The sequence below is a fragment of the Colwellia sp. MB02u-14 genome (genome assembly GCF_014076915.1).
Classification (GTDB): Bacteria; Pseudomonadota; Gammaproteobacteria; order Enterobacterales; family Alteromonadaceae; genus Colwellia_A.
This window is the reverse complement of record NZ_JACGUX010000062.1, coordinates 115,344-173,014: the sequence shown is the minus strand read 5'-3', so window position 1 is coordinate 173,014 and position 57,671 is coordinate 115,344. Positions and strand designations below refer to the sequence as shown.

General features: G+C 36.7%; 56 protein-coding genes, 7 tRNA genes and 1 pseudogene (1 of these 64 only partly in view). 40 read left to right on the top strand and 24 right to left on the bottom strand.

Annotated features, from left to right (window positions below; all coding sequences use genetic code 11):
- Positions 1-21: 21 nt before the first annotated feature.
- The 7 genes from H4J52_RS05640 to H4J52_RS05610 all read left to right on the top strand — a co-directional run bounded on the left by H4J52_RS05640 (position 22) and on the right by H4J52_RS05610 (position 3,802).
- Positions 22-97 (top strand) — tRNA-Gly (locus H4J52_RS05640).
- A gap of 43 nt (positions 98-140) precedes the next feature.
- Positions 141-214, top strand: a tRNA-Cys gene (locus H4J52_RS05635).
- A 94-nt stretch (positions 215-308) separates the two neighbouring features.
- Positions 309-394, top strand: a tRNA-Leu gene (locus H4J52_RS05630).
- A 90-nt stretch (positions 395-484) separates the two neighbouring features.
- Positions 485-560: transfer RNA gene (locus tag H4J52_RS05625), tRNA-Gly, on the top strand.
- A gap of 53 nt (positions 561-613) precedes the next feature.
- Positions 614-689, top strand: a tRNA-Gly gene (locus H4J52_RS05620).
- A 234-nt stretch (positions 690-923) separates the two neighbouring features.
- Positions 924-1,009, top strand: a tRNA-Leu gene (locus tag H4J52_RS05615).
- A gap of 513 nt (positions 1,010-1,522) precedes the next feature.
- Positions 1,523-3,802, top strand: coding sequence for an EAL domain-containing protein (locus H4J52_RS05610; protein WP_182224349.1), 2,280 nt, complete (start codon positions 1,523-1,525; stop codon positions 3,800-3,802).
- Between the two features lie 224 nt (positions 3,803-4,026).
- Here H4J52_RS05610 and H4J52_RS05605 read toward each other — a convergent pair whose 3' ends face one another.
- From H4J52_RS05605 to H4J52_RS05590, 4 genes are all read right to left on the bottom strand, one after another.
- Complete coding sequence (locus H4J52_RS05605; protein WP_182224348.1) at positions 4,027-4,437, bottom strand: hypothetical protein; 411 nt, start codon at positions 4,435-4,437, stop codon at positions 4,027-4,029.
- 40 nt (positions 4,438-4,477) lie between these two features.
- Positions 4,478-4,753, bottom strand: a complete 276-nt coding sequence (locus H4J52_RS05600; protein ID WP_182181106.1) for a hydrogenase subunit MbhD domain-containing protein — start codon at positions 4,751-4,753, stop codon at positions 4,478-4,480.
- Positions 4,754-4,800: 47 nt separating this feature from the next.
- The gene (locus H4J52_RS05595; RefSeq protein WP_182181105.1) at positions 4,801-5,076 is read right to left on the bottom strand and encodes a monovalent cation/H(+) antiporter subunit G; all 276 of its coding nucleotides are present in this window, start codon (positions 5,074-5,076) and stop codon (positions 4,801-4,803) included.
- Positions 5,077-5,354: 278 nt separating this feature from the next.
- Positions 5,355-5,876: a Na+/H+ antiporter subunit E gene (locus H4J52_RS05590; protein WP_182224347.1), complete on the bottom strand. Its 522-nt coding sequence runs from the start codon at positions 5,874-5,876 to the stop codon at positions 5,355-5,357.
- Between the two features lie 284 nt (positions 5,877-6,160).
- Here H4J52_RS05590 and H4J52_RS05585 point away from each other — a divergent pair, with 284 nt between their 5' ends.
- Positions 6,161-6,778, top strand: a complete 618-nt coding sequence (locus tag H4J52_RS05585; RefSeq protein ID WP_182223702.1) for a sodium:calcium antiporter — start codon at positions 6,161-6,163, stop codon at positions 6,776-6,778.
- A gap of 5 nt (positions 6,779-6,783) precedes the next feature.
- Positions 6,784-6,981: a hypothetical protein gene (locus tag H4J52_RS20410; RefSeq protein WP_404851853.1), complete on the top strand. Its 198-nt coding sequence runs from the start codon at positions 6,784-6,786 to the stop codon at positions 6,979-6,981.
- A gap of 238 nt (positions 6,982-7,219) precedes the next feature.
- Here H4J52_RS20410 and H4J52_RS05580 read toward each other — a convergent pair whose 3' ends face one another.
- Positions 7,220-7,699, bottom strand: coding sequence for a hypothetical protein (locus tag H4J52_RS05580; protein ID WP_182181102.1), 480 nt, complete (start codon positions 7,697-7,699; stop codon positions 7,220-7,222).
- Between the two features lie 298 nt (positions 7,700-7,997).
- Between H4J52_RS05580 and H4J52_RS05575 the strand changes: the two genes are divergently transcribed.
- Together H4J52_RS05575 and H4J52_RS05570 are read left to right on the top strand one after the other, a co-directional pair.
- Positions 7,998-8,141 (top strand): DUF3185 family protein, encoded by a 144-nt coding sequence (locus H4J52_RS05575; RefSeq protein ID WP_182181101.1) that lies wholly within the window; start codon positions 7,998-8,000, stop codon positions 8,139-8,141.
- Between the two features lie 118 nt (positions 8,142-8,259).
- Positions 8,260-8,666 (top strand): annotated as a pseudogene (locus tag H4J52_RS05570) (nuclear transport factor 2 family protein); the annotation flags it as partial.
- 189 nt (positions 8,667-8,855) lie between these two features.
- Here the strand turns inward: H4J52_RS05570 and cspD are convergent.
- Positions 8,856-9,077: a cold shock domain-containing protein CspD gene (cspD, locus tag H4J52_RS05565; protein WP_182181100.1), complete on the bottom strand. Its 222-nt coding sequence runs from the start codon at positions 9,075-9,077 to the stop codon at positions 8,856-8,858.
- A gap of 206 nt (positions 9,078-9,283) precedes the next feature.
- On the opposite strand from cspD, the gene clpS reads away from it, so the two are divergent.
- Both clpS and clpA read left to right on the top strand, forming a co-directional pair.
- Positions 9,284-9,604 carry an ATP-dependent Clp protease adapter ClpS gene (gene clpS / locus H4J52_RS05560; RefSeq protein ID WP_182181099.1) on the top strand — a complete coding sequence of 107 codons (321 nt, stop codon included), beginning with the start codon at positions 9,284-9,286 and terminating at the stop codon, positions 9,602-9,604.
- Positions 9,605-9,632: 28 nt separating this feature from the next.
- Entirely contained in the window at positions 9,633-11,885 is a 2,253-nt protein-coding gene (gene clpA / locus H4J52_RS05555) for an ATP-dependent Clp protease ATP-binding subunit ClpA (protein WP_182181098.1), read from the top strand.
- Positions 11,886-12,020: 135 nt separating this feature from the next.
- Here the strand turns inward: clpA and H4J52_RS05550 are convergent, their stop codons facing one another.
- Positions 12,021-13,076, bottom strand: a complete 1,056-nt coding sequence (locus H4J52_RS05550; protein ID WP_182181097.1) for a 3-deoxy-7-phosphoheptulonate synthase — start codon at positions 13,074-13,076, stop codon at positions 12,021-12,023.
- A 132-nt stretch (positions 13,077-13,208) separates the two neighbouring features.
- Positions 13,209-14,018, bottom strand: a complete 810-nt coding sequence (locus H4J52_RS05545; protein WP_182181096.1) for a pyruvate, water dikinase regulatory protein — start codon at positions 14,016-14,018, stop codon at positions 13,209-13,211.
- Between the two features lie 424 nt (positions 14,019-14,442).
- Here H4J52_RS05545 and ppsA point away from each other — a divergent pair, with 424 nt between their 5' ends.
- From ppsA to H4J52_RS05530, 3 genes are all read left to right on the top strand, one after another.
- On the top strand, positions 14,443-16,818 hold the full coding sequence (ppsA, locus tag H4J52_RS05540; RefSeq protein ID WP_182181095.1) for a phosphoenolpyruvate synthase: 2,376 nt from the start codon (positions 14,443-14,445) through the stop codon (positions 16,816-16,818).
- Between the two features lie 192 nt (positions 16,819-17,010).
- Positions 17,011-20,088 (top strand): FAD-binding and (Fe-S)-binding domain-containing protein, encoded by a 3,078-nt coding sequence (locus H4J52_RS05535; RefSeq protein ID WP_182181094.1) that lies wholly within the window; start codon positions 17,011-17,013, stop codon positions 20,086-20,088.
- A 107-nt stretch (positions 20,089-20,195) separates the two neighbouring features.
- Positions 20,196-20,399 carry a cytoplasmic protein gene (locus H4J52_RS05530; RefSeq protein ID WP_182181093.1) on the top strand — a complete coding sequence of 68 codons (204 nt, stop codon included), beginning with the start codon at positions 20,196-20,198 and terminating at the stop codon, positions 20,397-20,399.
- 16 nt (positions 20,400-20,415) lie between these two features.
- Here the strand turns inward: H4J52_RS05530 and H4J52_RS05525 are convergent, their stop codons facing one another.
- From H4J52_RS05525 to H4J52_RS05500, 6 genes are all read right to left on the bottom strand, one after another.
- On the bottom strand, positions 20,416-20,748 hold the full coding sequence (locus tag H4J52_RS05525) for a TusE/DsrC/DsvC family sulfur relay protein (protein WP_182181092.1): 333 nt from the start codon (positions 20,746-20,748) through the stop codon (positions 20,416-20,418).
- Positions 20,745-21,041, bottom strand: coding sequence for a sulfurtransferase complex subunit TusB (tusB, locus tag H4J52_RS05520; protein WP_182181091.1), 297 nt, complete (start codon positions 21,039-21,041; stop codon positions 20,745-20,747). The genes H4J52_RS05525 and tusB overlap by 4 nt, the downstream gene beginning before the upstream one ends.
- 6 nt (positions 21,042-21,047) lie before the next feature.
- A complete protein-coding gene (tusC, locus tag H4J52_RS05515) occupies positions 21,048-21,416 on the bottom strand; it encodes a sulfurtransferase complex subunit TusC (protein ID WP_259367820.1) in 369 nt (122 codons plus the stop codon).
- A gap of 10 nt (positions 21,417-21,426) precedes the next feature.
- Positions 21,427-21,801, bottom strand: a complete 375-nt coding sequence (gene tusD / locus H4J52_RS05510; protein WP_182181089.1) for a sulfurtransferase complex subunit TusD — start codon at positions 21,799-21,801, stop codon at positions 21,427-21,429.
- 115 nt (positions 21,802-21,916) lie between these two features.
- Positions 21,917-22,582: a Bax inhibitor-1/YccA family protein gene (locus H4J52_RS05505; RefSeq protein WP_182224346.1), complete on the bottom strand. Its 666-nt coding sequence runs from the start codon at positions 22,580-22,582 to the stop codon at positions 21,917-21,919.
- Positions 22,583-22,719: 137 nt separating this feature from the next.
- Entirely contained in the window at positions 22,720-23,328 is a 609-nt protein-coding gene (locus H4J52_RS05500) for a DNA-3-methyladenine glycosylase I (protein ID WP_182181087.1), read from the bottom strand.
- Positions 23,329-23,476: 148 nt separating this feature from the next.
- On the opposite strand from H4J52_RS05500, the gene H4J52_RS05495 reads away from it, so the two are divergent.
- Positions 23,477-23,567: transfer RNA gene (locus H4J52_RS05495), tRNA-Ser, on the top strand.
- A 350-nt stretch (positions 23,568-23,917) separates the two neighbouring features.
- Here the strand turns inward: H4J52_RS05495 and H4J52_RS05490 are convergent.
- The 5 genes from H4J52_RS05490 to H4J52_RS05470 all read right to left on the bottom strand — a co-directional run bounded on the left by H4J52_RS05490 (position 23,918) and on the right by H4J52_RS05470 (position 31,596).
- Positions 23,918-25,756 (bottom strand): DEAD/DEAH box helicase, encoded by a 1,839-nt coding sequence (locus H4J52_RS05490; RefSeq protein ID WP_182181086.1) that lies wholly within the window; start codon positions 25,754-25,756, stop codon positions 23,918-23,920.
- Positions 25,757-26,994: 1,238 nt separating this feature from the next.
- Positions 26,995-27,618 carry a membrane integrity-associated transporter subunit PqiC gene (locus H4J52_RS05485; protein ID WP_182224345.1) on the bottom strand — a complete coding sequence of 208 codons (624 nt, stop codon included), beginning with the start codon at positions 27,616-27,618 and terminating at the stop codon, positions 26,995-26,997.
- Positions 27,619-27,623: 5 nt separating this feature from the next.
- Positions 27,624-29,366: an intermembrane transport protein PqiB gene (gene pqiB, locus H4J52_RS05480; RefSeq protein ID WP_182181084.1), complete on the bottom strand. Its 1,743-nt coding sequence runs from the start codon at positions 29,364-29,366 to the stop codon at positions 27,624-27,626.
- A complete protein-coding gene (locus H4J52_RS05475; protein WP_182224344.1) occupies positions 29,356-30,573 on the bottom strand; it encodes a paraquat-inducible protein A in 1,218 nt (405 codons plus the stop codon). Before H4J52_RS05475 ends, pqiB begins: the two co-directional genes overlap by 11 nt.
- Positions 30,574-30,642: 69 nt before the next feature.
- Positions 30,643-31,596 (bottom strand): AraC family transcriptional regulator, encoded by a 954-nt coding sequence (locus tag H4J52_RS05470; protein ID WP_182224343.1) that lies wholly within the window; start codon positions 31,594-31,596, stop codon positions 30,643-30,645.
- A gap of 68 nt (positions 31,597-31,664) precedes the next feature.
- On the opposite strand from H4J52_RS05470, the gene H4J52_RS05465 reads away from it, so the two are divergent.
- The 9 genes from H4J52_RS05465 (at position 31,665) to H4J52_RS05430 (ending at position 38,132) form a co-directional block, all read left to right on the top strand.
- Positions 31,665-32,276, top strand: a complete 612-nt coding sequence (locus H4J52_RS05465) for a cytochrome P460 family protein (RefSeq protein WP_182224342.1) — start codon at positions 31,665-31,667, stop codon at positions 32,274-32,276.
- Positions 32,277-32,378: 102 nt separating this feature from the next.
- The gene (locus H4J52_RS05460; RefSeq protein WP_182224341.1) at positions 32,379-32,936 is read left to right on the top strand and encodes a hypothetical protein; all 558 of its coding nucleotides are present in this window, start codon (positions 32,379-32,381) and stop codon (positions 32,934-32,936) included.
- Positions 32,937-32,969: 33 nt separating this feature from the next.
- Positions 32,970-33,203, top strand: coding sequence for a hypothetical protein (locus tag H4J52_RS20405; RefSeq protein WP_182181079.1), 234 nt, complete (start codon positions 32,970-32,972; stop codon positions 33,201-33,203).
- Positions 33,204-33,579: 376 nt separating this feature from the next.
- Entirely contained in the window at positions 33,580-34,026 is a 447-nt protein-coding gene (msrB, locus tag H4J52_RS05455) for a peptide-methionine (R)-S-oxide reductase MsrB (RefSeq protein WP_182181078.1), read from the top strand.
- A 2-nt stretch (positions 34,027-34,028) separates the two neighbouring features.
- Positions 34,029-34,529, top strand: a complete 501-nt coding sequence (msrA, locus tag H4J52_RS05450) for a peptide-methionine (S)-S-oxide reductase MsrA (RefSeq protein WP_182181077.1) — start codon at positions 34,029-34,031, stop codon at positions 34,527-34,529.
- Positions 34,530-34,551: 22 nt separating this feature from the next.
- Complete coding sequence (locus H4J52_RS05445) at positions 34,552-35,100, top strand: peptide-methionine (S)-S-oxide reductase (protein WP_182224340.1); 549 nt, start codon at positions 34,552-34,554, stop codon at positions 35,098-35,100.
- A gap of 313 nt (positions 35,101-35,413) precedes the next feature.
- Entirely contained in the window at positions 35,414-36,094 is a 681-nt protein-coding gene (locus H4J52_RS05440) for a DUF6796 family protein (protein WP_182224339.1), read from the top strand.
- Positions 36,095-36,105: 11 nt separating this feature from the next.
- Positions 36,106-37,701: a VCBS repeat-containing protein gene (locus tag H4J52_RS05435; protein ID WP_182224338.1), complete on the top strand. Its 1,596-nt coding sequence runs from the start codon at positions 36,106-36,108 to the stop codon at positions 37,699-37,701.
- A 164-nt stretch (positions 37,702-37,865) separates the two neighbouring features.
- Complete coding sequence (locus tag H4J52_RS05430; protein WP_182224337.1) at positions 37,866-38,132, top strand: hypothetical protein; 267 nt, start codon at positions 37,866-37,868, stop codon at positions 38,130-38,132.
- 700 nt (positions 38,133-38,832) lie between these two features.
- Here H4J52_RS05430 and H4J52_RS05425 read toward each other — a convergent pair.
- Positions 38,833-39,666, bottom strand: a complete 834-nt coding sequence (locus H4J52_RS05425) for an AraC family transcriptional regulator (RefSeq protein ID WP_182181072.1) — start codon at positions 39,664-39,666, stop codon at positions 38,833-38,835.
- A gap of 170 nt (positions 39,667-39,836) precedes the next feature.
- Here H4J52_RS05425 and H4J52_RS05420 point away from each other — a divergent pair, with 170 nt between their 5' ends.
- The 10 genes from H4J52_RS05420 (at position 39,837) to H4J52_RS05375 (ending at position 47,730) form a co-directional block, all read left to right on the top strand.
- Entirely contained in the window at positions 39,837-40,322 is a 486-nt protein-coding gene (locus H4J52_RS05420) for a YHS domain-containing (seleno)protein (protein ID WP_182223700.1), read from the top strand.
- Positions 40,303-40,674 (top strand): co-chaperone YbbN, encoded by a 372-nt coding sequence (locus tag H4J52_RS05415; RefSeq protein WP_259367819.1) that lies wholly within the window; start codon positions 40,303-40,305, stop codon positions 40,672-40,674. The genes H4J52_RS05420 and H4J52_RS05415 overlap by 20 nt, the downstream gene beginning before the upstream one ends.
- 30 nt (positions 40,675-40,704) lie before the next feature.
- Positions 40,705-40,989 carry a DUF2282 domain-containing protein gene (locus H4J52_RS05410; protein WP_182181069.1) on the top strand — a complete coding sequence of 95 codons (285 nt, stop codon included), beginning with the start codon at positions 40,705-40,707 and terminating at the stop codon, positions 40,987-40,989.
- A gap of 9 nt (positions 40,990-40,998) precedes the next feature.
- Positions 40,999-41,871 (top strand): DUF692 family multinuclear iron-containing protein, encoded by an 873-nt coding sequence (locus H4J52_RS05405; RefSeq protein ID WP_182181158.1) that lies wholly within the window; start codon positions 40,999-41,001, stop codon positions 41,869-41,871.
- Positions 41,868-42,695 carry a putative DNA-binding domain-containing protein gene (locus H4J52_RS05400; protein ID WP_182181068.1) on the top strand — a complete coding sequence of 276 codons (828 nt, stop codon included), beginning with the start codon at positions 41,868-41,870 and terminating at the stop codon, positions 42,693-42,695. The genes H4J52_RS05405 and H4J52_RS05400 overlap by 4 nt, the downstream gene beginning before the upstream one ends.
- Positions 42,696-42,697: 2 nt before the next feature.
- Positions 42,698-43,174 (top strand): DoxX family protein, encoded by a 477-nt coding sequence (locus H4J52_RS05395; RefSeq protein WP_182181067.1) that lies wholly within the window; start codon positions 42,698-42,700, stop codon positions 43,172-43,174.
- A 164-nt stretch (positions 43,175-43,338) separates the two neighbouring features.
- The gene (locus H4J52_RS05390) at positions 43,339-44,862 is read left to right on the top strand and encodes an FMN-binding glutamate synthase family protein (RefSeq protein WP_182224335.1); all 1,524 of its coding nucleotides are present in this window, start codon (positions 43,339-43,341) and stop codon (positions 44,860-44,862) included.
- Between the two features lie 7 nt (positions 44,863-44,869).
- Positions 44,870-46,081 carry a sodium:proton antiporter gene (locus H4J52_RS05385; RefSeq protein WP_182224334.1) on the top strand — a complete coding sequence of 404 codons (1,212 nt, stop codon included), beginning with the start codon at positions 44,870-44,872 and terminating at the stop codon, positions 46,079-46,081.
- Positions 46,082-46,236: 155 nt separating this feature from the next.
- Positions 46,237-46,422, top strand: coding sequence for a hypothetical protein (locus H4J52_RS05380; RefSeq protein WP_182181064.1), 186 nt, complete (start codon positions 46,237-46,239; stop codon positions 46,420-46,422).
- A gap of 102 nt (positions 46,423-46,524) precedes the next feature.
- Positions 46,525-47,730 (top strand): bifunctional alpha/beta hydrolase/OsmC family protein, encoded by a 1,206-nt coding sequence (locus tag H4J52_RS05375; RefSeq protein WP_182181063.1) that lies wholly within the window; start codon positions 46,525-46,527, stop codon positions 47,728-47,730.
- An 852-nt stretch (positions 47,731-48,582) separates the two neighbouring features.
- Here the strand turns inward: H4J52_RS05375 and H4J52_RS19910 are convergent.
- The 3 genes from H4J52_RS19910 to H4J52_RS05360 form a co-directional block, all read right to left on the bottom strand.
- Entirely contained in the window at positions 48,583-49,233 is a 651-nt protein-coding gene (locus tag H4J52_RS19910; protein WP_182188811.1) for a DVUA0089 family protein, read from the bottom strand.
- A gap of 1,452 nt (positions 49,234-50,685) precedes the next feature.
- Complete coding sequence (locus tag H4J52_RS05365) at positions 50,686-50,916, bottom strand: glutaredoxin family protein (protein ID WP_182181062.1); 231 nt, start codon at positions 50,914-50,916, stop codon at positions 50,686-50,688.
- A 563-nt stretch (positions 50,917-51,479) separates the two neighbouring features.
- Positions 51,480-52,697: a DEAD/DEAH box helicase gene (locus H4J52_RS05360; RefSeq protein ID WP_182181061.1), complete on the bottom strand. Its 1,218-nt coding sequence runs from the start codon at positions 52,695-52,697 to the stop codon at positions 51,480-51,482.
- Positions 52,698-53,137: 440 nt separating this feature from the next.
- On the opposite strand from H4J52_RS05360, the gene H4J52_RS05355 reads away from it, so the two are divergent.
- Together H4J52_RS05355 and H4J52_RS05350 are read left to right on the top strand one after the other, a co-directional pair.
- A complete protein-coding gene (locus tag H4J52_RS05355) occupies positions 53,138-53,665 on the top strand; it encodes a DUF3750 domain-containing protein (RefSeq protein WP_182181060.1) in 528 nt (175 codons plus the stop codon).
- A 43-nt stretch (positions 53,666-53,708) separates the two neighbouring features.
- On the top strand, positions 53,709-55,148 hold the full coding sequence (locus H4J52_RS05350) for an NAD-dependent succinate-semialdehyde dehydrogenase (protein ID WP_182181059.1): 1,440 nt from the start codon (positions 53,709-53,711) through the stop codon (positions 55,146-55,148).
- Positions 55,149-55,185: 37 nt separating this feature from the next.
- Here H4J52_RS05350 and H4J52_RS05345 read toward each other — a convergent pair whose 3' ends face one another.
- Entirely contained in the window at positions 55,186-56,421 is a 1,236-nt protein-coding gene (locus H4J52_RS05345; RefSeq protein ID WP_182181058.1) for a hypothetical protein, read from the bottom strand.
- 406 nt (positions 56,422-56,827) lie between these two features.
- Here H4J52_RS05345 and H4J52_RS05340 point away from each other — a divergent pair, with 406 nt between their 5' ends.
- Together H4J52_RS05340 and H4J52_RS05335 are read left to right on the top strand one after the other, a co-directional pair.
- Positions 56,828-57,307: a 2OG-Fe(II) oxygenase gene (locus tag H4J52_RS05340; protein ID WP_310649658.1), complete on the top strand. Its 480-nt coding sequence runs from the start codon at positions 56,828-56,830 to the stop codon at positions 57,305-57,307.
- 44 nt (positions 57,308-57,351) lie between these two features.
- Positions 57,352-57,671, top strand: partial view of a hypothetical protein gene (locus H4J52_RS05335; RefSeq protein WP_310649661.1) — the 5' portion only. 145 nt of this gene lie beyond the right edge of the window; 320 of the gene's 465 nt are visible here — the first part of the coding sequence; it begins with the start codon at positions 57,352-57,354; its stop codon lies off the right edge, out of view.

Genomic DNA, 57,671 nt, shown 5'->3' with positions numbered 1-57,671 from the left:
GACAGGGAGTCAGCAGATGAAGCGGCTGTAGCTCAGCTGGTAGAGCATCACGTTGCCAACGTGAATGTCACGAGTTCGAGTCTCGTTAGCCGCTCCAAGTTTGATTTATAATATTGTTGTTGTTGTCAAATAATAAGTTTGGCGGGTTGGCAGACTGGTTATGCTGCGGATTGCAAATTCGCCTACCTCGGTTCGACTCCGGGACCCGCCTCCATATCTTATGAGAATAATTTATGGATGTTTAAAGGAATTAGCTGAAAGACTAATAAGTAGGGAACCAATCACTACTATAAAAAATATTATCCGATGCCCGGGTGGTGGAATTGGTAGACACAAGGGATTTAAAATCCCTCGCTCATAGAGTGTGACGGTTCAAGTCCGTCTCCGGGTACCACTTTTCTTCTAACGAAGTTAAACGGCTAATTTGATGGTGTATGTTGGCTCATACAAATAAAACAATTTATTGTGTAAAACAAGAAGTGAAGCGGCTGTAGCTCAGCTGGTAGAGCATCACGTTGCCAACGTGAATGTCACGAGTTCGAGTCTCGTTAGCCGCTCCAATTTAGTTTTATTAGTAATACCTTAAATAATGTTTAGTTATTTAATCTACGAAGCGGCTGTAGCTCAGCTGGTAGAGCATCACGTTGCCAACGTGAATGTCACGAGTTCGAGTCTCGTTAGCCGCTCCAATTTAGTTTTTAATAAACTAAATTTATTAGCAAAGCATTGACATTAATTATGAATGTAAGTTGTTAATAAAAATGTAATTAATTGTTAATAATTACAATTCTAGTGTTTTAATAAACTAGAGAGTAGTATAAGATGCAATCTTATTAATTACTCAAGTCTCTTCTTCACAATTTTATATAAGTGTAGCAGAGTTAGTAGGGAGCCAATCTCTACTTTAAAAAGAATTATCCGATGCCCGGGTGGTGGAATTGGTAGACACAAGGGATTTAAAATCCCTCGCTCATAGAGTGTGACGGTTCAAGTCCGTCTCCGGGTACCACTTTTTTACTGGACTTTCTGTTTAGTGAATTTATAATATACGATGAATTATATTATACTTACCATCTCGCAGCTATCATGCAACTATCAATATTTAATAAATACGTAATTTAATATATCACCAACATATTTCCCCATGTTTACCTCTTACTTATTTCTGAATTTTATCAGTATTGATTATTCTCCTTAAAGGCAGTTAAGCGTTAATTTTCAGCTACTATGATTAACTTCAGTATCGTAAAGTACTGAGTTCGTTATTTTTCTTTAGGTTAATTTATTACTACAACAACATTATTACGGTCTGCAAAATAACATGAAGGTTTTCCAAACGTGGTTAAATTAAGCTTAATTGCGATTGATTACTTACGTGAATGGAATGAAAAGCAGATTAATCATAACTAATAAACTATGCTGATATAGGAATGAAGTTCATAACGTAAATTCTTTTATGTCTTTGACCCTTAAAATATTTTAACAATGAATAATTAATGTCATTAAAAGTATATGGTGAAGTATGGATACTGTTAGGTTAAAAAAGTTACTTTTTCACCAACAAGATATATTATCTAAAATTGCATTAGGTACACCTTTAAATGATGTTTTACACGATATTTGTTTGTCTATTGAAGAAATTATTGATGATAAGTCGGCAAAATGCTCAATATTGTTGTTAAAGGGAGATCAACTTTTTCATTGTGCAGCACCCAATATTGATGATAAATATTGTCAGTTAATAAATGGCGTATATATAGGCCCAAATGTAGGTTCATGTGGAACTGCAGCTTATTTAAAGTCCCGTATTATTGTTGAAGATATAGAAACATCATTGCTATGGGTTGACTTTAAAGAACTGGCACTAAATTTTGGCCTTCAATCGTGCTGGTCAACACCTATTATTTCCACACAATCAAATATTCTCGGTACGTTCGCTATTTACCATAGCGCTCCTAAAACACCTTCCACCAAAGATTTAGAATTAATCGATTATTTCGTTCATTTTTCTAGCATAGCATTAGAAAAAAATACTGAGTCGCTTTTGGTTGAGCAGTTAATCGCTGACCTACAGCAAAGTAATGAAAAGTTTAAAGCTTTTACTAAAGTTATGCCTGATTTAACCTTAATTTTAAGTGAAGAAGGTGAATATACTGACATTTATGGCTCACCTGATGAGTTGTTATATAAGTCGTTGAGTAAACTTATTCATAAAAATGTAAATGCCGTTATGCCTCAAAAGGATTCTCAGCCAATTATGGCTGTGATTGATAAAACATTAGCTACCAACGAGGTTCAAATTTTTGAATATGAACTTGATGTTAAAAAAGGTAGCGTTATTTTCGAAGGAAGAACGGCACCCATTGAAAATTACCAAACAAGTAACCCATCTAAAAGACATATTGTATGGATGGCAAGGGATATTACGATCCGCAAGAATGCAGAAAAAGAAGTCGAACGATTAGCTTTTTTTGATTCATTAACAAACTTGCCTAATCGTAGAATGCTTAACGAAAGGTTAACTATGTGTGTTGAAAGAATAAAACGTACGCATAAAACAGGCGCCTTATTATTCTTAGACTTAGATAACTTTAAAAAAATTAATGATTCATTAGGACACAGCGCTGGTGATGAACTTTTAGTTGATCTGTCATACCGATTGAGTTCTGTTATAAGAGCATCTGACACTTTAGCCAGAGTTGGAGGCGATGAGTTCATTATTTTGTTGGAATATGTCGGTGATGACAATGAGCAAGCGAATATCGAAGCAGAAATTGTTGCTCAAAAACTGCAAAGTGTATTCAAGAAAAAATTTGAGGTCGAGGGATTAGCATTTCAGATGAGTTGTAGTATTGGTATTTGCCTCGTTGATAGGAGAAATTCAGTTACAGATAATATATTAAAGTTCGCAGATACCGCGATGTACCGTTCTAAAATGAAAGGGGGTAATCGTTATAGTTTCTATAATCCTCAATTACAAACATTACTAGAAAACCAGGATGAACTTGAAGCAGATCTTGTCAGGGCTATCGCTAGTAATGAGTTTTGCACTTACTTTCAACCGCAAATAAGTGCATTAGGAAAAGTTATTGGCGCAGAGGCGCTTATTCGATGGGATCATCCCATAAAAGGACTGATAGCCCCCAATGAGTTCATACCGATTGCTGAACAGTATGGTCTCATGCATAAGTTACAACATATTGTACTAAAGGATATCTGTGTTTTAATTGAACAACTGAGTGTTGAAAACATTATTGATGATTTATTTAGTGTGTCGATTAATATAAGTCACTGTCAATTTAACTCACTTTCCTTAAATTCTGAGTTACTTAATGTGATTAATGACTTTAATATACGACCATCACAAATTAAATTAGAAATTACAGAATCAATGCTCTCTGGTGATATGGAAAGTACCGCAAGACAGATGGAAGAACTTAACAAATATGGATTTATCTTTTCAATAGATGATTTTGGTACCGGTTATTCTCGCCTGGCACACCTAAGTGTTTTTCCTATTAATGAATTTAAAATTGATAAAAGCCTCATTGATAAAGTGTTAGATGATGGTAGCGGACTTAAGCGTGTAAATTTGATTATAAATTTGGCCAAAAGTCTTAATATAACCGCGATTGCTGAAGGGGTTGAAGGGATAGAACAATTTGAAATATTAACCGCTATGCATATTGATTCAATTCAAGGTTATATGATTGCAAAACCTATGATCAAAAATGAGTATATAGAGTGGCATAAACTTAATGTCGTTAGCCCCGTGATTGACGTTAAAGTGAACAATAACTAAGTAACTCACTGATAACTGATAAAACACAGTAAAAGAGCAGTAAAACGACTTAACAGTGACACTGATAACAGTGGAAAGACATAGACACTTTAAAGGTTGATGAGGTCGGTGTGCTAATGTTTTGTTAAACACACGCAGACCCGTAACTCTCATCACCTATTTGGGGAAAATGTTATAGGCATATAAACGCACCAAACTAATAACCTCATTATGTGCTGAAATATTTAGATCAAAAGCCAAACACCACTAATAATAAAATACAAACACCGCGCTAGTAAAGCCCCCCCTGGCTTTGCTGAACCTATCCACAGTAAGCAACTAGCTATAATAATGGTTAACGGAATAAAGACCTTGGCAATGAGCAAAACTTGAGACTCTTCTTGTAGTTTAAATGTTAATATCGGAGTATCTAAAATATAAGGTAATACCCCTACTGCCACACAGAGAAAAACAGCAAATTTAATGAAGGTATCGTAAGCACGGTAGTTTAAAAGTACCGCAGTGACCCTATTAGTTACACCTGTTTTATCAAGATGATTGACGGCTAATGCTTGTAACTCATTATTGTGTAATGGCTGATTAAATAAAGCAAATATGAAAAATACTGTAAAAAGGGTGACTAAAATAACAATCAATGTTTTTTAATAACGTGACGACTGTCTGTCAAAAATTTTATCAAAGATCACCTCTAGTCTTTTTTTCAGCGGGCTTATCGATAGACAGCTTTCTCCATGATGCCAGCAACATAGCACCGGTTAATCCTGCACCAATAGCCGCTTCAGCGATAGCGAAATCAATAGCATCCAACGGGATCCAACAAAGTGTGATCACCAGCACAAGACTTATAAATAAAATAATGGCAGTGAACGACTGCTTCACTAAAAACATTGAACTAGCGATAACCAAGACACAAATACATAATAAGATATCAACGGATAAGTCTCTATTCATCTATCATTTTTCCTGTTTGTATTGTGATTGCCATCGCTCTTACTGATTTATCTTTTGCGCTCATGTCGCGCAACTAAATGACAACTCGTTGCACTAGTGAGTAATAACAAAGTCCATACCAAGATAACTTTTATTCCCATAGAGACACTATTTACTTTTGGCAGCAAACCTAAGGTGATTAAGCCTAACCGTAAATTATCTGATTTAGTGAGAGCATGTAAGCGACAAAAAATGTCAGGGAATCGAAATAACCCTAAGGTTCCAGCAATAAAGAAAAGGCAACCAAGCGAGAGCATTACTACCGTAAATAGGTTGGCTATCATGTTAGTGGTTATCCTAAGTAGAAGTAGGCTTGATAGGTTGTTCTGCCAACTTTAAAAATGCAATTACTGTAATCGAGGCCAATAGAGTAACGGCTAACGCAACGTTAGTTATCACTTCGTTATTTTGTAATACCGACAAGATAATAACAATTATAGTGCCAAACAGTTGATCGGCTAACATACGGTTAGCGTTGTCAGGCCCAATGAATACTCTTATTAACCCTATAATTAAACAAAGCAGTAAAAGAACAATCACAGCAATATAAAAACAGTCACTTTTAACTCACTTTTCTTGTTGATGAAACATGGCATTGTGAATAGATATCTAAACTATACAGTTCACAAATCGCGAGTTCGCATTCATAGATATATTCTAATGAACTTTTAGTGACAGCTAATACATGAACGAGCACGCTAGTAGGTTCTCTTATTAGACTGACAGAACCTGGTAATAAACTCACTTCATTCATAAACAAATTCATTGGTGAACCTGCAGGCAAATGCTTAATAGGATAATGTATAAATTCAGGCTGTAATTTTATGTCAAAAGAGAACAATCTCACTGCTGTGTCGGTGCCCCCTTTTATGAATTGATAAAGAAAAAACCAGATGAATTTTGGTATCTTAGCGATATTAATGTAAAACGCACGATTAGCGAGGTCAGTTTTTTCAGATAATTTGGCAGATACATAAACACTCATTGGGATAAAGACGACACCCACAAGTAGTGAAGTAATATCACCGTCAGAAAGTAAAAACCAAAAGCCGGTTAATAACCGGCTGGATATAAAGTAAAACAAGATTTAAGACTTAGTATTTTATCAATAAGATTAATCACAATTATAGGAGCTAACTACAGTAAAGCGTACAAAAAATTGTCATCATTTTGTTATTTTCACTCTATACTAAAAGTTTTGTACGGGCAGCCTTCAGGCGAATTAATGAATTGTATAATGATGGTTTCAGGGCTGGTGATGTTAATTATTGGCGGTGAGCTTTTAATGCATGGCGCTATGTCTGCTGCGAATAACCTAAGATATCGCCATTTTTAAGTGGCTTAATTATTGTTGGCTTTGGCACCTCTATGCCTGAATTAATCGTTTCAGTTAATGCCATTATGAACAATAACGCATTAGTCGCATTAGGAAATATAATAGGGAGTAACATTGGTAATATTGGCCTTATTATCGGTACCTGTGGGTTGATTGCGCCATTAGCGTTTAAGCAGTTAGCACTTAAACATGATGCTTTGGTGATGTTAGCGGCAGTTATTTTACTTATATTAGTGGGCTTAACGGGGGCTTTTTCGTTGCTTTCGGGTCTGTTGATGCTTAGCGCACTATTTGCTTATTTAGGCTTTACTATTTATACAGAAAAAAACCCAAAAACGCCTTCTCAGAAACTCCATCAAGACGAAGGTAAAGCATTGTATGCTAAGCCACATAATATAGGGTTCGTGATATTATCTGTCATATCAGGTCTAGTGATGTTGATGCTAGGAGCACAGTGGTTTGTTACGGGTGCTTCGGTTATCGCTACGCATTTAAGAGCATCACAAGCGCTTATAGGCTTAACATTAGTGTCGATAGGTACCTCATTGCCCGAATTTACAATTTCGATAATGGCGGTATTGAGAAAAAAGATGGATGTAGCGGTTGGTAATGTTGTGGGTAGCAATATTTTTAATGTTTTAATGTTTTAGGGATTTTGGGTGTTTCTTCCTTAATTTCTCCTATTGCCTTTGAAGGGCGATTTACTGACTTTGATCAATGGGCCTTGTTGTTTATTACGGTGGTATTAACAGCGTTTTTATTGTTTGGTCATTCAATCAGTAAAATTAAATCAGTTTTCTTACCGTTGTTTTATGTGTTTTATGTTGGGCTTGGTTACTACTTTTTTAACTAGAGAATAAGTATTTTTACTCAAAAGCTATAAAAAGTAATGAGCTTAGCGAGTATGAAAAATAGAGCTGATTTTCGATGTTAAGAGCAAATCCAAGCATTAAGTCTTTATAGATTGACTGTTTGAAAATTTAATAAACGCTGAACAATAAAGCCAATTATTTTGATTTTGATATGGTAGTAAAGGCAGATCGCATAGCGATGATTAATCATCATTCGCCGCGACACTCATCATCGGATGATTAATTAAGGCTATAACTAAAGGTCATTTTTTTGCCAAAAGGGTAAGATTTTGTTACGCCTTTTTTGGCCATAAACTTGTAAGTTTCAACCGTAGTGGTCACGATTGGAGACATATCTTTGCATTCATCATCAGGTAGTTTGTGTATTTCAATGGCTTGGGGTCTAACCCTACTATGCACAACCGTGAGTTCTACTTCATCGTTTAGCATCTGATGGGTTAGCTTTAGACCATCAAAATAGTCAATTGATGAGAACAGTTTTTCAGTTTTACCATTCTCTAATTGTCGACATTTTAATTGCAGGTAACTGCTTCTCAGTCCTTTATTCCAAGTCGTAAGCTTTGATGTTACTAAAACATTGCCTTGGCTTTGTAAGCTTTTATCTTGCATAAGTTCGAAGTTAACAATCAAGTTATCTGTCGCATTAACCTGCTGACTTAGCCCACATAAAACTCCAATAAACAATAAACGTATAAACATTAACGCAGCCTTTCTGTCTCAAAATATTTAAACAGTATATACCGAGTGCAAATTATTACTATATATTATCAATAGAAAATTTTGGATTATAAATAATGCATTAATAGAAGGGCTTACATATAATTATTGGATTATGTTTAATATAAGAGTTACTCATTTTTAATAAAGAAACTCTGCTAAATTTACCAAAAATACGACTTTAAAATATTAACTCTCTATGTCTATAATCGTGCATAGTGTTTGTTGTATAGCCAACAAAACTCACGCAATGTTAATGAGTTTTGAATCGGATGTATCTATGAATAATAAAATGTTTGGAATTGTATTTATCATTGTTGGTGTTGTTTTAGCTATGAGGGGCTGTAATATTTATGATGCTGCTAGCCCTCAGTTAAGTCGAGCATTTAATGGCGAAACGCCTATTGAAGCTTGGCAGGAATGATTGGAGGGGGGCTGTGTATTAGTTGGTAACACTCGATTAAAATAAGAAGGGGTTTTATATGAAAAAGTGGTCACTTATTTCCTTTTTATTTACCTGCTCGATATCCGCTTAGGGAGATGAGTCACAGCTAGATTTAAAGGTCTTTGCTCAACAATATTTTGATGCCATGGTGGCGAGTCAAGCACCTGATGCAACAACAAAAGAACTAGAAAATTATTTAGCTTTACTTGTTGATGATGTTGGGCATTCGCATTTACCTTCTGTAACCGATGATTCTCGAGAGGCTGATGGGAAAAAATCAATGCGTAAAGGTATGGCATTTTATTTAGGTGCGCTTACTGAATATCAAGCAGAACTGTTGGATGTATTTATTTTTAATCATTGAGTAATAGCAATTAGATATAAGAATAGTGCAAAAGGCATTCATCCTCAAAATAACCAGCCGATAGCTTATGGTAAACGATGATGGAAGTCTTAGAAATAGAAAAGGGTAAAGTGGCGGTGATACGTAAATATCATGAGTAAATAGTCATAGCAGCCTTTAAACAGAGTAAAAAGCGATAATTTAGTACAAGTATAAAATATAAAAGTTATTCGATAACGCCAGCAATATTGACGGTAGAGAGCTTTACAAAATCATTCATCTATAAAAAATACCTGTTTATTGTACTGACAAACAGGTATTTTATTGGATTATTTTAGCAGCATTGAAAATTATTCTTCACCTTCAATTTCATCAGGTGTGATACTAGCAGCATGGTGGCCTTTAGGCCCTGCATTTAGTTCATAATCTACGTCCTGACCAGCTTTTAATGTACGGTATCCTTCCATTTGGATTGTTGAATAGTGTGCGAAAATATCTTCACCACCGTCCTCTGGACGAATAAAACCAAACCCTTTTGCATTATTAAACCACTTCACTGTACCGTGAGCCATACTTCAACTTCCTTCTATATTCATCGGTAATTAGGTATGCTTGCCTAGAAGCATTAACATAAATACATTTATGATTAAAAAATAATCACTAAATTAAACAGTAGACAACCTCTGAAAATAATCAAGTTTATTTTATAAGTAATTTACAAATTGAATTTTTTGTAAATGTTAAAGCAAAATCACCCGGTACAGACTAGTATAAAATTATGAGCAAGTGGAAAGAGTTAATAGATAATCAGGAAGTTCTTGAAGAAGAGTTCATTGAGCAATTTGAAAAGCCCCCTATGTATACTGTCATTTTACTTAATGATGACTATACACCGATGGATTTTGTTATAGATGTGTTGTGTCGATTTTTTAATATGAACTCAGACAAGGCGACTGACGTAATGTTAGAGATTCATTATAAAGGCAAAGGTCGCTGCGGTACTTTTACTTCTGAAATAGCAGAAACAAAAGTTGAGCAAGTTAACCAATACGCATTAGAAAATGAGCACCCATTGCAATGTGCAATGGAAAAAGCGTGAATTCGCATGGTTTAAAGTGGAGTAGTCTATGCTGAACAAAGATTTAGAAATATCATTAAATATGGCTTTCCGTCAAGCCAAAGACTCTCGTCATGAATTTATGACGGTGGAGCATTTATTATTAGCTTTATTGGATAACCCTTCATCAATTGAAGCACTCAAAGCATGTGCCGCTGATATGGGAAAAATCCGTAAAGAATTATTAGACTTTATTGCAGAAACAACGCCTGTGATCCCAGAAGGTGAAGTAGAGCGTGAAACTCAACCTACATTGGGTTTTCAACGGGTATTACAACGTGCAGTTTTTCATGTGCAATCTTCTGGAAAAAGTGAAGTTACTGGTTCAAATGTGTTGGTTGCTATTTTTAGTGAACAAGAATCTCAGGCCGCTTATTTTTTGAAAAAATCAGATATTAGCCGTTTGGATATTGTTAACTTTATTTCTCATGGAATATCCAAAATAGAACATGTTGATTCTCCTCAATCAACTGATGAAGCACAAGCAGGAGAAGAGCCACGTACTATTGAAAACTTTGCCACTAACCTTAATGAAGAAGCTAGAAAAGGTAATATCGATCCCTTAATAGGTCGCGATAGTGAATTAGAGCGCACGTTGCAGGTATTAAGCCGTCGCCGTAAAAACAATCCGTTATTTGTTGGTGAAGCAGGGGTAGGTAAAACAGCTATTGCGGAAGGCCTTGCTAATTTATTGATTTCTGACGATGTACCTGAATTCTTAGCTGAAACGACTATTTACTCACTTGATATGGGGGCATTATTAGCAGGAACCAAATATCGTGGTGACTTTGAAAAACGTTTTAAAGGGCTATTAAAAGAATTAGAAGACGATGGTAATGCTATTTTATTCATCGATGAAATTCATACTATTATCGGTGCGGGTGCCGCTTCTGGTGGCATGATGGACGCTTCTAACTTAATTAAACCACTATTATCGTCTGGTAAGTTACGTTGTATGGGGTCAACGACTTATCAAGAATACCAAAGTGTCTTTGAAAAAGATCGTGCATTAGCCCGTCGTTTCCAAAAAATTGATGTGGTTGAGCCAAGTGTTGAAGACACCACTAAAATATTGCAGGGCTTAAAAGAAAAATACGAATCACATCACGGTATTCGTTACACCAATAAAGCATTGCGTGCTGCTGCACAATTGTCAGCTAAATATATTAATGAGCGCTTTCTACCTGATAAAGCTATTGATGTTATCGATGAAGCGGGTGCTAAACAACAACTTGTTGCTGCTTCTAAACGCAAAAAAGTGATCAATAATAGCGATATCGAATCGATCGTTGCAAAAATGGCAAGGATCCCAGAAAAGTCAGTTTCATCAACAGAAAAAGACAGTCTTAAAACACTAGACCGTAATTTGAAAATGGTTGTCTTTGGTCAAGATCACGCTATTGATGAATTAACCTCTGTTATTCGACTATCCCGAGCTGGTTTAAGCAGTGAACAAAAACCCGTAGGTTCGTTCTTATTTGCTGGACCAACTGGAGTGGGTAAAACAGAAGTAACACAACAATTAGCTAAAGCTTTAGGTGTAGAGTTACTTCGCTATGACATGTCTGAGTACATGGAAAAGCATGCTGTAAGTCGCTTAATAGGCGCGCCTCCGGGCTATGTAGGTTATGAGCAAGGTGGTTTATTAACAGATGCTGTCATTAAACACCCTCATTCTGTGGTATTGCTCGATGAAATAGAGAAAGCACATGAAGATGTATACAACATTCTCTTACAAGTTATGGACCATGGAACTCTAACCGATAATAATGGCCGTAAAGCTGATTTTAGAAATATTGTGCTTGTGTTAACTACAAATGCTGGCGCTCATGAAATAACCCGCCAATCAATCGGTTTTAAACAGCAAGATCAGACGATTGATGCGATGGGTGAAATTAATAAAACCTTTTCGCCTGAATTTAGAAATCGCTTAGACAATATTGTTTGGTTTAATCATTTAGATGAAGTCGTTATTCAACAAGTTGTTGATAAATTTATTGTTGAGTTGCAAGCTTTACTGGATGAAAAAGGCGTTTCATTAGAATTGACTAAAGAAGCTAAAAAGTGGTTAGCAGTGAAAGGCTATGACAAAACGATGGGCGCTCGTCCTATGTCTCGATTAATTCAAGAGCAATTAAAGAAGCCTTTAGCGAATGAACTGTTGTTTGGTGATCTCACTCATGGTGGTGTTGCAAAGGTGGGGGTTAAAAAAGACAAATTAGTGCTTAGTTACATACAAAAGAAAGAATTAGTTGAGCATTAGGTTTTAACACAGAACAATAAACGCTGTGGTTAGAGAGCGTTTATTGGTCTTATTTGAACGGTATTAAATATATTTATTAATAAAAAAAGCCGCTTAGAAATTATCCTAGCGGCTTTTTTGTCTTTATATTTTAATTTAGCTTGAGCGTTTAGCTTGCACAGCGGCTGATAGCTCATCTAACAAATTTACACTGGTGTCTAAATTAATACAGGCATCTGTTATACTTTGTCCGTAAGTTAGTTTGTTTACATCAACAACTTTTTGGTTACCTTCAATAATGAAACTTTCGACCATTACACCAAATACGGCTTTATCACCTTGCTCGATTTGAGCTCTTAATGAACGGGCAACATCAATTTGCTTATTGTGATCTTTATCGCTATTTCCGTGGCTACAATCGATCATAATACGATTATCTAAGCCAGCCTTAGCTAACACTTCGCCCGTAGTCTTAATATCTGCGAGGTGGTAGTTTGGTTCTTTACCGCCACGCAATATAACGTGAGCATAAGGATTACCATGTGTTTGATAAATACACATTTGACCACTTTTGTTTGGCGAATATAACACATGGGGAACACTAGCTGCCTTTATTGCATCAACAGCAATTTGTACATTACCGTCAGTGCCATTCTTAAAGCCTACGGGACAAGAAAGTGCCGAGGCCAATTCACGGTGGACTTGGCTTTCTGTCGTTCTAGCGCCAATAGCCCCCCAGCTTATTAAGTCTGAGATATACTGACCAGTAACCATATCTAAGAACTCAGTGCCCGCAGGTAAACCCAGTCTATTAATATCCATTAATAGTGAACGCGCTAAGTTTAAACCTTTAGCTACATGGAACGATTTGTCTAAATCAGGATCACTAATCAATCCTTTCCAACCAACAGTGGTACGTGGTTTTTCAAAATAAACGCGCATAACGATTAACAATTCATCGCGATACTTATCATGTAATACTTTAAGTCTTTTAGCGTAATCGACCGCAGCAGTTGTATCATGAATTGAACAAGGACCAATAATGACTAATAAACGGTCGTCTTCACCATTAATGATCGCTTCAATGTCTTTTCTACTTTGAATAATAAAACTTGCTGTTTCATCATCTAGTGGAATTTGTTGTGCTAATTCTTCCGGAGAAACAAGGTTTTCAATTAGCGTTGTTCTAAACTCATCGGTTTTAATAGTCATGGTATTCTAATTTATTTAAAAGCGTTAATGCGCAATGAAAGTCAGCGCAATATAATTTATCGCGCTAACATAACCAAATTAACGGCTTATGTGAAATGGTTTCTGCCTTTTAAAAGATTAATTTGAACTAAGTTAATATTTATAGCGTTGCAAGCCAGTCTCATTGAGAATTTTTGCAGATATTTCTTCGACCGAAAACTTAGTGCTATTAAGGAAGGGGATTTTTTCTTTCTTATAAAGTTTTTCAACTTCTCTTACTTCCATTCGACATTGTCTGGCTGATGAGTACTTGCTATTGGCTAACCTTTCCCCACGAATATCAATTAAGCGTTGTGCATCAATGGTTAAGCCAAACAGTTTCTTTTTGTGGGGTTTTAAGAAATCAGGTAGCGTTAGATCATCCATATCATCGTCAGTAAAAGGGTAATTGGCCGCTTTAATGCCATACTGAAGTGCTAAATATAATGAAGTAGGAGTCTTACCTGAGCGAGAGACTCCGACAAGAATAACATCAGCGTGCTCATAGTTGGTTACATTTGAACCGTCATCATTTGCTAAAGAATAATTAACCGCATCGATACGATAATCGTAGCTATCCTCATGGATACTGTGTGTTCTATGTGCGGTTGGCTTAGCTTCTAGCTTTAGCTCTTTTTCAAGTGGAGCGACGAAGTGCTCTAAAAAATTATAAATAACACCGTCGCAACTATCAATAATCTCTCTGATGTCGTTATTAACAAAAGTATGAAAAACTAAAGGAGGCATACCCGTTCGTTTAGCGGCTTTATTAATTTTTATTTTCGCCGCTTTGGCTTTTTCAATGGTTTCAACAAATGAAATAGTATCGTGATCAAATTCCATGGGGAAAAGTGAAAGCAAAGCATGGCCAAAAACTTCTGAGGTAATTGCTGTACCATCAGAAATATAAAAAGCAGCGCGCATTTAAAACCTCTTTATTATCAATAACTGTAACTTATTATAAAATGTTTCAAATAACATTTCAGTTTATAAAGCTCGCAGTGTAAAATGTCTTAAGCTATAAATATACTGATAAATACCCAAACTACTTGAAAATACAAGTTTCAGCAAGTCGAGAAAGGGTTAGCACCAAGGAATTGATTGAAGACAATAGTTATTCTATTATCGAAATTAATAACTTAGGAGATGACCCTTTCTCGGCTTGCCCGTAGGGAGATAAGCTAGAAAATCAGTTCTGCGTTGCGATAATTGAAAAGGGAATGACCATTCTCTGCGTATCGCGTCTTAATCTGATTTCCTAGCTTAGCTCTGAAATTGCATCTTCAAGTAGCTTGGGTATTACATATAAATCTATTTATTTTTGTTTCTTTTTTTTGGAGAAGATGTCGTGCAAGAAAATGTACTTTGGTATGAAGTTTTAGGAATGAATGATGTTGACCGCGTTGGCGGAAAAAATGCATCACTCGGTGAAATGATCTCAAACCTTTCAAACGTAGGCGTACAAGTCCCGGGTGGTTTTGCCACAACTTCTTTCGCATTTAATGAATTTTTAGAACAAAGTGGCATCAATGATAAAATATATCAGCTTCTTGATAATTTAGATGTCGATGATTTAGCAGCCTTATCAAAATCAGGTGAAACGATCCGTAACTGGATTATAGAAACGCCCTTTCTCCCGCAAATGCAGTTAGATATTGCTCAGGCTTACGAAAAGTTAGCTGACGGTTTTGCTGATGATGCTTCTTTTGCCGTGCGTTCATCGGCAACAGCAGAAGATATGCCCGATGCTTCTTTTGCTGGCCAACAAGAAACCTTCTTAAACGTACGTGGTTTCGATGCAGTGATGATTGCTATAAAGCATGTTTACGCTTCATTATTTAACGACCGTGCTATTTCTTACCGTGTTCACCAAGGTTACGATCACCGTGGTGTTGCTTTATCTGCGGGTATTCAACGTATGGTTCGTAGTGACATTGCTTCAAGTGGCGTGATGTTTTCTATTGATACCGAGTCAGGGTTTGAAGATATAGTCTTTATTACTTCAAGTTACGGTTTAGGTGAGATGGTAGTGCAGGGTGCGGTAAATCCTGATGAATTTTACGTTCATAAGCCGACACTTGCCAAAGGTAAACCTGCAGTTGTACGTCGTAATATTGGCAGTAAAGCCATAAAAATGATTTACACAGCGGATGAAAGTCATGGAAATCAAGTTGAAGTTGTAGATATTGAAGAAGCCTTATCTAACCAGTTTTCATTAACTGATGATGAAGTACAAGAACTTGCTAAACAGGCCGTTATTATTGAACAGCATTATCAACGTCCAATGGATATTGAATGGGCAAAAGACGGTTTAGACGGAAAGCTTTATATTGTGCAAGCACGTCCTGAAACCGTGCGCAGCCGTGAAAGTGCTAACGTAATGGAACAGTTTCAATTACAAGCAACAGCTGATGTTATTTGTGAAGGTCGTTCAATTGGTCACAAAATTGGTAGTGGCCAAGCAAAAGTTTTAGCTTCTCTAGCTGAAATGGACAAAATTAAGCCCGGTGATGTATTAGTTACTGATATGACCGACCCTGATTGGGAACCTATCATGAAGCGCGCTTCGGCGATTGTGACTAATCGTGGTGGGAGAACATGTCATGCGGCTATTATTGCGCGTGAAATGGGGATTCCTGCGGTTGTTGGTTGTGGTGATGCGACAAAACGTATTGCTAATGGTGATGATATAACGGTTTCTTGTGCTGAAGGAGATACCGGATTTATTTATCAAGGCAAGCTTGATTTTACCGTAACAACGTCTCAAGTTGACTCAATGCCCGAAGTTCCATTAAAAATAATGATGAATGTGGGTAATCCCGACCGAGCTTTTGGTTTTGCACGATTACCCCATGCAGGTATTGGTTTAGCCCGCTTAGAATTTATCATTAATAAGATGATAGGCATTCATCCGAAAGCGTTATTAAATTTTGATGAACAATCTGATGATTTAAAAGATGAAATTAACGATATTATTGTTGGTTACGCTAGTCCAGTTGAATTTTATATTGCTAAATTAACCGAAGGTATTGCCACCTTAGCTTCTGCTTATTCGCCAGAGAAAGTAATTGTTAGAATGTCTGATTTCAAATCTAACGAATACGCTAACTTGGTTGGCGGTGACGTGTTTGAGCCAGAAGAAGAGAACCCGATGATAGGCTATCGTGGCGCGGCACGTTATATTTCGAAAGACTTTCGTGAATGTTTTGCGCTTGAATGTGAAGCAATAAAACGTGTTCGTAACGATATGGACTTGACGAACGTAGAAGTGATGATCCCATTTGTTCGTACCGTAGAAGAAGCTGAGCAAGTTATTGAAATTCTGGCTGAAAATGGTTTGATACGTGGTGAGAATGGTTTACGCGTTATTATGATGTGTGAATTACCTTCTAACTGTTTGTTAGCCGATCAATTTCTTGATCACTTCGATGGTTTCTCTATTGGTTCAAACGATTTAACGCAATTAACGTTAGGTTTAGATCGTGATTCTGGCTTAATCGCTCATTTATTTGACGAACGTAACCCTGCTATTAAAGCCTTACTATCAATGGCAATAAAAGCGTGTAAAGCGCGTGGGAAATATGTTGGTATTTGTGGCCAAGGCCCTTCAGATCATCCTGATTTCGCCGCTTGGTTGGTTAATGAAGGTATTGACAGTGTCTCACTTAATCCAGATACCGTACTAGCAACTTGGTTGTATATTGCTGAAAACCACAAAGCATAATTTTATAAACTGTATTTTAGGGTAAGGCTTTAGTCTTGCTGGCAGTATCATTAATAAAGGCTAGGATCTTTTAACGATAATTTTAGTTAAAAAGTTCTTAGCCTTTTTGCTGTCTTAAGCAAAATTTGGTCATAAATCAAAACTGACGTGATATACTGAAAACATTATTAATTGTCAGTATGTTTTTCGCTTATGTCTCAAAGCTTACCTTCATTAGAACACCTAGAACTTATCGCTCCACTGTATCAAAAGTTTTCTCAGGAGCTTGCTAATAGTCAATATACAGGTGAAATAAATTGTCAATATAGTGCCCGTTTAGCGGTTGCTACAGACAACAGTATTTATCAACAATTACCGCAATTGGTTTTGCATCCTAGAAGCAAAAAAGACATACAATTGATCAGTCAATTGTCTTCGACTGAACAATATCAAAGCATAAAATTTAGTGCACGTGGCGGTGGTACTGGTACAAATGGTCAAAGTTTAACGCCAGGTATTGTCGTTGATTTATCAAAATATATGAACCGTATTTTAGAGATTAACACTGAAGAAAACTGGATACGTGTTGAAGCTGGTGTTATTAAAGATCAATTAAATGATTATTTACGCCCTCATGGCTTTTTCTTTTCTCCTGATTTATCAACCAGTAGCCGTGCAACCATTGGTGGGATGATCAATACAGATGCTTCAGGGCAAGGCTCTTTGGTCTACGGAAAAACTTCAAACCATGTGTTGGCGTTAGAGTCAGTTTTAGCGAATGGCGAGATGCTTTCAACATCACCAATGGCAATTGAGCTAGCAGAGGAACTTGCCAAAGAAAATAGCAGTTACGGCAATATTATCAAACAAGTACTTAACTCTTGCCGTGATAATCGCGACTTAATTTTAGAAAAATTTCCTCGTTTAAATCGATTTTTAACGGGTTATGATTTAGAGAACGTTTTTAATGATGACTTAAGCCAACTCGATGTTTCTCGTTTGATCACCGGTTCAGAAGGCTCATTAGCGTTTGTTTGTGAAGCAAAGCTTAATTTAACACCAATATTAAAAGCTAAAACACTGATCGTTATTAAATATGATAGTTTTGACTCGGCACTTCGTCATTCTCCAGCATTAGTTGAAGCTAAAGCGACATCTGTTGAAACTATTGACTCAAAGGTTTTAAACTTAGCGAAGCAAGACATTGTTTGGCATTCTGTGAGTGACCTAATTACCGACGTAGAAAATAAAGTGATGGACGGTATTAATATCGTTGAATACAACGGAACAAGTATCGAAGCTCTAGCAGAGCAAGTGGCGGAGTTAACCGCACGTTTAACGCAAGACATAAGCAACAATACGGGCGTTATTGGTTACCAAGTGACTACTGACTTAAGCAGTATCAATAAACTTTATGGCATGCGTAAAAAAGCAGTGGGTTTATTAGGTAATACGCCTGGTAGTCAAAAACCGTTAGCTTTTGCTGAAGATACTGCCGTTCCCCCTGAAAATTTAGCCGATTATATTGTTGAATTTCGAGCGTTACTCGATAGTTACGATTTACATTATGGTATGTTTGGTCATGTCGATGCTGGCGTTTTACATGTCCGCCCGGCGCTTGATATGTGCGATCCAGATCAAGAAAAATTATTGCGTGAAATTTCCGATAAAGTGGTTGCTTTAACCGCCAAGTATGGCGGCTTAATGTGGGGTGAGCACGGTAAAGGTTACCGCAGTGAATATAGCCCACAGTTTTTTGGTGAACATTTATTTAACGAATTAAGAAAAATAAAATCAGTATTCGATCCACTTAATAAAATGAATCCTGGCAAAATTTGTACGCCGCTTGAGTCGAATGAAAAGCTCGTTTCAGTTGACGATACCAAGCGAGGGTTTTATGACCGCCAAATTCCTATAACGGTTAAAGATTCATTTAGCTCAGCACTTGACTGTAACGGCAACGGTTTATGTTTTAATTATGATGTAGATAGCCCAATGTGCCCGTCAAGTAAAGTAACTCGTGACAGAAGACATTCTCCAAAAGGTAGAGCAGGTTTGATGCGTGAGTGGTTACGCCTTTTAGAAGCGAAGGGTGTAGACATATTGGCTTTAGAAGAAAATATTCAGCATTGGTCAGTAAAACGTTTACTCGATAAAATAAAGAATCGTTTTTCGTCTAATCAACAAGAAGATTTTTCTCATGAGGTGATGGAAGCCATGCAAGGTTGTTTAGCCTGTAAAGCGTGTGCAAGCCAATGTCCTGTAAAAGTTGATGTACCAGACTTTAGAGCCCGTTTTGTCAACCTATATCATTCAAGATACTTTCGTCCGTTAAAAGATCATCTTGTCGCTAATGTAGAAACGTTGACGCCATTGATGGCGAAAGCACCTAAATTAATTAATTCAGTGTTATCTCACCAATGGTACGACAAATTTTCACGTGCAACTATTGGGTATATTGATACCCCCATATTGTCTGTGCCCACCTTGGCAAAGCAAGTGAGCGACAAAAATTATAAAATTTTTGATCTCGCTTATTTAAAAAACCTAAACGCCGAGCAGCAAGCGAGTCATGTATTGATCGTGCAAGACCCTTTTACTTCTTTCTATGACGCAAATGTGGTTGAAGCTATGATGGCGTTAATCGAAAAATTAGGTTTTACACCGGTATTATTACCCTTTAAACCTAATGGTAAGCCACAGCATGTAAAAGGATTTCTAGCCAAGTTTGCAAAAACAGCTAAAAATACCGCTGAGTTTTTAAATGAACTACATCAATTAAATATTCCTATGGTAGGTTTAGATGCTTCATTAACACTTTGTTATCGCGATGAATACAAACAAACGCTTGGCGATAAACGAGGTGACTTTCATGTGTTGTTAGCCCATGAATGGTTATTAACAGTTATGGCACATCAAAATACTAAAACCGCGCTTTCATTATTAACTTATGAAAAGCAGGCTGTTCCTTATAAATTATTTGCGCATTGTACTGAGAAAACGGCATTAGCAGGTAGTGAAGGGCAATGGCGTGAGATATTCAAGTTATTTGGTTTACCACTTGAAAATGTTTCTGTTGGTTGTTGTGGTATGGCCGGTACTTATGGTCACGAGCAAGTAAACTTTGAAAATTCAAAAATGCTTTTTGAAATGAGTTGGCAAAATAAATTAGCTACATTAGAGGCTAAACAAGTCTTAGTTACCGGCTACTCTTGTAGAAGCCAAACAAAGCGTTTAGGTAACATGCAGACTCGCCATCCTGTGGAAGCGTTATTATCAGCTTTTGACTAAATATTTTCATGAACTAAAGTTTTAATAAATATTGTCGATACAGTTTTTAATAAACATTGTAATTTTTTTAACTTGCTATATTGAATAGCCAAAATGTGAGCGGCTTTATGTCTATATCAATAAATAATACTGAAAGTTTTCAGGCCAATATAACCACTGGGCACGCGTTGTTAACGGCTAAGCTAGCACAGGGGCAGCAAGAGCTTGAGGGGAAAATGGCGTTAACACTTCTTACTTCCGCTGGAGGGGGCAATTCAGCCGCTTTACCTGCGGTTGGTGTTAGTGGGCATAATGTTAATATTAAGGTTTAATATTTAAATATAGAGCTTAAATACATCGTGCTGGCTTGGGTAAGCCAGCATACTTTGTTGCTTGTTTTGCTGGACCTTCCTTGAATAATCGATATAAATACCGACTACTGGCTTTTTCTTCACCAAACTCAGCTTTCATCGCCTTCGTCAATGCTCTGATCGCAGGAGATGTGTTGTAGGTTAGATAAAACGCCCTAACGAAGCGTATAACTTCCCAATGCTGTTCCGTTAATAACAGTTCGTCTTTATCTGCAATTAACTGCGCTAAATCACTGTGCCATTCTTTAAAATTAATTAAATAGCCTTGTTTGTCGGTAGCTATTTCTTGTGCATTAAAGCGTAAGCTCATTGCCAAGTTACCGATTTTTCTGTTTCACAAATAAGGGTCATTAAAGCTTCTAGTGATAACGTATTAATTATGTTTTTATCAATAGCTATTGCTCTTGCTTGAGCATGTGCCTCAACAATATAAAGTGCTGATAGGGTGACTTTATTTAAAGCTTTTTGCCATAAATCATGACTAATATTGTAGCAACCATCATCGAGTAAAACGAGGGTGTCACTTGTTTGTATTACGTTAAGGCATTGCTGGAAATCATTCGCTTGAAAAGCGGAAGTGCGCACTAAATGAAGCATACTCATTGTCGGTTAAAACCTTAATATTGTTTGATGTTGATGTAATGATGTTGAAAAATCATCACGGTTGAGTACTTGTACATTTTCAATAGAAAAATGGTTCGTTAAACCACGTTCAATCATTGAATGATGACAGACATAAATATTTTCAATGTCGTAAAATTCTAAAGCCGCAAACGTTTTTAAGAAGTCTTTTTGTTCAACCTTCTCAGGCTGTTGCCCCGCGACTAATTGATAAACGCCTTCACCAAGAAAATACAAACTAACGGCTTGTTCATAAGAGCCAAAAATAAGTGCAATATCGAGAGCATCTTTAGCATTGGCTTTTGACAATGGTGCACTGGCATTAATTATAGCAACGGATTTTTCAGGTTGGGTCATCATAAATTCCTTACAGTTGAATTAAACGATCAGCGTTTACATTCAATTCTACTAACTCACCTAAGCCTGACAAGGTAAATGCTTGATGAATATGAGTCGCTTGGTTATCACTAATATCGTCAATTAACCCACGTTTATCTGCTGCCGTAGCACATAAATGTAAAGCAAGGTTATGGTCGTTGTGAAGCTGTTGCCATTGCTGATGTGCTTGGTATTCGTCATTAGGTAGGGCAAGGTGTAGGCTACCATTTAAAACACCGTCTTGATAAAAAAATACTCCAACAACTTCAATACCACTTTTTAAGGCAGCGGTAACCATATTAATAGCGGTAGCGGTTAAATTACTGTTGGGAGGAGTGGTGATAACAAAAGCGATACTTTTCACAAGATGTCCTAGATGTTCAAAAACAAATAACTATAAAAAAACCTCGGTGATCATAAGACCAGCGAGGTTTAATATTATAAGCAATAATCAGCTTATATTCTATGACCTTGAGACATTAATCGTCGCTGCCCAAAATACCTAACATGCTTAGCAAGTGAACGAAAATGTTGTAAACACTTAAATAAAGTGAAATCGTTGCACGAATGTAATTGGTTTCACCACCGCGGATAATACGGCTGGTATCAAATAAAATTAAACCTGACATGATCATAATAACTGCAGAACTAATTGCTAACGAAAGCGCAGGTATTTGGAAAAACATATTCGCTATCATGGCAATAACTGCAACGATTAAACCAACCATTAAAAAACCACCCATAAACGAGAAGTCTTTTTTACTGGTTAATGCGTAACCTGATAAGGCGAAAAATATTAATGCTGTTCCACCTAGTGCTTGCATTATCATTGATGGGCCGCCTGGCATTGAAGCATAGTGGCTAAGCATTGGTCCTAAAGAGGCGCCCATTAATCCGGTGAAAGCAAATATCCAAAAAATACCACTCGCTGAATCAGCTTTTTTGTTTACGACAAACATCAAACCAAAAGCAACTAAGGTCATTATAAGCGCTGCACCACGTGGTAGGTTCATTGCCATAGAAATAGCGGCAGTAACGGCACTAAATGCTAGAGTCATTGACAACAACATGTAAGTGTTTTTAAGTACCTTGTTAATTTCGATAGCTGAACTTTTGCTACCCTGTAAACTAATATTTGATTGCATAAAACTTCCTCTGATAACTTTGGTTATACTTTTTAGATAAGGCCGTATAAGTAGAATTCAAGAGTATTCTTAAAATTTACTTCGACATCTTGACATATTATGGCATGGTGTTTTTTAAATTACTATTATTTAGTTGCTTAAATCTGTTGATATTCATTAATAATTTGTGAGCGTTTGTAACAGTCAATATTGTGGTCATTAACCATACCGCATGCCTGCATATGTGCATAGCAAATGGTAGGACCTACAAATTTAAAACCACGCTGTTTTAAATCTTTACACCAAGCATCTGATTCTGGAGATGTAGCAGGGCTGTTGTCACCGCTATTCCATGAATTTACAATGGTTTTGTTATTAACGAATTGCCACATATAGGCGCTAAAACTACCAAACTCCTTTTGAATATCAATAAAGCATTGTGCGTTATTAATGGCAGCGTTAATTTTGGCTCGATGCCGAATGATACTAACGTCTTGTAAAAGTACTTCAACTTTATTCTGATCATAAGTAGCCACAATATTTATATCAAAATTATCAAATGCTGCCCGATATCCATCACGACGTTTTAATATGGTATACCAACTTAAACCCGCTTGAGCAGACTCCAAACATAGATACTCAAAGAGTTTTTGATCATCATAAAGAGGAACCCCCCATTCTTCATCATGATATTTTACATAATCAGGTTTTGAGATATTAAGCCAAGAACAGCGACAAATTTTCAGGGCAGAGTTTTCATTATTCATATACAACCTTAAATGTTGTTTAAATAGCTAGCAATGTGTTGTTTTTTTTAGCAAACGGTCAGCTTTTGAAAATAAATGCTTTACAAGTGTTTTTCGACACTTTAATATTCGCCTCGTCTTCAAGCAAGCAATTGTTTTAAGACATTCAGGTGAGATGGCTGAGTGGTCGAAAGCACTGGTCTTGAAAACCAGCAAGGGTTTATAGCCCTTCTAGAGTTCAAATCTCTATCTCACCGCCAAACATAGAAAACCCGTTAATCGAAAGATTAGCGGGTTTTTGCATTTTGAACTGAAAACATTCACGTTAACGATAAACAAGGGTTTATAGCACTAAACCTTCGAGTAGAGTTCAAACTCACTCTCACCGCCACATTAAAGAATCAGTAAATCGAGAGATTAGCTGACTCTTACTTTCTGAATATCTAAAAAAGGTGTTTTTGACTAACTCAGTGAACAGCTAGTATAATAAAGTGTTGATTATAATGGTTATTCATAGGCTTTACCATGTTGTACCATCTACTGGTAGTAGTGATGTACCACTCCAATAGGGTTTAAACTTCTTTATGAAAATGAGCCCGAGTTAATGAGTTTATTTAAGCTCATTGGCTTTTCGGTATTTACCTTGATAGTCAAAAAGTCTATTTTTAATGCGCCAGTAGAATTTCTGTTTTCTTGCAATGACAAAATCAGGACACGGCAATATGTTAGCTAACTTTAATGCTTGTTCAAGGTTAGTCACTTCATACGACCCAGTAGAGCCCAGTTGAACACTGATTTTAGCGCTAAGGCGTTTAGAAAAGATATCATTGAACGCTTTAAGTTGATTTGGCTTAGCGAAGTCAAAAGATTCATTGAGTTCAGCGCCTTCCTCATCATGGTAAGTGATTTTTAACTTATCAGCGCCCTTATCACTAACTTTTGTTAAATTAAGACCTGCGCAGCGAATAATTTTTGAATCTTTAAGTTGCAGTGCCTTTTTTAACATATCATCGGGGTCGACTAAGATCTCAAGGCACTGTAAACAGTTACGAGCAGCTATGTCATTTTCACCACCGCAGTGAGGGCATTCTTTAAAGACAAAACGATAGTCACATTGACTCTCGGTAGTTTGCTCTTCATTTGGATCATCGATGAGGGCTTTGCATCGTCGCCCGTAGTGTTCCACTAAATAACCATCATCATCACAAATGCCCCAAAATATATTGGGAAATTCACAACTTGGGCAAACAACTTGAACGGGCTGACTTTTACCATTCGGCTTTTTCTCACCGACTTCGGGATGATAGAGGTCATAATCATTGCCCGTATAGTCAATCACCAAGCAATCTTTTTTGTTATCACTCAAACGCAGACCACGACCGATGATTTGCTGATAGAGACTAACCGATTGTGTTGGACGTAATATTGCAATCATATCGACATGGGGAGCATCAAAACCAGTGGTTAATACTGAAACATTAACCAAATATTTAATTTCTTTACGTTTGAATGCCTTAATTAACTTATCGCGCTCAGTGTTGTCGGTAGCCCCGGTAATTAACGCACTCAATTGGGTGGGTAAATAACTAAAGACTTCCTTAGCATGTTCAACTGTAGCGGCAAATACCATAATACCTTGACGTTTATGGCTTAACTCAATGACCTGTTCCATAATGCCTTGAGTCACTCGGGGATTTTTGTTTAGTAGGTGATTAATATCCGTAGGACTATAGTCGCCAGAGGCGTTTGCTCGCAGGTTACTAAAATCATAGTGTTCTATGGTGGCATCTACTAAATTGGGCTGGGTTAAGTACTGGCGTTTAATTAAGTAACTTAGCGGTAGCTCATAAATACAGTGTTCAAAAGGCCGTTTTTCTTCACTTCGCATAAAACCACGGTAATGCTTTTTATAAATCCAGCCCATGCCCAAACGATAGGGGGTTGCGGTTAAACCCAATAATTTTACCTTGGGGTTAACTTGCATCAATTTCTCAATGATCTGTTGATACTGGTTACTTTTAGCTTCGTCTTTAGCTTTATCATTAGACTGTTCATTAGACATATCAGCGCTGGCTAAGTTAACTCTGTGACATTCGTCAATAATAATTAAAGAGTAGGGCTCATAGAAGTCATCTAGATTACGGGCTGCCGATTGTATGCTGGCGAACGTGACTTGGTGCTGCGTTTCTTTCAGTTTTAATCCAGCAGAATAAATACCGGCGGTAACACCATAGCTTTCATATTTTTGATGATTTTGCTCGACCAATTCTTTCACATGGGTGAGCACCAGTATTTTTCGCTTTGCCAAGCGAGCGAGTTCGGCAATTACCAGACTTTTACCTGAGCCTGTAGGTAAAACAATCACCGCAGACTCATTGGTTTTTCGAAAGTGTTTGAGCACCGCAGAAACGGCTTCTTGTTGATAATCTCTAAGTTGAAAAACTTCCACGCAGTAATGCTGCCTTATAGGGAACGTAAAACCGCCATAATAGCAACATAGCGGATAAGTCCAAAATTTAAAGCCAACTTTAAGCCTTCATTAATTTGCGCAGGCTAATCTAGAGAGTAGGGTTTAAAAAGAGAATAGTATACTGCGCACAACTGGAAATATCACTAAGGCAATTGAGCCTTAATAAGATGTTTTCTACAAAAAAGTAATATAAAGCAGTAATGGTAGGCTGTTATCCAATCTTCTTTACAGTCCACTCTCAATCATTAGGAAGTTCTTCATAACAATCAAACCGGCTATTTATCTGTATGCTCATCTGGGGAGTCAAGGATGTTAAGGCTCACTTTCGAGGTATGGACTGGAGGACGAGGAGAATTTGATTTTAATTTATTTAAAGTAATGCGTTCCCTTGGGGATAAAGAACTAAAAGTGATACAAGATCTTTGGGGTTGCTAAATAAAAACTAAGTACTCTAATACTCCTGCAAGATCAGTATTAATGCTGTCTTTTAGTTTCTGACTTTCGCAATTAGTTAACCTGTTTTGGATTAAATCCATTTTTAAGTAGTTCAAAGTCTTTATACTCAATGCATGCATGTTGCCAACTAAAGAGAATGAAAATAGATTGCTTAAATCAGAATGTAAAAAGTAATTTCAACGGTAATGCAAACTCGTATTGGACCAACGGATCATTAAAAACAGCCTACATGTAATGCAAATTAATTGAGAAATATCTTATTCATCTGTAATAAAAATAAGTGGCGTAGCCCTACCTGAGAAAAATATTTAAAAATCATGCTGAGCTCAATGTGAGATCAGCAGGTACTAGCTCAAGCACAAAAAAAGCGGTAAATGTAAAAGATATTCTATCGGCTGAGACTGTGTTTGTGATGGAAGAGAAGCATAAAAGTTGGCTTAAAGCTGAGTTCACCGATTACTTAAATTTAAAGATATTTAAGTATTAGATATCCCTGATGAATATCAATCTATGGATGAAGAGTTAATTGGTATTTTAGAACAGTCCGTTAGTTCATATTTAGGGATATCTAGACCAATTATTAATAAGTAAATGTATGTGGATCTTCACAAATCATGATAATTCTTGCGTAAAAGTTGTGAGAAAATTATGAAAGATCTAATACGTCGCTAAAAAATAGTGTCAACTAAGTGCACATTCAAGACATGAAGCCCCCTGAATAACAAGGTCAATTTTCTGATCATACAGCTAACATCAATTTATTAGTTCTCTCTCGTTATGTGATAGTTCTTTAATATAACTGACGCTGACATCATCGACACCAATCGTCGCATTTGGGAAACTGCATGAGTGTAGCCATCTTCATTTAATAATAATTCGAAGGAAAAGTGCTGCTGTATTATGTTTTTGTCCTCATTATTCTCTGTCCAAAATACACCAGATAATACAACCTTTGAAGCTGTGCTGGGATGAAAATAATCAATTCTCACCATTAACTTATCATTACTTTTTTTGTTCGACTTTAATTCGTCAGTAACAAATTGAATACGGTTATTATTTAAGTTTAAATCATTAATTAACGCTTTGGTAAAACCAGCTTGCAGCGGCTCTGCCCACACATCAAAACGAGCATAATGTAATTGATGTCTATTTAGCTGCATGACTAATTGTGGTTGGTCTAGATAAGCCGGAAGTTCTAGCACTTCTACCACTACTGTTTTGTTAATATTTACCGAATTTTTAGCTAAGTGTTGGCTATTAAGTAGGTAGTAATTTGTTTCCAAGGGAATTTCTGAATTTGAGCTACAACTACTTAGAAAAAAAACTAAGGTTGATAAAGCTAGTGTTAAAAAGTGCCTGATAAAAATGGGGGGGGGTGTTTTCATTGAGTTCATCCTGCCTTCTTATTAGGTGTATATTTTTTAGGTTCAATCGCATCAACTTTACCTGATTCAAATATTAAGCCGTTAGGTTGGTGTTTTAATTGATTAAGAAGTGGCTGTAATTCATTCATAACCTTAGTTAATGCCGATAATGTTTGACGAAGGTCTTCATACCCTTTAGAACCAGCAGAGAGATCTTTACTTAATTTTGTGTAGCTTTGCAGGGTAGTTATCAATTCCTGAGTCAATTGTTGCTGATTCACACCATCAAGTACGCCTGATAAATTATCACTAACACTTTGAAATGACTTTGCTGTTTGGGTGAATTCAGTAATAAGTTCGTTGGTATTACCAGAAATTTTATCTAATGGTAGCGCATTAAGATTATCGATGAACTGGCTTGCCTTCGCGGTAATTTGTGAAAACTCATCATCAACACTAGGGATGATCGTATATTCACCATATTGGCTATTTTCAAAATCAGTTCTTTGTGTATTTTTTTCCTCTTTATTCAAATCAGGATAATGCTGAAAATCAATAAACAAACTACCTGTCAATAAACTACCCGTTTTTAAACTCGCTCTTAAACCGTCTTTAATCCATAACTGATGTTGCTGTTTCATAAGGCTTACACCCATTTCATTATCGGGTAAGCCAACTCTTCCAGGTTGTAAACTTATCAAAATGGGTATTTTTATGTCGTCCTGAAAAACTTGAGGTCTATCGCTATTTCTTTGTGCTAATAGGTTAATAGATTTAACATGCCCTATTAATACTCCTCTATATTCAACTGGGGCGCCAACATTCAAACCGCGTATGGTATTACTGACCAAAACAATGTATTCAACAGAGTATTTATAACGTTCATCGTCAGCTGCCTTATAATTGGCATAGATATCAAAGTATGATCGCTCGGTAATTTCTTCGCCCTTTACCATGCCTTTGGGCACATCGAAAGTAACCCCGTTAGTTAACATGGTTTCTATGTTACCGGTTTGTATTGATAAACCATCGGCCGTTAAGTCCATCCGTAAACCACTAACATCCCAAAACTTAGTGTTGGTAGTGACTAATTGATGATACGGCGCTTTAATAAAAGCATTGTAATAAACTACACGTTCTTCAAGGTTGAAGTGAATGTGCTCAAACTGACCAACCGTTAAGCCTTTATATATGATTGGGTCACCTTTTGAATAAGCAAACTGATCGTTACTGTTTAACGTTAAATGTAAACCAGGTGTTCCGGGAGGAGTTACCGGTGGATCTTTTAGCGCAATAAACTCTGATGTTAACTCATCGACTTCGTCTGCATAAATAGAAGACGGAGAAAATTCAATATACACGCCTGATATTAAGGTACTTAAACCAGAAATTCCGGTATGTGAAATTTCTGGTGACACTAGCCAAAAATTACTGTTTTGATTAAGTAATTTTTCTGCATTTTTTGTCATTCTTGCCGTTACAATAACGCCATCTGCATTTTCGTTAAGTACGATATTAGATACTTCACCAATGTCGACATTATAGGTTTTTATTTTAGTCTTACCTATCTCCATACCTTCAGCAGAATCGAACGCGATGGTGATTATTGGACCTTCATTACTCCACTGATAATAAACCATCCAAGCGCCAATTAACAAAGCAACAAAGGGTACAAACCAAATCATAGATATCGACTTTAATTGTTCAATATTTGCGGGGCTTATTTCAGTCTCTTTATTAGATATATCGGTATATTCGTTATTGGTCATTATACTCTTCACTATATAAATTGTTTTTTGTTTGCCAAATGAATTGTGGTTCAAAACTCATCGCCGCCAGCATAGTCGTGATCACTACACCAGAAAAAGCTAATGCTGCTCCACCTGGATAAATACTCATAGTATTGCCTAGTTGAATAAGTGTCACCAGAATGATCACCACATAAACATCAACCATAGACCATCGACCGACAAACTCAGCTAACCGATAAAGTTTCACGCGCTCTTTAGAGAAACGACTGTGTTGGTGCTGAACACTATAATTCAACCATGCCAAAACTAACATTTTGGCCATGGGTACTGCGACACTCGCGACAAAAATAACAGCAGCAATTGGATAAGATCCCATTTCCCATAATAAAATAACGCCTCCTAAGATAGTACTCGGTTCATCTTGCCCTAAAAAACGAGTATTCATGATGGGTAAAATATTAGCGGGAATATAAAATACGATAGATGTTATCAGTAAGGCCCAGGTTTTTTGAACACTTATTCTCTTTTTTAACACTAGGCTCAAATGATTTCGTGGCGTTATTTCTTTGATTTTTGTAGGTTCTATCTGTTTTTTTTGTATCGCTTGATTTGATTTACAATAGTTTAACAGTTGTTGCAACTGATGTTTATCCATATGCAACACAGCAGCTGTCATCGCTAAGGAAAATAAAATGTAAGCAAAAAATGATGGACCAAGACTAATGTCAGCCAATGAAATAATTTTAATTAAACTCACTAAAACGCCAACAACAAATATCTCTACCATGCTCCAAGGTAATAATTTATAGGTGAGTTTTAAAAGGTAATGACCACCTCGAGGGTAAATTCCTTTTCGCAGCGCAATGGTGAGGTAAATCAATGAAAACAATATCAGTGCCGGTATTACAAATATTGTCAGTACTTCAAGTACTGCTAAAACGTGATAATTATTGTTGTTCAAAATAGTTAAACTTGCCAGAATATCAATTTTTCGTTCAATTCCATTGGACTTAAATGCTAAAAATTCAAAAGGTAATGATAATAACAAGAAAAATAGGGCAGTGATAGAATACGCCAGTATTCTATCAAGGGCATTATGATGTTTTGCAGATAATAAAAAACCACAGCGTGGACAAAGTGCTTTTTGTCGTTCCATCAATAGGGAAATATTGACAGATAAAGCGCACTCATGACATTCTATAATGCTACTAGATTGGTCGTCCAAAGGGTACTCACTAGTTATATACGAATGTAAACTATACGAAATAAGATTTTAGATAGATAGTATTAGTTATTATAATAGTCTCTCTAATTTCTTGCGGAATTGACTTGGCGTATCACCATAATGGTCTTTGAAGGCATGTGAAAGTGTGCGAGCGTCAGAAAATCCTATGACATCAGCAATTCCTTCAAGTGATAAATTTGAATGCTTTAATAATTGATAAGCTTTTGCCATACGCCAACGGCTTATATAAACCATTGGCGATAGACCTATGGCAGCTTTGAATTTACGCTGTAAGGTGGCACGAGACATACCGACAACATCACTAATAATATCTAGCGTCCATTGCCTTTGAGGGTGCTGATGAATAAGCTGTAATATTTTATTCAAACGAGGCTCTTTAAGCGCTGAGAAGAAACCCGATAGGTGCTCATTTTTCTCCATAAAGCTGTTCAATAACTGAATAAATAATACTTCAGTTAAACGGTCGATAATACTGTTTTTCTTATTATTTGTTCTGATTATTTCCGCGTCAATTAATTTTACTGTCATCCAAATATTATCATTTGATTGAATATTGGAAAGTTGAATTATGGAGGGTAAGGCGCTGAGAATAGGGTGTTCAATAGCTTCATCGTATTCCACTATTCCACACATAATCTTATTGGTGATTTTACCTTGTTGAAAAAGTGGCATACCTAAAGAGCAGGCGTCGCCCGCTTGTTCACTAGGCACCAGTTCGCTTTCAATTTCATCTGCTATCCAATGCATATCTCCGCCTGGGATCATGACGATATCCATTGGCTCTACGGTAATGTTGCTAGTTCCTGCCCCAACATAAAAGTGTCCTTGTAATGCAATATGAAATCTTGGCATTACAATTGATGATAATGACATTCCCCATGGCGCAGCAAGGTTCGAATGAAAGAATATACTGCCACGAAAACGAAGTGTATTAATAACATCATCAAGCACATTAAATTCTGATGTTGTACATTTGAGTTGATGAGCGACATTTTTGAGCATTTCAGATACCAAGGGTTAATAGTAATGACTGCTATAGTGATGTTACACGAAATTCAGCAGAGTATATTATGAAAGCGAATAAAGTATTAGTAGCAGCATCCTTCCTGTTTGTGCAAGTCATTTTTTCAGGATTTACTTATGCAAATGAGGCATTTGTAATGAAAAACGGTGAGCTAGAACGTCCTACGGGCTATCGAGAATGGATCTACGTTGGCACTCCTGTTACACCCAATGATATGAATGATGGCAAAGCGGCATTTCCTGAACTTCATAACGTTTATATTGATCCTAATAGCTGGAAACACTGGAAAAACAAAGGTGAATTTCGTGAGGGTACTATCATTATTAAAGAGCTAGTTTCTGTTGGCTCTAAATCTGCTGTTAGCGGTAATGGCTATTTTATGGGCGACTTTATCGGTCTTGAAGCGACCATTAAAAGTAAAAAACATTTTAAAGATGAACCGGGTAACTGGGCTTATTTTAGTTTCTCAAGTGCAGATCATAAAACGCTATCAAAAACAGCAAAAGCATTTCCCTCAAAGTCTTGCAATTCATGTCATGCAGGTGCTGCAGCTGATGATTTTGTTTTTACGCAATATTACCCAGTATTAAGTCAGGGTAAAGGGATGAAAATGAAAGCGGGTGGTGGATACTTCGACAGTCTTAAGCCAATTAAATAAAAATAACTTACCAAGCCGTTTTTCCTTTGATTATCTATTAAAGTCAAATGATAACCCTTTTCACTTTTCTAGTTTTATCAGTAACGCTTGTAGGAGAAAAATATGCTTAAATTTTCAACTAATACCTTAAATCGATTAAAAATTATGGTAATCATGCTCTTTTTACTCCCATTCCATACCATGGCTAAAAAAGCTGAAATATCATCAGGAACAGCGGTGGATAATGCATATGCAGCTAAAATGTGGCAATACATGGTTAAAAATAAACTGGTAGGTGATGGGCGTACACGCAGTTATCCTTTTGTAGGAAACCGACCCCATGGCAGTATTCAAGAAGTTATTTCAACTAACGTTGAAATAGAAGGGCAAAAAGGAAAATTGATTGTTAAGCATAATTATGGTGTTAAAGAAGAACTTACACCACATAAAGTCTACAGCGATGATCAAGCCGATAATTATGTCGCGCTTACGATTATGTTTCAACGTGAGAAAGGCTATGACTCAACTAATGGTGATTGGTTTTGGGCTGAGTATTATGCTGATGGTAGAATCATTAACTATCAAGGCGTAGATCTATCAGGCCGTTCAGAGATGTGTCTAGGTTGTCATACCGCACTTGGAGGTAAAGATAGAGAAGTGTTAAACGGTAGCTCTAAATAAATATTTATCAACTAAATATGGGTGTACCATACTATGGTAAGGATATTACACTGGAGTATTGTCTTTAGTATTGTCGTGGCCTATTTAACGGCTTATTATCGATATTGGTATATTACACAAACTGAAGGTGCGAATTGGACCTTACTCGTTGTTCATATTAACTTTGGTCTATTAGTATTAATATTGATACTTAGCTTCATTATGTTCGTTTCACGTTACTGTTTATCTAAAATGGGTGCTAAGACTTTATCACCCAATAAAGTATAGCTAAATTCATCAGTAAAAATAATGCTTTATACTTTGTATTTTATGTTTTTTCACTACCCGTCAGTGCCTTAATAGGCACTGACTTTGATATTCCTATAGCAGGTGTTATAAGCCTACCTGGTTTTTTAGGTTTGAATTTTTTCAACAATTATTACAACAAAATTTTGAGCTGTTAATGATCACCTTTATAAAGCCTTTTGCCAATTATCATCGATATGTAACTTCATATATGATACTGCCAATATTATTGATTGGTTATGTCGGTGCAAAAATAATGCATCATAAAATAAAATAAGGTAATGAGTACCGTTAAACCATACAGTGAATTTCTATAGTGTCACAATGAAAGGTGACAAAACGCCGAGGACAGAAAGTTATGACAACCTATCAAAAATCCACCGATGCAATTTCAGCACTAACCAAAGAACAATATCGTGTAACACAAGAAAGTGGCACAGAGCGAGCGGGTAGCGGAGAGCATCTTAATAATACTCTGCTGGGCATTTATGTCGATATTGTTTCAGGTGAACCATTATTTGCTTCATCGGATAAATATGAATCTGGTTGCGGTTGGCCAAGTTTTACCAAACCGATAGAAACTAAAAATGTTAAAGAAATTAATGATAATAGCCACGGCATGAATCGAACTGAAGTTCGCTCGGGCCATGGGGACAGTCACTTAGGGCATGTATTTAACGATGGACCAACAAGTAAAGGTGGGTTACGTTACTGTATTAATTCAGCATCACTTCGTTTTATTCATCGTGATGAGATGGTCACTAATGGTTATGGTGAATACGTTAATCAAGTGGAGAATGTATAAATATGACAATTGAACGCGCTATTTTAGCTGGCGGTTGCTTCTGGGGTATGCAAGATCTTATACGCAAACTTCCCGGAGTTACATCAACCCGAGTGGGGTATACCGGTGGAGACGTTATCAACGCAACTTATCGTAATCATGGCAGTCATGCAGAAGGCATAGAGATATCATTCAATACTGATGTTGTCAATTACCGCAGTATCCTTGAATTGTTCTTTCAGATCCATGATCCAACAACAAAGCACCAACAAGGAAATGATCAAGGCTCTTCATATCGTTCAGCGATTTATTACTGTACAACTGAGCAAAATTATGTGGCGATACAAACGATCATCGATGTGAATGCATCAGGTTTATGGCCTGGGACTGTAGTGACTGAATTAGCACCTGCAGGTGATTTTTGGGAAGCAGAAATAGAACATCAAGATTATCTACAAAGAATACCGAATGGTTATACTTGCCACTTTCCCCGAAGTGACTGGGTATTACCTTTAGCAAAATGAGCCAATAAAAGTAACTTCAATAATGAGTATATATAACACCAATCTTACTGAAAACTTCAGTAAGATTGGTTTAGGTGGTGGTTGCCATTGGTGTACCGAAGGCGTTTTCGAATCACTTATCGGTATTATATCGGTGAATCAAGGGTGGATTGCGTCAATCGATAATCATGCTGAATTATCTGAAGCTATTGAAGTATGTTTTGATCAATCTATGATTTCTTTGCAGACATTGATTGAGATTCATGCACATACCCATGCCTCGACAGCTAACCACTCTATGCGTAAAAAATACCGATCGGCTATATATACCTATAACGATGCGCAAAACCAAGAAGCTAACAGTGTTTTAGATGCTTTACAAAGTGATTTTGATAAACCAATTATAACGCAGGTACTGCCATTTGATTCATTTAAGGCGAATAAGGATGAATTACAGAATTATTTATATAATTCACCTAACAAACCATTTTGTAAAACTTATATCCATCCAAAATTGAGACTGCTATTAACACATTTTAAGCATCAGGTTAATGATGAAAAGATTGCATTATGTATACCAAATAATGACTAATTAATAAATTAAAAATTAAGTAGATAGTTAAAATTTTTGTTCATTTAATCACAGAACTCAAAATAATTAATACAGAGTAAATAGGAATAATATTACAGAGACTACCCCTGCAGTATAAGAGAACACTTGATTGTTTTTAGCAATGACAAACAAGCTTTTGATTGACTTAAAGCAGTAAAACTACTTTTTATCCATGATGTTGAAACATATGACTTAATTGGATAATAATTTTTATGAATAGTCTTTTTTATTAAGATTTATCAAGTGCAGTAGCACTTGCTTTAACTACAATAATTAAATTTAAGGAAAACTTATGAATGAAGTAGAAAACACAGATCACAAAGTCCTTTTGCTTACCGGTTACGTAGGACTAATTGCTTCATTTTTAGTGGGGTGTGGTGAGTTTTTATTACATTTCGATCCCTTAGCCCGATTTTCAGAAAATGGTTATGACTTTATGTTGGCAGCCCCAGAGGCTCAACAAACCATAGGGCATTTTATCGGTGTACTATCTGCACCGTTTTACATTATTGGATGCTGGCATATATATTTGATGCTCAAACCAGCAAATAGCAAGTTTGCATTACTCCTCTTTTTTGTTGGCTCCTACGGCTTTATCATTGGTGGCGATTGGATAAGTTCACGTGCATCAATCGGCGCTATAGTCCATACACAAAGTTTAGGCGTGGATTTGAATTCACTCATCGCACTTTATGATGTTAGATATGAGACTTTACTGTCGGTGATACGTATAACAACACTCATATTATCGGCAGGGTTCGTTTATTTAGCGCTTACCGGGCGTTCGAATTATCAGAAATGGCAAGCGGTATTTAACCCGATTATATTATTAATCGGTTGCTTTGTCGTCTACCTCATTAACAAGGATATTGGTAAATACATTATGCCTATCGCCTTGAACGTAGCATTTTTTATCTTTTTTGCTATGTCCATCATTCAAGCAAAAAAAATAACGTTAACTTCTAAGGTCTAACTGAGAATACTATGAAAAAACTACTTTTGATTCCTATTATATTCATCATGATCTTATTCACGGTGATCAGTGTTCGATTCACCATGGATAGACAGATAGATTACGACGTCGCACTTGGTGATACGATTATTCCAACCTTTAAAGAAATTCCGTTAAGTTTTGAGCATAAAATTGATCAATCAAAATCGCTTCCATTTACGGCGAGTGCCATTATTGATATCGATAATGATGGTACTGAAGAGCTATTTATAGGCGGTGGGCCAAATCAACAAGATGCCATTTTTAAATTTGTTAAAAATGAATTTATTGAACTAGATAAAAGCATCTTAGAAAAAACAGAATTATCTGAAGCAACGTTCGGTTCTTCAGTAATTGATGTAGACGGTAACGGTTTTTCTGATTTAATCATTTCTCGGACTTCGGGTGTTTGGTTGTATTTAAATAATGGAGGTCGTTTTACCGGTCAGAAACTAGATTTACCTATTACAGCTGACACATCTCCTTTATCTGTGGCAATCAGTGATATAAATAGAGACGGACACTTTGATATGTATGTAGCTGGATACATAAAAAAGGAACTTGCCCAAGGGCAAAATATATTTAATAAAGAAGGCTATGGCGGCTCTAGTCTAATGCTGTTAAATAATGGCGATAACACTTTTACCGACATCACCGACTCTTCCGGTCTTGCTTACAAGCACAACACATTTATGGGAATATTTGTTGATGTAGACAACGATAACTTAGAAGACTTGGTTGTAGCTCATGACACGGGGCAAATAAGAACATGGAAAAACTTAGGTAACAACAAATTTTCAAATATGCCTAATCCAAATACAAAACAATCGAGCTACCCAATGGGAATTGCCGTAACCGATTATGCGAATGACGGTACTGTAGATTTCTTTTTTTCCAATGTTGGTTCTACACCGCCATCCTTTATCGTAACGGGAGATTTAAGAGAAGACCAAGTCTTTAATCCTAAATGGATAATGTTTAAAAACAACGGTGATTTTAAATTTGAAGATGTTGCAGAACAAGTAAAACTGGCAGATTATGAATTTTCGTGGGGCGCAATATTCGAAGACTTTAACCTTGATGGATTAGATGATCTTGTTGTTTCGGAAAACTACATTGGTTTTCCTCCGCATAAATTACCCTTTTTAAGACTTAATGGCCGGTTTCTTTTGCAAACAGAACAAGGTGAATTTGCTGCGATGGGTGAGCAAAGTGGTGTTATTAACCGCGGTTATGGCATAACGCCTCTTACCGCTGATTTTAACAATGATGGTTCACCTGATGTTGTGCACATCAATATTGCTGGTAAATCTAAGGTCTTTATTAGCCAAAATAGGCAGAATAATTATTTGAAAGTTAAGCTCGATGATACTATTTCTTCAATTGCGGCAAAAATTACAGTGACCAGAAGTGATGGCTCTATAATTTATCGAGACTTCATTTCAGGTGAAGGCCTTAATTCAGATCAATCACATGTACAAATTATTGGCTTATCTCAGTTTAGCGCTAATAAAGTTACGGTTGAATACATCGATGGTACTACGGTTGAAAAGATCGGTGAATTTTCCAATGAAATGATTCGCTTTTAATGAAGTATTGGCAGCTCTCTGTTAAAACACTATTGCTGCTATGCCTTGCATTCGGTAGCTGGGGTGCGTTTTTAGTATCCTATGCTACATTTTCAGGTAAAGCTCCCTGCCCAGAAATATTTATAATCTATATTTTTTATTTAGTTTTTGCTGGATACTTATTTATGTTATTTTTACAAATATTTCCCCCCTCTAGCATTAGAACAAAAAATTTTAGTATTGCGTGGATTTTAGTCTTTGGATTTGCCATTTTTGGTGTTGTGGCTGAATTACTGGTGGGAGATATATGCCCCAAAAATAACGTAGGCATGCCTCTTTGTTATATCTCGTTATTATTAGCATTATGTGTAATGACACTTTTTCAATTATTGATAAAACTAGAACGCAACAATGCAAATATCAATAGAATGTCTAGTAAATTTTCCAAGTAACTACATTTTTTCATTAGGTAATTTAGGGCTAATAAGAAGATGATGTTTAAAATAACTATAGTTTTGGACTTTTTGACGTTATAGAAATATGATATTGAATTTACTCTGCCACCTAGGGTAATTACTCCATAGAACCTTCGTTCATGTTAGCGAGAGTTGGCGCTGTCACTATTGCCCTAGTTTTGCCATTGCCGACAGAGTTGCTTTACTGGTGGACAATTAAATCAATAGGATTTTGCATGGTACTTTTTACGCTTATCGTTCAATGAGCTACCAATCCTATGTTTGTTAGAAAGTTAAACATAGGATTGGAGTTTTTAATGCATGATGTTTAAAAATTTTCACCGAAAATTAGGTACAGCGTAGATCATTGAATTAACTGCTCAAAAGTTTGTTTGATTGTTAATTCAATATACAAAACTAAGACTATTAATCTAAAGTCATTTAGGAAAATATTTTATATGACTATACCAATATCACACCAGCCAAGCGGCTTTCTTCTTGGTGATGCCGCGGCCCAAATTACTATTGATGCTTTTATTGATATTTAATGTCCGCATTCGCGCACAATCTGGCCAACGTTGCCGAAGTATCAAAATATTACCAAGGTAAACCCGTCAATATAATGGGGCACTTGATTACGTTAAGTAATCACGGAAATCTTGGGATATGAGCTTAATAAAAGTTACTTATTTTTAATCTAAGGGAAATATCCAAGCGTTTTTTCAAGCCATTCTTTAGGAGATACGCCCAACTTTTTTCTAAATACGCGCGCTAGCGCTGAGCCATTTTCATAGCCAACTGCATTGGCGACTAACGCCACTGGTTTATCTTGTTGTAATAAACCTTGCGCTATCACAATACGCCAATCAATCACATAATCTCCAGGACTTTGCCCAACAGTACGTTTAAAAAGATCAGCAAATTTTGAACGTGACATTAAGGCAAGCTCTGCCATGGCATCGAGCCCCCATTGCTTCTCGGGCATTTCATGAATGGCAAGTAAGACTTTTGATAATTGTGGGTGCGCTAAACCAGCGAGCAGGCCGTGTTGCATAATATTATTATTAAGCACATGACGAAGTATGTGAATTAGAAACATATCGGTAAGCAAACTAATCATGGGGATCCGTCCGGACTGGTCTTGAAATGCTTCTTCGAATAAACATAGCGCGGTTTGTTTGAGCTTTTCACTATGACTAAGCTTAAAGCACATCAGAGCAGGTAGAGCATTGGCAATTGGATTAGACGTACTTTCATTATAAATGATATTAGCGCAGACCAATTCAGGAGGATTTTCTTCATTGCCAATAATACGGTGTGCGTGGGGAGTAGGAAAATAAAGCACGGTAGGCTCATTGATTAATTCAGACTTTCCTCTTTCATCAATAATCGTCAACTCCCCACTCCGTAATAAGTGCAAGTGCCCTTGATTTGGTTCTCTACTGAAATTACTGACACCACAAAGGCTCCCTGTAAAGAAAACTTCTGTATTCATCGAAAAGCGCTGCAAGATAACTGAAAGTTGATCCATTTTTCTCTCCTTTAGGCTCGTTTAGGACGATTGGGTTCAAAGTTAGGACTATGTCATTCCTTTTGCTTAATTGAAAGCCCTATATTATCAACCAAGGAAAACATCCTTATTCATTAACTGATTAACAAACAAACTTTGAACGTCCCACCTTAAATACTGGAGCAACAAAAATGACACTTTCAACACTGATTAAATCTACCTTCGCTACTTCTGCATTATTGATAAGCAGCCTGAGTTTTGCTGCAAACATTGAAGTGAATGCCAATGGTAATGACTTAGCGATTAAAGGATACGACGCGGTATCTTATTTTACTAAAGGCGAGCCGACTAAAGGTACTGATAATTTTACCGCCGCATACAATGGTGCCATTTATCAGTTTTCAAGTGCTGATAACCGTGACTTATTTAAAGTTGAGCCAAGTAAATATGCACCACAATACGGTGGTTACTGTGCCTTTGGCGTTACGATGCATAAGAAATTCGATACCGATCCTATGGCTTGGCATATCCGTGGCGATAAATTGTATTTGAATCTAAATAAAAACGTACAAAAGAAATGGGTAACGGATATTCCGAGTTACATCAAAACAGCGCAAACTAATTGGATCGATATTAAAGGGTTAACAGAAGAACAGATTGAAAAAGTTTACGACTAATACTGAGTTACTTAATAACAAGCATGAGATTTTAATGATGAAACAACTAACATCAGCTGACTCACTTGATGAGTTACTTTCACAGCAAAAAATTTCACTGTTATATTTTACTGCTTCGTGGTGCGGGCCTTGTAAGTCAATGTCACCGGTAGTTGAAGGCGTGTCGGACATGATGAACGGTCGCTTTAATACGATTAAAGTGGATATCGACCAATTGCCTATTTTTGCCGCTGATTATGGGATACGTAGTGTGCCTACGCTGATGTTGGTCAAAAATGGTGAAATTATTGACCAACGTGTTGGTGGGTTACCACCACAGCAATTAATGCAATGGTTAGAGCAGTTAATTTAGCTGCTCACTTTTTAAATATAAGGATTGATGATGAACAATAAATTATTAGTAAGCGCAGCATTGGCAGCGGTAATTTCTACTGGGGTTATTGCTCCAGCAGAAGCAGCAGGTAAAAAAGAAAAATGTTATGGCGTGGCCAAAGCCGCTCAAAACGATTGTGCAAATTTAGCAGGCACCCATTCATGTGCCGGTCAGTCAAAGGTTGATAACGACAAGGGGGAATGGAAATTAGTAACAAAAGGCACGTGTTCAACGCTGGGCGGTTTGTCAAAAAAAGCAGCGAAAGATCACTATAAAGCAACAAAAGGCGCTTAAAGTATGACTATGTCGGTAACAAATAGCGATGTAATAGTAGGTGTTGGTTTAAGGCATCCACATTTTACCGACATACTAACTACAACTAAGCAAATTGACTTTGTTGAGGTACATTCTGAGAATTTTTTTGGTCAAGGAGGAGCCGCTTTGTCTGTGCTTACTCAAGTCAGAGAAATGTACCCTGTTAGTTTGCATTCAACATCTATGGGGCTAGGTTCTACACAGAATGTTCCGATGCAATATTTGGCGAGTTTAAAAACGCTTATGGAAAAAATAGCCCCATTTATGATGTCCGAACATGCCTGTTTTACTTGGGGACAAAAACAAGGGCAGCTTATTCATAGTGGTGACTTATTACCGATTGCTCATAATAAAAAAACGTTAACCAAAATGTCTGAACAAGTGGATAAAGTACAAAACTATTTAGGACGGCAACTGATCATTGAAAATGTTTCTGCCTATGTGAAGTTTGATGAAAGTTACCTTAGTGAAGCGGATTTTTTAGCACAACTTTGCCAACGAACGGGGGCAAAAATATTATTAGATATTAATAATATTGCCGTTAACAGTATGAACTTTGAAAGCGGTGATATTCAACAATCAGTCGCTGATTATATCAATGAATTACCGGTGGCAAGTGTGGCACAAATTCACTTAGCGGGTTGCAGTGAACCTTTAACGGGCGAGATGACCATTGATGATCATGCGCGGCCCGTTTCTGATGATGTTTGGTTAGGCTATCAACAAGCGTTAACACGTTTTGGTGCGGTGCCAACGTTAATTGAATGGGACAGTGATTTACCTCAATGGTCAGTATTGGTTGATGAAGCGAAAAAAGCACGTGATATCGCCCATGCTGTATTAACGAGGAAAAGTGCATGAATGAGCTAGGTAAAAATGAAACAGGAAGAAATGAGTCAACCATTAATGAATCTGCTAAAAATGAACAACACGTGTTATTAGAGGTCATTTGGAATGATGAATCTATTGCCCTAGAACAATGCGGTTTTAATACTCAAGGCATTAACATTTATAGAAAAAATTTATTGGCAAATGCTCAGCGAGCATTATCTATTAGTTTTCCAACGGTGTTTGAATTGCTTGATAGCGACATTAGCGAAAGTCTTGTTTATCAATTTTTACGAGTATCACCACCTAACCTAGGGGATTGGACGCAATGGGGCGAAAAATTTCCTCACTTTTTAGGGACCACAGAAGTGGGGACAGACTACCCGTATCTTGCTGATTGTGCTGTACTCGACTGGCATGTTCATTGTGCATTACATGGACGAGATCAAACCCTTATCTCATCGACATTACAATTGCTTAGTGAGGGGCAACCAGAGCAACTTTTCATCGCCTTTAATCACAATGTCAAAGTATTTAAAACAGCCTATCCATTGACTGAAATTTTTCAGGCTCATCATCACAGTGATGAACTTCAACGAAAATCCGCAATGAGTGCTGCAAAAAAAGCACTGTCAGAAAAAAACATTGAACAAGTTGTGATGATTTTTCGTCCTGAGTTTCAACCGCAAGTGACTACCTTATCGGCCAGTGAAGGGACGTTTATGTTTTCTTTATTGTCTGGACAATCATTGGCGCAATCACTTGATGCGCTGAAATATAACAACGAATTTTCATTCGAACAATGGCTGTTTATCGCGATTGAACGTAACTTAATTAATCTTATTAAAGAGAAGTAACTATGCATACTCTAAACAATCTAGTGTTATCTACTAGCCATTTATATCGTAATGTAGCCAGTAATATCAGCCTTTTAGAACCCCTCGCGTTATTAGCCGCTCGCTGTTATGTGGCTTGGGCGTTTTTTTCCTCCGGGCTTACTAAGTTAAGAGACTGGGACAGCACGTTAATGTTATTTGAATATGAATATCAAGTGCCGATATTACCGTTTGAATTAGCCGCCTATTTAGGCACTGCCGCAGAAATTATTTTACCCTTGTTATTAATCGCAGGATTAGCGAGTCGTTTTTCTGCCTTGGGTTTGTTTTTTGTCAATATTGTCGCAGTCATAAGCTTAGAAGAAATAGCCCCTGCTGCCTTCGCAGAACATATTTTATGGGGAGTATTATTACTACAAGTTGTTATTTTTAGTGGTGGTCGATTTGCCTTGGATCGTATAGCAGAAGAACAATTATTCAATAGGAAAGCATCAAATTAATAACACTTAATTAGGGGCGTAGTTGTGAATTAAAACTATTTTAATTGAGTCCTTACCCGATAGTTGAGCAAGTTTAATGGTTGTACCTGCTTTCCAGATAAATGACCTATACCTATAAAGCATAACTTGTTCAACATACATACATTATTTAGAAGGAAATATAGATGCTCGATTCCATGATACTTACTATTTTACTATGGGCTGCTGCTGCTTTTATTGTCGCCATAGGGATTGGCGTACTTTACGTCTTATTATTATATATCGCTGATGTTACGCAAACTAAGCAAACCATACGGAGAAACTTTCCTGTTATTGGTAGATTTCGATATTATTTTGAACATATGGGTGAATTTTTTCGTCAATACTTTTTCTCCATGGACAGGGAAGAAATGCCATTTAACCGTGCTGAGCGGTCATGGGTTTACCGCGCTGCAAAAAATGTGGACTCTACTATTGCATTTGGTTCAACACGTTCACTCGCTAATGCTGGAGAAGTCATGTTTCTCAGCTGTCCTTTTCCAACCCTAACTGAAGATGCAGCCTTACCAAAAACAATTACGATAGGTGACGGATATGCCAAAAATCCCTACAAAACAAATTCTTTATTTAATGTGTCGGGAATGAGTTTTGGCGCAATATCAAAACAGGCTGTGCTTGCATTATCAACTGGCGCCAAAGAGTCAGGAGCATGGATGAATACTGGGGAAGGTGGTTTATCTTCTTATCACCTTGAAGGTGGGGCAGATATTGTTTTTCAGATAGGCACTGCTAAATATGGCGTAAGAGATGAAAAGGGTAATTTGTGCGATGAAAAGCTGAGAGAAATTGCTGCGCATGACCAAGTAAAAATGTTCGAAATAAAGATGAGTCAAGGCGCAAAACCTGGCAAAGGGGGGATTTTACCTGGAATTAAGGTTTCATCTGAAATAGCAAAAATACGAGGTATCAAAGTAGGTCAAGATTCTATTAGCCCAAATGGCCACAAAGATATCTCTAGCAGTTATGAGCTTTTAGACATGATTGCCCGAGTACGTCGTGTTACCGGTAAACCCGTCGGATTTAAAGCAGTCGTGGGTAGACAAGATTTTTATGACTCATTGTTTAGTAAAATAAACGAAAGAGGAATAGCCTCTGCGCCTGATTTTATCACAATTGACAGTGCCGATGGCGGTACAGGGGCAGCACCACAGAGTTTAATGGATTATATGGGCTTGCCTTTAAAAGAAAGCCTTCCCTTTGTAGTAGACAAGTTAATTGAGTATAAACTGAGAAATAGAATAAAAGTAATAAGTTCAGGTAAGTTAGTAACACCGCCTAATGCTGCTTGGGCACTTGCTATGGGAGCAGATTTTATTACATCTGCCCGAGGTTTCATGTTTTCATTAGGTTGTATACAAGCGTTGCAATGTAACAAAAATACTTGCCCTACAGGCATAGCAACACAAGACCCTAGGTTTCAAAAAGGTCTAAACCCAGCCGATAAATCTGTTCGTGTCGCATCGTATATTAAAAATATGGTTTACGAAGTAGGTACAATTGCACATTCATGCGGTGTAAAGGAGCCTCGTGCACTCAAGAGACATCATGCTAAAGTTGTTACAGAAAATGGGCGAAGTATCTTGTTATCAGACCTTTACCCAATACCGGACCCAGAAGGTTCGCCACATATTGACACGCTAGGAGTATAATTCAGCTATGAATATTCACACTGTTGTTGCTATTACTTTACTTCTCTTAGGTGTAGGTGCATTCGCTATAGTACTTCAGCGTTTCGTACGTATTCCCTATACAATATTATTAGTGGCATTGGGGTTTATTCTCTCCTTGTTCACCGTAGAGTTTGGTATAGAGACGGGTGTGCGTGCGAGCAATTTTCAAGACTTAATGTTATTTATTTTGTTGCCAGTGTTAATATTTGAAGCTGCATTCGTATTAGACAGTAAGCTTTTGTTCAAATATTTGCCCAATATACTAACGCTGGCGACAATAGGTTTACTCATTTCTACCACTGTTATTGCGGTTCTTCTTTATTATGGTATTAATCATTCAGGCTTTCCTTTTATTGCCGCTTTATTAACAGGTGTTGTTATTTCGGCTACCGATCCAGTTGCCGTTGTTAGTCAATTAAAGCAATTAAAAGCGCCTGCAGACTTAAACGTTTTGATTGAAGGGGAAAGCTTATTTAATGATGCTACAGCTATCGTTTTATTTGGCATCATTCTCAGTATTGCTTTAGGGCAAAGTGAGCCTGATGTAACGTCTGCAATCATTACATTTAGCAAAGTGTTTTTGGGCGGGATTATTATTGGCAGTCTGCTGGGCTATATTGCAGCGCTTATAGTTAGGTTCATTAATGTATCTGTGCCGCATATAGTGGTTATTACACTGCTGCTTGCTTATGGAACTTTTTATGTTGCTGAGCACTTATTACACGTATCGGGTATTGTTGCCGTCATGTTTGCTGCCTTGATTTTTAAGAAATCAGTACACCGTTTACTAGAGCATGTTTATACAGGCTTGCACAGTGTGTGGGAGTCACTTGGCTTTATAGCCAACATATTTGTTTTTGTATTACTTGGCTTAGTTGTTAGTCTTAATATGTTTACTGAAATGTGGTTAGCCATTTTATTAGCAATATGTGGCGCCTTTATTGCCCGTATTGCCGCAGTATATATTTCCACGTGGTTAAATCATTTTACCGTAGGACAGCCTATTAACCCCAAATACCCCCCTATAATGATTTGGGGGGGATTGCGCGGCGCTGTCACTATCGCATTAGTATTGTCATTGCCAAAAGCGTTACCTTATTGGTGGACAATTCAATCAATAGGGTTTGGCATTGTTATTTTCACACTTGTCGTTCAAGCAACGACTACTCCTATTCTAGTTAGAAAATTAAAAATTTAACTCAAGGGTCTTTTATTTTAACTCATTGATAAATTAATCAAATAGAGTTAAATAAAGGCTACTGAGTTAAGTTCTTCATTATTAGTATGCTCAGTATTGTTCGTTTTGTATACGTTTTTTAACCATGAATCTAGAGTAATCAAGGGAACACCCATATGACGATACCAATACCACATCGTGCAAGCGGTTTTCTACTTGGTGATGCCGCTGCGCAAATAAGCATTAATGCGTTTATTAATATCCAATGTCCGCATTCGCGTATTATTTGGCCAACCCCTACATTATTTATCAACAATGCTGGAAATATCCCCGTTAATGACAAATCAAATTTAGCGCAGTGAAAAACAGTGATTGAACCTTTGTTAGATACATAATAGTCCATCGTTATAGTCATAATAAAATGTGCTAGACAGCATTTTTATTAAAAATAAGAGATAGAATCAATGAGAACAAAAATAGAATTTCCTAGCCAAGAACAAAATTTAGCTGGTTTGCTAGAAACGCCGGATCAAAAAATACGAGCCTATGTGCTGTTTGCTCATTGTTTTACCTGTGGTAAAGATGTTGCAGCGGCCTCGCGAATTAGTCGATTTCTTGTGCAACATGGTTTTGCAGTTTTTCGGTTTGACTTTACAGGTTTGGGAAACAGTGACGGTGATTTTGCCAATACAAATTTTTCATCCAATACTGAAGATTTACTATCAGCAGCAAAATTTCTAGAGCAGCATTATCAAGCACCTCAACTATTAATTGGCCATAGCCTGGGTGGTGCTGCGGTTTTAGCTATGGCGGCACAGCTTCCCAAAGTAAAAGCGGTTGTGACCATCGGCGCACCGTTTGAAGCAAGCCATGTCATACACAACTTTGATGCCCATATAGAAACAATAGAGCAAAGTGGTTCGGCGAAAGTAAGTTTAGGTACGCGTGACTTTACTATTAAAAAACAATTTTTAGATGATTTACGTAATCAAACCACAGAGCATATAAAGCACCTTAATAAAGCTTTACTGGTATTACATTCTCCTGTTGACTTAACCGTAGATATTACTGATGCCGAGCAAATTTACAAAGCTGCCAAGCACCCTAAAAGCTTTGTTAGCTTGGACACTGCCGATCATCTTTTATCAAAATCAGTAGATAGTGAATATGTCGCGCAAACTATTTCAGGGTGGGCAAGCCGTTATATTCCTGCGCTAGAAACATCTCGTCCCAGTCTCACAAAAGGACATGTTTTGGTGGCCGAGATAGACCATAAATTTCAACAAGATATTTTTAGTGATCACCATCACTGGAATGCAGATGAACCGGTACAAGTCGGTGGAAAAAATTCAGGCCCAGATCCTTATGAGCATTTACTGGCTGCTTTAGGTGCCTGTACTGCAATGACCATTCGGATGTACGCTACTCGCAAGGATATTCCACTCGAGCATGTGGAAGTGTCGTTATCACACGAACGTAATTATTTAGAAGATGCGAGTAATGTGACTGAAAAAAACAAGAATATGGAGTCATTAATTCGCAAAGTTCAGTTGTTTGGACCGTTAAACGATGCAGAAAAAAATCGACTAATGGAAATAGCTAACCGTTGTCCTGTGCACCGAACGTTGCACAATGATCCCCAAATTATTACCACATTGGTTGAAGGGTAGGAGACAGTGCTATGATCCCAGGTGAATATTGGTTTAATTATGTCTTCTAAGCAAAAGTGAGTATAAATCTAACTCGCTCTGGGCGCCATTGCGCTATAGGGTATATATCCTAATGTTAGCTATCCCTAAAGATAGTTGACATGAAAATAGAGTTAATTACTTTAATAATTAGGTTGGCTTGGTGGCATTAGTTAGCCTAATCACTCAACACTAAGTTGTTCAATTTTTTGCTTGTAAATGATCAAATGCTTAAGACTTCTTGGTGCGCAATGCGGAAGAAAATTTTTGAAACTATGAGTGTTTGTCTAGGTCGGCTGTAAGTTTGGTAGTTGACCTAACCTAGCCGATAGCTAACTTTAAAATTTAAGGCAAAGCAGACGTTGCCGAAATCGGTTTTATAATCACAAAAAGTAAATTACACCTATAGTATGAGAGTATCAACTCCGTCGCCTGAAAGCACATTATAGTCGTTCACATTCTATTTTTAGAGTTTATAATAATTTTATTTTAACGAATGGAAATCTTTTACTAAGAACAAATTTAAAAAGAACCAATTCCCTAAAACGTCAGCGCAACATATTGGTTTAGTTGATAAAACGTTTAACGTGCAGGATATTCTTGAATTTAGTGTTGAAAGGTTAGCTATAGTTAGGAAATTAAAGGATAAACCGGCTATTAGTACAAATATGAAACCAGAATTTTTTGAGGTTAATATTGAGTGTGCGCATATCTAGTGAAAATTTTATTATATTTTAATACCTTACATATTAGCTTTACAGTAAAACTTAAATTTATAGCAAAAAAAACACCTTTAATATTAAGGTGCTTTTTTGTTGAGCTATAACGAAAAAATTATTGCTTTTTAAAGCGTCTAGTAACTAACCCCATTATACCTAATGCGAAAATAGCTAAAGTTGAAGGTTCAGGAACAGAAGCTACGGGATTTACAGGATTTGTAAAAGTACGTTCTACTCCATCATATGTTAACCTATAACTACCATAGGGTACATTGTCACTCGTATGACCAATACCGTCATAAAAATATACCGCTGCTTTGTCTTGAATTTGGGTAGAAAAATCTATATCACTTAAGGTAGGGGTATTACCTGCAAGATCGACAGTTCCTACTATTAATACATAATCACCCGCAAATAAGTTCATAGAAATATAGCTATCAAAATGAGATGTTGACCCATCAGCACCAGCTATTGTGAGATCCGAAAAGTCATCATTACTTGTTAACAATGAATTATTATCTAAAATACCATCATTTTTTAATAACCACATCATAGAATTGATCATGTTCGATCCATCCACTTCTCCCCATGAGAATATATCGAATATGGCATCTGTGTCTGTATTAGCAGTAAAGTAATATATATCAAAACTTGCTAATTGATCCTCATATTTCCAAATACCACTATCAATTAATCCTGCATTAGCCATATTACAAACAGAAAACATCAGACCAGCTACAGCAGCCTGTATAAATTTTAATTTCATGAAATATTCCTTATTAATCCCTTTCCATAGATTTTGGATTGGCAGTGTAAAAATAAATTGTTATTAATTATCGACTTAACTTAAGCAAATATAAAGCCAAGCACTAAAAAACGCATCTTTTCATCGAGTTAGGGGTTTTTACTGTTGTAGGGCATAGCTTGTTGTAAATAAAGCCGACACTGGTAGTTTAAAAAACAACCAGTTTAATTCTGTTATTAGTTGAAATATAGGTAAATTTATTCACTTGCCTATTAACCAAAAAAAATGATTAATATGAGAGAGTATCTTTGAGCGTCGTTTCTCTTGGGAAGATAACTTGTTGTAATTTGATATATTTCCCTTTGTACACATTAGGTTATTGTAAGGTTTTCTGTTGACTCGCCTGAAGCTCTACAAAATAATCAACTTTATCAATATTGGAGTACTAAAATTAAATCTTCATTTGAAGGGAGTTTAGCTGAAGGTAAAAATGAAGAAGTATTTCAATATAAAATCACTTCAAATGACAATGGAATAAGTGCTGTGTACATGACCTAATATTCTGAAATATACATTACTATAGCTTTATGGGGCCAATAATACTAAATCAATTTATACATACAAGAAACAACTTAAACTGACAATACAATTACGTGAAAGACCGCTATCAGGGAGCTGCTAGCGTAATGGCTTTATTCAGCCATGTCCGCTGTAGATCAAAACATACAAATTTTTGCAGTGAAAAGTCTCAAATGTTTACTTCTGCTTTGTGGCATTAGTTAGCCTAATCACTCAACATTAAGTCGTTCAATTTTTTGCTTGTAAATGATCAAATGCTTAGGTCTTCTGCGTGGCAAAAGTGATCATTATAAGCCAGTTTCATTTAGTGATAGGGGGTCTTAAACATTATGTGTCGTTATGTAAATGAGACCCAGGAGAATACTATCAGCCCTTACAAGATTAACCCATAAAAAAACTCAACTTATTTTATTGACTTTTTAATGTATACGCCTTAGTTTTTTATAGTAGTTCCTCTAGTGGCAATTTTATTGAATAAAACCAGTGCTCATATTCGTCCCGCCAAACTTAGAAAAACTCGTTAATCAAAAGACTAGCGGTTTTTTGAATTTTGTATCTAAGAATATTCACGTTAAATGATATATATTAATATCGCGAAGGAAATAATCATTTATTAATATGCTTTATCTTCATTAAAGGATTGTTCTGTTTGTTTTCTCACTCCAAATTTTTTAACTACTGCTTTTTCCTGTGCTGTCCCTAATGCAGTAAAAGTATCTTTTTCCGCGGTGAGCAATTTCACGTTTTTATTATGATTATCAAAATCAAAATCAAAATCAAAATCAACTTGACAAGTTAATGATTACAATCATTAATATTACCTACATTGAGATAGAGTAATCAAAACTCTGTGCCCATTGGTTTTACAATCATCTCGTTAGATAATTCTCGTTCTTAATCTGCGGCATAGAGTTTCTTAAAATTTTTTAAATCCCAGCCAATCATTACTTTATTACCGATTTTGAGAGCTGGTACAGAGCTAGCGCCTATAGCGTCGAGCTCTTTTCTACCGCGCTGCATTTTCGCATTTGTTAATCTGTATTGAATGCCATTATCATCCAAGTATTTTTGAGCTTGACGGCAATGGGGGCATTTCTCTGAAATATATAAAACAACACGTTTCATCACAAACCTTTACAGAACTGTTAAAGACTCACTATTTTACTGAACTTTCGATCCTATACAAAGAAAATTAATCTATTCGAGTAAATCAATGCGGTAAAAGTATTTGAAGTAGTCGTTTTTGCTTTGATTTAATCGTTTCGGGTTAGAGATGTCAACACCAACAATGAGCTTGCAGGCGTCATACACTCTAAGCTTGATTGTACGTAAGCGTTAATGGTTCCTGAGCCAGTAACGGGGCATTCATCGTTAAATTGTTAACATTCACTTTTTGCGTATCGCTGAGGGTATAGATTGGCTTTTTCTTTAGGGTAACCACTTTGTTTGTTGGCTAAGATATTGTTTGTTACCCATCAATAAATAGCACCCAATGGTTGTGGTTACCCATTACCGTATACGCACCGACCGTAAAACATTTCTTAGCATACGGTATTTCTCTTTACCCCAATCAGGCGATGCGGATAATTTTGCCTGGTTTGCTTGTTTTCACCATAAAGAAAGTCACGTTTAACCTATCGTGAGACAAGGTAATATTTTTAGTCTAACCGGCTAATCTATACCTGTCTTTATTTACTTTTTTTTCTTGTTCTATTTGTTTTATTTGCTTTACTTACCTTTTTTTTGACTTGTTTAGGCGCTTTTGAAAACTCTTTATGGAAAGGCTGTTCTGTAACAACAGGAATAACTTGCCCTATGCTATTTTCAATATTAATTAATTGTCTTATATCGTTTTCTACAGCAAATGAAATGGCCATGCCACTTTTTCCGGCACGAGCAGTTCGTCCTATACGGTGTATGTAGTTTCTTGGGTCTTCAGGAAGATTATAGTTAATGACTAAATTAATATTATCAACATCAATTCCGCGAGCGGCAACATCAGTGGCAACGAGTACTCTTAGATTAGAATCTTTAAAGTTTTGTAAGGCTTCTTCCCTAACGACTTGTGTTTTACTACTGTGGAGGCTCGCGGCAGTTATTGATGCTTTTTCTAGTGCTTTAACAATGATGTCAGCGCCATACTTTGTTTTACAAAAGATAAGCACTTTTTTATAGTCAGGATTTTTCAAGAGATTAAAGAGTAAAGGTACTTTATTCGCTTTTTCAAGGTGGTATATACTTTGATTAACCAAGTCGATAGTAACCGTTTCAGCAGTAATTTGAATTTTTATTGGACTAGTTAATATTGCTGTCGCTAGTATCTCTATTTCAGCAGGCATAGTCGCTGAAAACAATAGTGTTTGTCGGTTCTTTGGCAGTTTAGCTATAATAGTTTGAACATCCTTAAAGAACCCCATATCAAGCATTGTATCTGCTTCATCTAACACAAATACTTCCAACGCCTTAAAATTTATGTCGCCCGTTTCAATTAAATCCAATAACCTTCCAGGGGTGGCCACTAAAATATCAAGTCCAAGTGCGATAGAGTCAACTTGATTTTGTCTTCCTACGCCACCGTAAACAACCTTAGTTTTAAGCCCTAAACCATCAGAGTAGTCATCAATGTTTTGCATTATTTGTGAAGCAAGCTCTCTTGTGGGCGTTAGTATTAGCGAACGCGTACTCTTAGCTTCTATTTCTATTTTATTTCGACCAAAATTATTGATAATTGGCAATGAAAAAGCCGCCGTTTTTCCTGTTCCCGTTTGCGCTATACCAAGCAGATCATTCCCATCAATAAGAGCCGGAATACATTCTTTTTGGATCGGTGTGGGCTCTTTATAGCCCTTAAGAGTAACGCGATCAATAATTGACTCTAAAAGTGAAAATTCTTTAAATTCTGACATGCTGCCTCGGTGTCCTTTAATCAATAGCCTATTATTCTAACAGAATGTTTTAACATAATTAAGATGTATTCATAGTGACAATGTCTAACGAATTCCAACAACATATCTCATAAAAAAAATACTGCCGTCATAAAGTGTTCTGACCCTTTGATTTTCTTTCTAAAGGAAGATCTATTTCTTTTGAACGACGCACTTAACCGAGGAAACTATTGATGTTAACGTCCGCTCTGTCGTAAACATCTTTCATTAGAAAAAAGGGTAGCGTCTGCTTTTATATAAATACTACGCATTATTCTTGAACGTTGATGTTAAAATTACGTCTTCGTAGATTTACCACTAACAAAATAACTGCTACTTTTAATTTTATTAACCATTGCTATAGCTTTATAATGTTAGGCAATAACATCCTATAGCTTAAAGAAGATATAAGAATAGAATATATGAGATATTGGAAGATTATCTGCGTTGTATTACTACTCAGCGCTTGTACTAATAGCAACTGGCGCACGGCTAGTCGAGAGCCAGCAGGCATTGCTTCATTACCGAGTGAAGATAACCGGGCTATTATAGAATTCTATGCTGCTGACGCTTTTAGTTGGCGTGGTTGGTTTGCGGTTCATCCTTGGGTCGCAATAAAAGAAGAGCAAGCGACTCAATATAGTGTTTATGAGGTTACGGGTTGGCAAGTTAGGCGAGGCCTATCGGCAATAAAGCACTATGAAACACTCACACCTGACAGATATTGGTATGGGTCAAAGCCTACATTATTACTCTCTATTAAAGGAGATAAAGCCGCAAAGCTTATTCCTAAAATTAAATCAGCTATAGCCCTTTATCCTTGGTTACATGAATACAGTATGTTCCCAGGCCCTAATAGTAATACTTTTATTGCTTGGATAGGTAATCAAGTACCAGAACTTGAATTAGAACTCCCTTTAAGTGCCATTGGCAGTAGCTACGCAAACTAAGTTTTTTTATTTAGTGTCACAACAATATACAAAGAGCGAAATTATGTATCAATCACGTTTATTAAAAAATGGTTCTTTCATTAATGGCCAATGGTTATCATCTCTGGAAAAATTTGACGTAACGAATCCATTTGACAACAGTGTAGTAGCAAGCGTTTCAAATGCTGGCGTTGATGAAACGACACAAGCAGTTCAAGCGGCTAAGGGGGCCTTAGCTGCTTGGTCTCAAAAGCCAGCAAACGAACGTGCGATATTAATGCGAAAATGGTTCGACCTTGTCATAAAAAATAAAGATGAATTAGCTAAAATACTCACATTAGAGCAGGGGAAGCCCTTAGCTGAAGCCAAAGGTGAAATTGTTTATGGAGGCTCATTTATTGAGTGGTTCTCTGAAGAAGGGAAGCGAGTTTATGGTGACACTATACAAGCGTTAAGCAGCGACAAGCGAATTGTTGTAATCAAGCAACCAGTAGGTGTTGTTGCCGCAATAACACCATGGAACTTTCCGAATGCAATGATTGCACGAAAAGCTGCCGCTGCATTAGCTGCCGGTTGTACCTTCGTTGTCAGGCCCGCTTCGCTTACCCCTTTGTCAGCGCTAGCCTTGGCGGAGCTTTCAAAGCAAGCTGGTATACCTGACGGAGTCTTTAATGTCGTCGTTGGAACCGACTCACGTGCGATGGGGGAAGTGTTAACCACTCACCCTGATGTGGCTAAGTTTACTTTTACGGGGTCAACCGAAGTGGGTAAAGCTTTAATTAAACAATGTGCTTCTACGGTTAAAAAAGTATCAATGGAACTTGGTGGTAACGCGCCATTTATTGTTTTTGATGATGCAGATATTGACGCGGCGGTTCAAGGCGCTATCGCTTCAAAGTACCGCAATGCCGGTCAAACCTGTGTGTGTACTAATCGTATTTTGGTACAAGAAGCCGTTTTAGAAGCATTCACCCAAAAATTTGTAAAAGCGGTTAAAGCGTTGAAAGTAGGTAATGGTTTAGAGAATAACGTGTATGTTGGCCCTATGGTGTCTACTGCAGCTGTTGAAGATGTCGAGCAGTTAGTTGCCAAATCTCTTAATTCTGGTGCTAAATTACTGACAGGGGGACGATCTGAAATGGGTAATTGCTTTTACTTACCCACCGTTTTAGCTAATGTAACCAACGATATGGCAATTGCTGCCAATGAAATTTTTGGCCCTGTGGCGCCTATTATTAGTTTTAAAACAGAGAAAGAAGCCATTGAAATTGCCAATGATACCGAATACGGTTTGTCAGCTTACTTTTATGCCCGTGATATTGGACGTGTTTGGCGAGTATCAGAAGCATTAGAGTTTGGAATGATAGGTATTAACGAGGGCCTAATTTCTAACGCAGCCGCTCCCTTTGGTGGTGTTAAGCAATCAGGTGGTGGGCGAGAAGGCTCTAAATATGGCCTTGATGATTATCTAGAAATTAAATATCTTTGTATGGGCGGTATTTAATTTTCTGATTGTGTATTGGCCACTAAAGACTATTTTATTAAGTTGTTGGATTGATTAACGTTAAAAAATATTCTTTATTGGTTGAAATGTTGTCAATTTTAATGGGGTAATGAAGTATTTGGTTGAAGTAGTTTGCAAATTGAGATATTTGAAGGACTAATTTTCTGGCGTCGTTTATAAACATAGAACAAATTTGATTATCTTTGAGTTCTTCACGATTAATTTGAAATGGATATTGAGATGTCTCTGATATCCATAATGCACTTCTAAGTTTGGCTTGAATGAACTTCATTTCAGCGTTGGTAGCATTTAGTGTATTGGTCCATTTAATGACTTTTGATAGTTGGTCGTACAAATGATTACCATAGGCGTGTTGGTGCACTTTGGTTTGTATACTCTCTTGCATGATTGATAAGAGAGGCTTTTGTAATTGATAAGAATAAAGAGCACTTTTTTTTTGACTCGTTCTAAAGTCAAATCCTTCACCCAATAAACAAAGTTCTCCTATGGCAGTATTAATATTTTTACTTTTTTGAGTGATTTGTGAATATTGGTTCGCTATTTGTGAAATTTGAGCATACTCATGCATGTGTGTTAATTTTTTTGGATACCCAGAACCATCAAGCTTTTCTTCGTGCTGCTCTATGGACTCTAACACTAACTTATTTTCTAACCCCGCAATTTTAACAATTTCTTTGCTTAAAATAGGATGAACTAACTGGGCGTCTTTCATCTTTTTATTTAATCGGGCATAGCCTATATTTTCGAAAAACAGTACGGAGATTAGTTCAAATAATTCGTTTGCAGAATAGTTATTTGCTTTGCCAACATGAGTGCCAAAAACTAAGTTTAATAATGTATTCTCATAAGCTAGAGGGTTCAAATGTGAAAATATCTTTAGATGATCAACAATTTCTTTAGGAATGGAGTCCTGTTCTATATATTCAGAAATAGTTGCAAGTGTTCCTTTTAATTGAAAATTATTTAATACGGGGTTTTTTTTTGCAAGTTCTAGAATAGGACTTAATAAATCTTGGGTCGATTGTTTATGAGTAAGTGAAATAACATCTTCATGCCCTATAACGCCTTCTTTTTGTAAGTTCTCTAATCTTATTTTAATTTTATCTGTAATTTCAGTTCCTGCTTTTAAAAATACTCTTTTCCCTTGTGGATCCGTAATATCTTTACTGATCCCACATTTTATTCCTGAATTTAATATATGCGTTGAAAATTGTTTAGATGTTTCTTTCACCAGTTGGTTAATAACTTTCACATTCGATCCTTGAATTTATTATTGTCTACTGAAAATTTTATATAGTTAACTGTAGGAATGAATGTGTTTTTTTGCAAAGCAAGTTATTAAACCATTTATTACTAAGAAAGCTTACGCTAATATATAGTCAAAGTGCTATTATGGTTTATATTCAACTTTATTAGATTATCAATAAAATGTTAGTTTTACTTCCTAAGACAGGATGTAGTTTAACCTAGCCCGTACCACTTATTCTGGCGGTAACATATCACTGTTTGAATGAATATCCGATGACATCGTTGAAAAGGGATACAGTATTCGCCCTTATGCTTTGCCCAAAGATTTAACATGCTTGTTACGACAGCATATTATCGAACTTCCCACGGGTAAATTTAAACGTGCGGGTATAGGTTGAGCTAAAGGTCATATGATTAATGACTTTATTCGAACAGACGAAATTAGCTGGATAACTCATAACAATCTAGCAAGTTGTGCTTGGATAAACTGGACAGAATCACTACAGGCTTATTTGAATAGGCGTTTGTTTCTCGGTTTATTTTCTTTTGAAAGTCATTTTGCTCATTATGCCAAAGGTGATTTTTATAAGCGGCACAAAGACGCCTTCAAAGGTGAAGGTAATCGTGTGTTATCAGTAGTGGTATATCTCCATCAACAGTGGTCTGCAGATGATGGTGGCGAGTTAGTTATTTATGATAAAAAGTCTCGCATTTTTGCCGTTGTCGATAATAGTGAAATAAAGGTAATACCAAGCTTTGGCACAATAGTGATATTTTTAAGTGAAGAGTTTTCACATGAAGTATTACCCACAAAGCGAGACAGATACTCTATAGCAGGCTGGTTTCGTTTAAATAACAGCATTGCCAATAATATTGATCCACCAAGCTAATGAGAAACTAATGAAAATTCATGAGAGCGTAGCTATTGTCTAAAGTGATCCCCAAGTTGCATATTATCAGCGAATTACATGATATTAATCAGTTAATTATACCTTTAAAAGCTTTAGCTGATAGAGAAAGAGTCTCTATTTATGGTTTGACGGGCATGGTTTATACACCCTACATTGATGATTATATGCAGGAAAGTATAAAAAAAGCGGCGATACTCGCTTGCTTAAAAGAACAAGGCATATTGGCATTATCATCGGTAGAGCTAATCAGTGCAGTATTAGAGGGCTTATATAAAAGAGCTAAAAATAACGCGGTTGTTGAGTATGAAGGAAGGTTTTATCAGCGCCGATTTTCGCCATTAAA

Coding starts and splice junctions, on each gene's coding strand:
- H4J52_RS05390 (WP_182224335.1), top strand. CDS start 43,339: ATGCTCGATTCCATGATACTTACTATTTTACTATGGGCTGCTGCTGCT.
- H4J52_RS05465 (WP_182224342.1), top strand. CDS start 31,665: ATGAAAGCGAATAAAGTATTAGTAGCAGCATCCTTCCTGTTTGTGCAA.
- H4J52_RS05365 (WP_182181062.1), bottom strand. CDS start 50,916: ATGAAACGTGTTGTTTTATATATTTCAGAGAAATGCCCCCATTGCCGT.
- H4J52_RS05610 (WP_182224349.1), top strand. CDS start 1,523: ATGGATACTGTTAGGTTAAAAAAGTTACTTTTTCACCAACAAGATATA.
- H4J52_RS05340 (WP_310649658.1), top strand. CDS start 56,828: ATGATTAATGACTTTATTCGAACAGACGAAATTAGCTGGATAACTCAT.
- tusB (WP_182181091.1), bottom strand. CDS start 21,041: ATGAGTATGCTTCATTTAGTGCGCACTTCCGCTTTTCAAGCGAATGAT.
- clpS (WP_182181099.1), top strand. CDS start 9,284: ATGAGCAAGTGGAAAGAGTTAATAGATAATCAGGAAGTTCTTGAAGAA.
- H4J52_RS05425 (WP_182181072.1), bottom strand. CDS start 39,666: ATGGATCAACTTTCAGTTATCTTGCAGCGCTTTTCGATGAATACAGAA.
- H4J52_RS05530 (WP_182181093.1), top strand. CDS start 20,196: ATGTCTATATCAATAAATAATACTGAAAGTTTTCAGGCCAATATAACC.
- H4J52_RS05435 (WP_182224338.1), top strand. CDS start 36,106: ATGAAAAAACTACTTTTGATTCCTATTATATTCATCATGATCTTATTC.
- H4J52_RS05460 (WP_182224341.1), top strand. CDS start 32,379: ATGCTTAAATTTTCAACTAATACCTTAAATCGATTAAAAATTATGGTA.
- tusC (WP_259367820.1), bottom strand. CDS start 21,416: ATGACCCAACCTGAAAAATCCGTTGCTATAATTAATGCCAGTGCACCA.
- clpA (WP_182181098.1), top strand. CDS start 9,633: ATGCTGAACAAAGATTTAGAAATATCATTAAATATGGCTTTCCGTCAA.
- H4J52_RS05445 (WP_182224340.1), top strand. CDS start 34,552: ATGAGTATATATAACACCAATCTTACTGAAAACTTCAGTAAGATTGGT.
- H4J52_RS05485 (WP_182224345.1), bottom strand. CDS start 27,618: ATGAAAACACCCCCCCCCATTTTTATCAGGCACTTTTTAACACTAGCT.
- cspD (WP_182181100.1), bottom strand. CDS start 9,077: ATGGCTCACGGTACAGTGAAGTGGTTTAATAATGCAAAAGGGTTTGGT.
- H4J52_RS05395 (WP_182181067.1), top strand. CDS start 42,698: ATGCATACTCTAAACAATCTAGTGTTATCTACTAGCCATTTATATCGT.
- H4J52_RS05385 (WP_182224334.1), top strand. CDS start 44,870: ATGAATATTCACACTGTTGTTGCTATTACTTTACTTCTCTTAGGTGTA.
- pqiB (WP_182181084.1), bottom strand. CDS start 29,366: ATGACCAATAACGAATATACCGATATATCTAATAAAGAGACTGAAATA.
- H4J52_RS05400 (WP_182181068.1), top strand. CDS start 41,868: ATGAATGAGCTAGGTAAAAATGAAACAGGAAGAAATGAGTCAACCATT.
- H4J52_RS05595 (WP_182181105.1), bottom strand. CDS start 5,076: ATGATAGCCAACCTATTTACGGTAGTAATGCTCTCGCTTGGTTGCCTT.
- H4J52_RS05470 (WP_182224343.1), bottom strand. CDS start 31,596: ATGCTCAAAAATGTCGCTCATCAACTCAAATGTACAACATCAGAATTT.
- H4J52_RS05360 (WP_182181061.1), bottom strand. CDS start 52,697: ATGTCAGAATTTAAAGAATTTTCACTTTTAGAGTCAATTATTGATCGC.
- H4J52_RS20405 (WP_182181079.1), top strand. CDS start 32,970: ATGGTAAGGATATTACACTGGAGTATTGTCTTTAGTATTGTCGTGGCC.
- H4J52_RS05380 (WP_182181064.1), top strand. CDS start 46,237: ATGACGATACCAATACCACATCGTGCAAGCGGTTTTCTACTTGGTGAT.
- H4J52_RS05580 (WP_182181102.1), bottom strand. CDS start 7,699: ATGTTTATACGTTTATTGTTTATTGGAGTTTTATGTGGGCTAAGTCAG.
- H4J52_RS05420 (WP_182223700.1), top strand. CDS start 39,837: ATGACACTTTCAACACTGATTAAATCTACCTTCGCTACTTCTGCATTA.
- H4J52_RS05410 (WP_182181069.1), top strand. CDS start 40,705: ATGAACAATAAATTATTAGTAAGCGCAGCATTGGCAGCGGTAATTTCT.
- H4J52_RS05585 (WP_182223702.1), top strand. CDS start 6,161: ATGCCTGAATTAATCGTTTCAGTTAATGCCATTATGAACAATAACGCA.
- H4J52_RS05550 (WP_182181097.1), bottom strand. CDS start 13,076: ATGACTATTAAAACCGATGAGTTTAGAACAACGCTAATTGAAAACCTT.
- H4J52_RS05440 (WP_182224339.1), top strand. CDS start 35,414: ATGAATGAAGTAGAAAACACAGATCACAAAGTCCTTTTGCTTACCGGT.
- H4J52_RS05355 (WP_182181060.1), top strand. CDS start 53,138: ATGAGATATTGGAAGATTATCTGCGTTGTATTACTACTCAGCGCTTGT.
- H4J52_RS05375 (WP_182181063.1), top strand. CDS start 46,525: ATGAGAACAAAAATAGAATTTCCTAGCCAAGAACAAAATTTAGCTGGT.
- H4J52_RS05350 (WP_182181059.1), top strand. CDS start 53,709: ATGTATCAATCACGTTTATTAAAAAATGGTTCTTTCATTAATGGCCAA.
- H4J52_RS05600 (WP_182181106.1), bottom strand. CDS start 4,753: ATGAATAGAGACTTATCCGTTGATATCTTATTATGTATTTGTGTCTTG.
- H4J52_RS05500 (WP_182181087.1), bottom strand. CDS start 23,328: ATGAATAATGAAAACTCTGCCCTGAAAATTTGTCGCTGTTCTTGGCTT.
- H4J52_RS05505 (WP_182224346.1), bottom strand. CDS start 22,582: ATGCAATCAAATATTAGTTTACAGGGTAGCAAAAGTTCAGCTATCGAA.
- msrB (WP_182181078.1), top strand. CDS start 33,580: ATGACAACCTATCAAAAATCCACCGATGCAATTTCAGCACTAACCAAA.
- H4J52_RS05405 (WP_182181158.1), top strand. CDS start 40,999: ATGTCGGTAACAAATAGCGATGTAATAGTAGGTGTTGGTTTAAGGCAT.
- H4J52_RS05525 (WP_182181092.1), bottom strand. CDS start 20,748: ATGAGCTTACGCTTTAATGCACAAGAAATAGCTACCGACAAACAAGGC.
- msrA (WP_182181077.1), top strand. CDS start 34,029: ATGACAATTGAACGCGCTATTTTAGCTGGCGGTTGCTTCTGGGGTATG.
- H4J52_RS19910 (WP_182188811.1), bottom strand. CDS start 49,233: ATGAAATTAAAATTTATACAGGCTGCTGTAGCTGGTCTGATGTTTTCT.
- H4J52_RS05430 (WP_182224337.1), top strand. CDS start 37,866: ATGTTATTTTTACAAATATTTCCCCCCTCTAGCATTAGAACAAAAAAT.
- H4J52_RS05535 (WP_182181094.1), top strand. CDS start 17,011: ATGTCTCAAAGCTTACCTTCATTAGAACACCTAGAACTTATCGCTCCA.
- H4J52_RS05545 (WP_182181096.1), bottom strand. CDS start 14,018: ATGCGCGCTGCTTTTTATATTTCTGATGGTACAGCAATTACCTCAGAA.
- H4J52_RS05575 (WP_182181101.1), top strand. CDS start 7,998: ATGAATAATAAAATGTTTGGAATTGTATTTATCATTGTTGGTGTTGTT.